Raw genomic sequence first — 57,671 nt, 5'->3', positions numbered from 1 at the left:
TCAGACGGCCATATGCTGTCTGCTACTGATCATCGGGCAGCTTGGCATCAGCATTAAGCAGTACCTGGTGATCAAAGAGAAGCAGCCAACCACGGCTAGCGATCCCAATGAAACCAATAAGATGCTGGGTCTCTCCTTTCAAAGCCAGGGCATGCTGGAAAATGCCTATGCGAAGTTCCTCACCTGCCCGATGAATGAAGATCTGCTCGCCATTCTTTATGACCTGGGCCTGGCCTTTGAACGTAAACGCCAGTTTGATGATGCCATCAGTGTCTACCAGCATATGGCGGGTCACAACAGCACCTTCCGCGATATTCAGACCCGCATTATCAGCGCAAAAAATGCCAGAGACACGCTCTCTGACAAAGGCTCCAATGCAGGCATTTCCAGCCTGCTGGCCAGCGGTGACAACAAACCGACGCTTGGCCGCTACGAGATTGTCAGCGAGCTGGGTAAAGGCGCGATGGGCACGGTCTATCTGGGCAGAGACCCTAAAATTAACCGTCAGGTTGCCATCAAAACACTCGCCCTCTCCAAAGAGTTTGAACCTGATCAGCTGGAAGAGGTGAAAGAGCGCTTCTTCCACGAAGCTGAGATTGCCGGCATGCTCAATCACCCCAACATCGTCACCATCTTTGATGCCGGTGATGAACATGATCTCGCCTACATCGCCATGGAGTATCTCGATGGCATCGATCTCATCCCCTACACCAAAGAGGGTAAAACCCTGCCGATTCCCACGACCCTGAAAATTATCGCCAAGGTCGCCGAAGCGCTGCAGTACGCCCACAACAATGGCGTGATTCATCGCGACATTAAACCGGCCAACATCATGATTCTGAAAAACAAAGCGGTGAAGGTGACCGACTTCGGCATCGCCCACATTACCGAATCAAGTAAAAGCAAGGCCGGCACGGTACTGGGAACTCCATCCTACATGTCACCGGAGCAGCTCTCGGGCAAACCGATTGATGGCCGCTCAGATCTCTTTTCACTCGGCGTCATGCTCTATGAGATGGTGGCTGGCGTACGCCCCTTCAAGGCCGAATCGATCTCCAAGTTGATGTTTAAAATTGCTAAAGAACCACATGTCGATGTGCGCAAGCTCAATGCCGATACACCCGATTGTGTGGCCGATCTAATAAACAGTCTGCTTGCCAAAAAAGCTGATCATCGCATCGGCTCAGCTGGTGAGGCACTTGAGCGAATCCAGCAGTGCCTGCAACAGAGCAGAAGCCAGGGAGGCCGCTGATGATGAAATTAAAGATGTTAGCCAAAACCGATGTCGGCATCCGGCGCAAACATAATGAAGATTTTGTCGGCACCACACCAAGCCACGGCATTGCCGTACTGGCTGATGGCATGGGCGGTTACAACGCCGGTGAAGTGGCCAGCGCCATGGCGGTTGAGATCATCACCAACGAGATCAAAGCCAAAGTACTCGATATTCCTGCCGCCCAGATTGATAGTGATACCGGCTTCACCAGTGAATCGATTCTGGTGCGCAACGCTATCCGCCACGCCAACGATTCAATCTATGATACCGCACAGAGAAAAGCCGGATGTGCAGGCATGGGCACCACCGTGCTGGCTGCCGTTTTCTACAGTGATCGCATCACCGCAGCCCATGTCGGTGATTCGCGCATGTACCGCCAGCGTGATGGTGAACTGACCCATGTCACCGAGGATCACTCACTGATCCATGAACAGGTGCGTCGCGGCCTTGTTACCGCTCAAGATGCCCGCAACTCCACCATCAAAAATCTGGTCACCCGTGCGCTTGGTGTAGGCAAAGGTGTCGATCCCGACATTGTTGAAGACATCGTCTTCCCCGGCGACCTCTATCTGATGTGCTCTGATGGCCTCACCGATGTGGTCTCCGATGAGATCATTGAACAGACCCTCACCCGCTTTGGTAAAGATATGAACAAAGCAGCCGATGAGTTGATCCGCCTCGCCAACGCAGCCGGTGGCCCCGATAACATCTCGGTTATCCTTATCGAAGCAAGCAAGAAAGCCGAAGCCGTCAAAAAGTCCGGTGGTTTCTTCTCTCGCATGTTAGGCAAATAGTCCGCCTCATTATCCCGAACGGCAACTTCCGGTCGCTTGCAGCTGCTCTGGAAAGGGGCATTTAAGTGAAGCAACAAGATGGTGTGAACACAATGACAGGCCTGTTGCCCCAAACCTCTTGATTAGAAACCATTCTTCTCTAGGCCGAAGCCTTATGAATTCTGGCGATAAACCTTCAGCACATTGGGCAACTGCATTATTTTATCAGTCACTTTTTGCAGTTGCTCCAAGTCCTTTATCTCCATCATGATCTGCATGTCTGCCATTTGCGTATCTCTGTTGGATAAGGTCTGAACACTCAGCACGTTGACCTTCAGGTCGGAAAGGATACTTGTCACATCTTTTAGCAGACCTGTACGATCGATGGCTTCGATTGCAAGATTGATCTCAAATGTCTGATACTCATGATCTGCCCACTCAACAGCAATGAGTCGCTTCTGCTTATCATGTTCCAGGTTGAGTATGTTGATACAATCAGGGCGATGCACCGAAATCCCTTTGCCCTGAGTAATAAAGCCAATGATCTCATCACCGGGAACGGGTCTGCAGCAGTTGGCCATATAGGATAAGAGGTTACCTACGCCACAAACATTAATCGCCGGATCTGCACTGCCTCTCTTTTTCGCTTTGGGTTTATTGGGCAGGGCGTTCAATGATTCATTGGCATAAATCTGGATTAAACCCTGCGTTAACTGCGCTGATGTGATGTCGCCACGCCCGACTTTAGCGTACCACTCTTTTTCACTATTCACTTTAAAGTGAGTGAGGGCTTTTTGCGTATCAGGATTTGAGATGTGCATGCGTTTGAGTTCGCGGTCGATTGCCGTTTTTCCATCGATCACATTTTGCTCATAATTCTGCTGTCTGAACCAGGCTTTGATTTTTGCGCGCGCCCTGTTGCTGGTGATGTAACCCAGATTCGGATTGAGCCAGTCTCTGCTTGGTGCGGCTTGATTGGTGGTTAAAATTTCGACCTGCATGCCATTTTGCAGTTGCGTGGTGAGCGGTACGATCTGACCGTTCACTTTTGCGCCTCGACATCTGTGCCCGACTTCTGTATGAATACCGTAGGCAAAATCAAGCGGCGTTGCGCCTTGCGGCAAATCAATGATTTTGCCATCAGGGCTTAAGACAAATACACGGTCAGAGAAGAGCTCTGTTTTAAAGCTGTCTAAAAACTCCTCATCATCACTTTCCGGTGTTTCCAACAGCTTGCGGATCGAATGAATCGTTTTTTGCAGCACAGCATCCTGTTTGGTGCGCTCTTTATAACGCCAGTGTGCTGCCACACCGAATTCTGCAAACTCGTGCATGTCTTTGGTTCTGATCTGAATTTCGACCGGTTTCCCCTCAGGCCCGTAAACGGCTGTATGCAGGCTTTGATAGCCATTGGGTTTGGTGTTGGCGATATAATCATCAAACTCTTTAGGAATATGGTGCCAGCGACCATGGATCAACCCGAGTGCGGCATAACACTCTGCAATGGTGGTGACCGTGACTCTGATGGCCTGAACATCAAACAGTTCTGAGAACTGTTTGTCTTTATGCGTCATTTTTGCCCAGATGCTATAGATATGCTTTGGCCTGCCATAAACCCTGGCATCGATCTCGGAACTTTTGAGCAGCGCATCAATTTCTGTGACAACCTGTCTGATATAGCTCTCACGTCCGCCTCTTTTCTCCTCAAGCATCTTGGCAATGCGCTTATAGGTCTCAGGCTGCAGATAGCGAAAGGATAGATCTTCGAGCTCCCATTTCAGTTGTCCGATACCCAGGCGGTTGGCGATGGGTGAAAAGATCTCAAGTGATTCGGATGCAATGCGCTTTTGCGTCTCTTCATCGGCTCTGGATAGCTCCCTGAGCCGCTGTACCCTGTAGGCAAGCTTGATGAGTACCACGCGCACATCATCAACCATGGCCAACAACATTCTTCTCAGCCGCTCAGACTGTACATGGCCATCGGATTGCGTTGCTTTAAACCCATGCAGCTTCTCCAGACTCAGAACCATATGCAGCACTTCGTCAGAAAATTCATGTTGAATCACCTTGTGAAAGGCAGCGGAGCGCAAACGAATGTCACTGAGCAGACATACAATAATCGTCGTCTCATCAGCACTTAACTGACTAAGCAAGATGGCGACATCCAGACTGCTTGGCATCTCTGAATCAACATCTTGTGCATCCCAAACATGCTGACATGCCTTTTCAAGCAGGGCAGAGCTCTGGTTCAGATGCGCTGAATTGGCAATGAGCATATCGATATACGCTGAGACAGAGTATTGCGATGTAATACTTTGCTGTTGCTTTGTATTCTTCATATCAATGAACTGATTGGCTCTACCTGCAGGTGGTTAGATATCATAGGTAGGAACATATTTTTAAAAGCAGTGAAGCGCAAATAATTCATCATGCATTGATGGGCGCAGGCTTGGCATGCGGAGTCTAAATCTGTCTCCGGAGCTTTCTTACAACTGCCATTTCACCCCTGAAAAGGTACTTTTAAGCCCGAAAAACAGCGCCAATTTCTGCACTAACACAACCGAATCAATGCTTTAACTTGGTCCGACCCGATATATAAAACACACTGGAGTCAACTGGAGGGTCAGGTCTTGCAATGCAGCATTTGGTGCCTTGGAGTCATTCCACCTGCCTTAAAGATAAGCCCGTTGAAAAATGCCTTCACCGCGATTCTTGCTGACATCATCCCAGCGGAAGATGTGGCCGTTCATCACCACAAAGAGACCGGCACCGAGAGCTGCACAGCGGTGACCGCACAGCCGAGTTAAAGGGGATGAATTAAGGGCGGGCGCTGACGTTGAAAAGGCGATCGTACTCTTCGTGTGCGTAACGGTCGGTCATACCGGCGATGTAGTCGGCGATGATTCTTGCCTGCCGGTTGGGGGTCAGCCCGCCATCTGGCAGTGCGGCTGCAGCCTCAAGTTCAAGCTGCTGATTCTCCGGCAGCATGGCCGGATGCTGCATGTAGACCTCAAAGATTTCGCGAATCACCCGTTCAGCTTTGTTGGACATGCGTGCCACCCGGTAGTGGCGATACATGTTTTTGAAGAGGAACTTTTTCATCTCACCGTTCATCTGGCGCACCGGCTTGCTTAAACTTACCAGCGTTTTTGAAGCGGCACGCACATCATCAAAACTCTTTACACCAGCCTCATCGATGCGGCGCAACGTCTCTTTAATCACATCAACAATGAGAAAATTGATCATGTGGCGAACCGTCTCGTTCACCTTCAGTCGCTCACTGGCATCAGGGAACTCCTGTTGCACCTGCTCATAGTGAATGCGAAACAGCTCAAGCTGTAGCAGACCATCAACAGTGAGCATGCCGGCGCGATAGCCATCATCGATATCGTGATTATTGTAGGCGATCTCATCGGCCAGATTACCGATCTGCGCCTCCAGTGGCGGCTGCTCATGCAGATTGAAATGGGCCAGATCGCGATTTTTGGGGGTGTCGTAGGCCGAGTGATGTTTAACAATGCCTTCGCGGGTTTCATAGCTGAGATTCAGGCCGGTAAAAGCCGCATATTTGTGCTCCAGCTGCTCAACCACCCGCAAGGACTGACGGTTATGCTCAAAACCACCATAGGGTTTCATCATCTCATCGAGCGCATCCTGGCCTGAGTGACCAAACGGGGTATGACCAAGATCGTGGGCCAGTGCTACCGCCTCTGCCAGATCTTCATGCAGATGCATCGAGCGACAGATGGAGCGAGCGATCTGAGCCACCTCAATGGAGTGGGTCAGACGTGTGCGGTAGTGATCGCCTTCGTGATTAACGAAAACCTGAGTTTTGTACTCCAGCCTGCGAAATGATGCCGAGTGAATAATGCGATCACGATCGCGTTGATAGGCATTTCGATGCGGAGATTCAGGCTCGGGATGGACCCTGCCTCGCGAATGAATACTGCGGCAGGCATAGGGGGCCAGAATCGATTCGTAATCAGCAGGAGCAGTCACAATTTCAGGCTGCTGACTGCATCATCGCCACAGCTTCCTGTGCCGCCTGAGCCGGGTTTTCCGCATGCAGGATAGGACGGCCAACCACCAGATAGTCGGAACCATTGGCAATGGCAGAGGCCGGGTCGGCAACCCGTTTCTGATCCTGAACATCCTGCCCGCCCCAGCGGATACCAGGTGTTACGGTGATAAAATCGTCGCCACAGAGATCTTTGATGGCACGCGCCTCATGCACACTACAGACCACACCATCAAGTCCTGCATCCAGCGCCATCTTCGCACGCTGCAAGGCGACTTCCCGCGCCTGCGCTTTGGGCATCGGATCACTGGTCAGCACGGTCACGGCGATCAGCTTCATATCCGGAAAGGCTTTGGCAGCAGCTGCAGCGGCAGCCAGCATCTCTTCACCACCACCGGCATGCACATTAACCATATCCACACCCAGACCACCGGCACTCTCAATCGCCTGTGCCACGGTGTTCGGGATATCATGAAATTTCAGATCGAGAAACAGTTTATGGGTGCGGTTCAGTTCGCGTACCAACTCAGGCCCTTCAGCCACAAACAGACGCAGACCCACCTTCAGCCAGCCCACCGAATCACCAACCCTGTCACGCATTAGCAGTGCTTTTTCACGATCATCCACGTCAAGCGCGACCATCAACCGATCCTGCATCAAACCTTCTCCTTCTGTTTCGGGTGCAGTGTTCCCCAGGCGTGGCACTGCGGGCACTGCCAGCGCACCGCAACCACCTCAACTCCACACTCTTCACAACTGTAATTCTTGGCGGTCAGCCGCCACTGCCGCGAAAACTCGGCGTGCGGATCAGCCTCCTCACCCATCAACGCCTGCAGCCGGAGCGACTCGCGCAGTGTGCCCGGCACAAAGGCCAGCTCACTACAGAGCGCCATGGCCTGCTGACGCGAGAAACGATTGGCCACCACTTCCAGCCAGGTCAGAACCAGCTCGGCATCCCTGCCCTGCTGACAAAATCTCCGCAACAGATCGATGCCACGCTTTTTATAGAATGTTTCATAGGTAACCAGCAACGAGATAACCAGCGGAAAGTGTTCACGGGAGTGCTGCCACAGTGCGCCAACACCCGCCTCTGCGGCCTTATCATCGGCCGCCTGCAGTGCCAGCTCAATCTCAACCATACGGGCTGGCGCACAGGCAGAATCCAGCTCCAGTGCTCTGGCTGCATACTCTGCTGCACCATCGCGATCTTTCTCTCTGCAGCATTGGCTGGCCATCTCTGAAAAGAGGTAAGCACGATGCGAGCTATAGGATTCGTTGCGTACCCGCTCCAAGCGCGATAGCAGCTCTTCAGCCAGCAACCACTCGCTGCTCTGCTCGCGAATTCTCAAACTCGCCTCCAGAGCACCGGCATGATCAGAACGGATATCGAGCGCCTTCTGATACTGCATCAAAGCACGATCAAGCAGACCGCCGGTTTGAAAATCGAGTGCAAGTGCCAGATGCGCCTGCAGATGTAGCGAGCGCGGCAGATCAGGGCGTGCCAACAGATTCTGATGGATACGCACTGCACGACCAATCTCACCTTTGGAGCGGAACATCTCACCAAGTGCCATATAGACATCGGCCGCTTCCGAACGCAATCGGGCCACCTGCACCATCTCCTGCAGGGCAAGATCGGGTTCATCAGAGAGAAGATAGTTGATACCGCGCAGCAGTGGTGAGATGCGCTCATCCTCTTCAGGTTCCGCTTTTTCCGGCTCCTGCAGCGGTCGCAGCACCAGCGCCACCAGCACTACCAGCGCAATGGCGGTAATGGCTAACAGCAGTGTATTCATACGTCGTCTTGCAGCGGGATATTGCGCAGATTATCCACTTCACGCTGCAGGCGCTCATTCTCCTGCTTAAGCCTGGCTATCTCATGTTTATGTTTGCGCCGGGAAAATGTAAGCGCCAGTACACCGCCAAAGAAGCCGAGCATAAAAGCAGAAAATACCGGGATATAGAGCGGAACAGAACCACTGCTGACACCGAGAAAGTGAAGCTGAATCGGCGTCAGATTGGCCATGGCAAACATCGTTGCAAACGATGAGAGTACGATCACCAGCAGAACGTTGATCCAGTTTACAGAGTTAAGCCCCTGCATGGTTAAGCGATCGATCCTCAGGCAGCGCTTCCTACCCGCTCGCGCAGCTCTTTACCCGGTTTAAAGTGGGGTACTGTTTTAGCGGGTACAACGACTGAATCACCTGTTTTCGGATTGCGTCCCAGACGGGCATTGCGCTGCTTGGTGGAGAAGCTGCCAAAACCGCGCAGCTCCACATGACCACCTGAGGCGAGTGCATCACCAATGACCGACAGAATGGTATTGACCACCACCTCAGCTTCACGACGTGTAATACCGCCCTGTTTCTCAGCAATAATCTCTACCAGTTCCGATTTCGTCATAACACCCTCCGATTGAACCCATGAGCATAAGAGATCAATCGCGATTCGCAAGTTTCGCTTTTGATTCGCCGCTTATTTTGCGTCAATTTTACCCAGCAGTTTACGCTGCAGCTCCAGCGCCAGCGCTGAAGGCGTCGAGTTGCCTGCGGCCTGCTGTGAATAGTTACGCATTGCATCACGCTCTTCATCGCGAATCTGCTGACTGATGGAGAGATCCACCTGCCTGCGCTTGCGATTAACATCGATCACTTTCGCTTCGATCTCACTTCCCTCTTTCAGCTCCGCATGATCACGCGGAATTTCACGTTTGGAGAGGAATGCGGTGACATGCTCACTGAGTGAGATCACTGCACCACTTGGTTTCATCTCAAGGACTTTACCATTGACGCTGTCGCCACGTTTTACATTTTCCAGGAAGAGTTCGAACGGATCACTGGAGAGCTGTTTGATACCCAGTGCAATGCGCTGTTTCTCAACATCCACACCCAGCACCACACACTCAACCTCCTGGCCTTTACTGAAATCTGCCAGTGCCTCGGCACCATGTTTCTCCCATGAGAGGTTCTCCATGTGAACCAGACCATCAAGATCAGCACCTACCGGCACAAAGAAGCCGAAATCGGTGATATTCTTGACCTTGCCTTTCACGTGAGAGCCGATCGGGTTGTCAGCCAACCAGAGCTGCCACGGGTTATCACTGACCGCTTTCAGACTCAGGCGGATACGACGCGCATCCGCATCCACTTCCAGTACAGCCACATCAACCACATCGCCTTCAGAGAGGGCCTGCGCAGGTTTGACATCTTTCTTGGTCCAGCTCAGCTCAGAGCGGTGAATCATACCCTCAATGCCCGGCTCAAGTTCAATAACAGCACCGAAATCGAGCAGACGGCGTACAGTACCGGTCAGGCGCATGCCAGTTTCATAGGTGCTTGCCACGCTCTCCCACGGGTCTGACTGCAGCGCTTTCATCGACACAGATACCTTGCCGGTCTCTGCATTCAGCTTCACAATTTCAACGGTTACTTTCTGACCAACAGTGAGCATCTCAGAAGGTTTCTGGATGCGACGCCAGGAGATATCAGAGACATGCAGCAGCGCATCAACGCCGCCAAGATCGATAAATGCACCAAAATCGGTCATGCGACGCACTACACCGGAGAGCTTGTCACCAACGGCTTTGCCCTCAAAGAACTTCTCACGCTGCGCCTCAACCTCAACAGCCATCGGCTTTTTACGTGAGACAACAACATTTTCAGGTTTACGACGCGCCTCAAGCACAGCCACCTTGCATTTCTGGCCTACCAGTGCTTCGGAATTCACATGCATATCGGTATCAGCTTCAGAGCGAGGCATGAATGCAGAGAGACCGTTGAGATTAACACGGAAACCGCCTTTAACCTCTGCAGTAATCACAGCATCAATCGCTTCACCACTTGCTGCTGCCGCCTCAATCGCGCCCCAGGCTTCAATCTTGCGTGCCGAGAGCACCGAGAGCTTCACACCGGCTGAACCACCAACGGACTGCACCATGGCACTGATCATGTCGCCAACCGCAGGCAGTTCCATACCGGCTTCGCTAAATTCAGCCCTGGGAATCGAACCTTCGGCTTTGGCGCCTACATCCATAATCACAGCATCAGCGTTGATACCAACAATCATACCGGTGACCATCTCACCGCGACGAACTTCAGGATGCTCTTTCAGTGAAGCCTCAAACATCTGTTTGAACGACTCTTCTTCATTTTCAGCTACTTCAGCTACTTCAGCTACTTCAGCTACTTCAGCTACTTCAGCTACTTCAGCTACTTCAGCTACTTCAGCCACTTCAGCCACTTCAGCCACTTCAGCTACTTCAGCTACTTCAGCTACTTCAGCCACTTCAGCCACTTCAGCCACTTCAGCCACTTCAGCTGCTACTTCCAATGTTTTGGCTTCACTCATATCGTTATCCATCCTAGTTCAATTCATGCGAATTGTTATTCAGTATTGTGTTCGTTTTCTATTTTCAGGAGCTGATCAAACCCCGCCGCTCCAGAACCCCCAGCATCCGATCTACCACTTCATCCACCCGCATTGTTGTCGAGTCGATGACAATCGCATCATCAGCCTGCCTAAGTGGTGCATGCTGACGCTCTCTATCGCGTTGGTCACGCACTTTAAGCTCATTCACCACTGCATCAAGCGAGCTACCGCCATCATCTTTCAATTGCGCCCAGCGCCGCCGCGCCCGCTCACGTACAGAAGCGGTAAGAAAGAACTTTGCCTGCGCATCGGGCAGCACAACCGTACCCACATCACGGCCATCCATCACACAGCCGGATTGGGCAATTTTTCGCTGCAATCCGAGCAGCCTGTCACGCACCTGCTGCAGCGCAGCCACACTTGAGGCGGCATGACCAATCGCCTCACTGCGCAGGCGATCTGTCCAGTTTTCACCATCAAAAGCGATGCCGTGCACACTCCACTCCACCTTCTGCAGCATCTCCTCAACCAGTGCCACCAGCGCCTGCTCATCATCCAGTGCGATATTGCGCTGCAGGGCAAGCCCGCCTATCAGGCGGTAGAGCAGCCCTGTATCGAGCACCGGCAGACCAAGCTCCCGAGCCACCATTTTAGCCACCGTGCCTTTGCCTGAACCCGAAGGGCCATCAAGGGCAAGCTGCAGGCCAGGTGTTAACTGCCACCGGCTCACGCGTTACACCTCATCCTGCCAGCGCACATTCATGCCAATACTCTGTGCCAGCGCCACAAAATTGGGGAAACTGGTGGCAATCGCCGCAGCATTATGGATACGAATCTCACCCTCAGCCCGCTGTGCCGCCACGGCCATCGCCATGGCGATACGGTGATCACCGAGCGCATCAACATCGGCGCCACCTTTCAGCTGTGCCAGACCGCGAATGCGTGCGCCATCCGGACGCTCATCAATATCAGCGCCTGCTGCACTCAGGGCATCGGCCATAGCACTGATGCGGTCGGACTCTTTCACCCTCAACTCTTCAGCATCCTCAAGCACGAACTCACCATCGGCCAGAGCCGCTGCTGCAAAGATCACCGGAAACTCATCAATGGCATCCGGCACATCATCGGCATCCACATGCATGCCATGCAGACCACCGGAATGAACACGAACATCAGCGACAGGCTCTTCGCCCACTTTCGCCTCATTCTCCAGCGTGAGCTTAGCGCCCATATCCGCCATCACCCGACGCCAGCCATCACGGCGAGGATTGATACCAATCGATTTCAGCGTCACATCCGAGCCATCCACCAGGCTTGCCGCCACTGCAAAGAAGCAGGCCGAGGATGGATCTGCAGGGATATCGACCACACTCTCTGGGGCAGTCAGTCTGTTGTTCGGATCGATTGATATCGTGCCATCTTCAGCCACATCTACCGGCTGCCCAAACAGCGGCAGCATACGCTCGGTATGATCGCGTGTCGGTTTCGGCTCATTTACTTTTGTTACACCATCGGCGTAGAGGCCTGCCAGCAGCACGCACGACTTCACCTGCGCACTGGCCACCTCGGAAACATGGTGAATCGCCTTCAACTTGCCACCGCAGATGGTGATCGGCAGCAGATTGCCGTCATCGTTGCCAGTTACCGTTGCTCCCATCTTGCGCACGGGATCAACCACACGCTTCATCGGGCGCTTACACAAGCTGGCATCACCAGTCACCGTACTCTCAAACTCCTGACCAGCCAGAATGCCGGTCATCAGCCGCACGCAGGTGCCTGCATTACCGGCATCAAGCATCTTCTCAGGTTGTTGCAGCCCGTGCAGACCAACACCAAACACACGCAGAGCAGTTCTCTCACTGTTGAGCCACTCGATCTTCACACCCATGTCGATAAACATCTGCGCGGTAGCGACGTTGTCATCACCGGGCAGAAAGCCGTGAATCTCTGTGACGCCATCGGCAAGTGCGGCGAGCATCACCGAACGGTGCGACATCGATTTATCTCCGGGGACAGTAATCTCCCCTTTCAGTGGCCCTTTGGCAGGACCTGCAATCAGTGTTCCACCGATCTCCATTATAAACCTTCCCCATGTTTGGCCAGCCACGTTTCGCGTGCTTCTCTGGCGGCAGTAAATTCATTCAACAGTCTCTCAGCATCATCGGCCAGCAGCGCCTCTCGCAGTCCGTTTAACTCCTGCTGAAAGGCATCAAGCTGACTCAACAGTGCATCGCGGTTACTCAACGCGATATCGCGCCACATCTCAGGCGAGGATGAAGCGATGCGGGTAAAATCGCGGAAGCCACCGGCGGCAAAACAGAAAGGGTCATGCCCGTCCCGTTTCTGCCTGCTCACGGCATTAACCAGTGCAAAGGCTGCCAGATGCGGCAGATGGCTGACCGAAGCGAGAAACTCATCATGCTCTGACGCATCCATAGTGACCACGCGGCTACCTGTCTGCTCCCAGAGTTGCTGAACCAGTGCCAGAGCCTCTGCATCAGAATCCTGCTCGGGTGTGATCACCGTCAGACGCCTATCAAACAGTTCGGCAAAAGCGGCACCGGCACCGGACTGTTCTGTTCCGGCAATCGGATGGGCAGCGATAAAACGCTGTGGATTTGGCAGGCAGGCGTGGGCAGCTGTAATAGCACTCTGTTTGGTGCTACCGGCATCGGTGACCACAGCAGATGCGGGTAGTGAATCAGCCATGGCAGAAAAAACAGCGGCGTAGGCGTTCATCGGCACCGCCAGCAGCACCACATCAGCGTCACGCACCGCCTCAGCCACATCGTGGCTCCAGCCATCAACAACACCGAGCTTCTGTGCCAGCTCAAGATTGTCGCGACTGCGACCAACGCCGGTGACACGACCGACAATACCCGCCCGTTGCAGGGCAAGGCTTACCGAGCCGCCGATAAGACCGACGCCGATAATGACAAGATGACCAATCAGTGGTTTATTGGCGTTGGACACAAACTACTCCTGAAGCTCTGCAAGAATGAGATTCAAGCCCTGCAGAAATTCGCTATTCTCTTCTGCGCTGCCTACCGAGATGCGCAGATAATCTGCCATGCCATAAGGTGCCAGCGGGCGTGGGATGATGCCCCTATCTTCCAGCCTGCGCAAAATTTCAGCGCACTGGCTGTGCTGCAACAGCACAAAGTTGCCGAAGCAGCGGCCACCAAGCAGCCCCAGTGTCTTGAGAGCAGACTCAAGCCGCTCTCGCTGGCTATTGTTATCCGCCACGCGTGCCATCACCCACTCACGATCATCCAGTGCCGCAACAGCTGCAACCTGAGCCAGAAGATTAAGATTAAACGGTTCACGGTAACGGTTGGCCAGCGCCACGATCTGAGCATCTGCAATAGCATAGCCGACTCTGCATCCCGCCAGCCCATAGGCCTTGGAGAAGGTGCGGCTGATCACCAGGCCGGGATGGGAAAGCTCATGCACCGAATCACCCTGTTCATCTGCAACAAACTCGTAATAGGCCTCATCGATAATCACCACCACATTGCGCGGCAACTTGTCGAGAAAGGCCTGCAGTGCGCTGTTGCCATGCAGCGTGCCGGTCGGATTATTCGGATTGGCAACACAGACCACTTTGGTCTTCTCAGTCACGGCTGCAGCCATGGCATCCAGATCGTGCGTCAGGCCGTCCGCCTCGGGTATCGACACCGAAGTAGCTCCTGCCGCCTGCGCAGCCAGCGCATAGACAATAAAACCGCGACTGGAGAAGACCACCTCATCACCGGCGCCGGCAAAGGTACGGATCAGGATATCCAGCACCTCATTGGAGCCATTGCCCAGCAGCAGCTGATCGCGATTCACATGGTGGAATGCGGCCAGTGCCTCTTTCAACAGATTGGCATCACCATCGGGGTAGCGATTCACACCCGCTGCAGCATTTTGCATGGCGATGACTGCCTTGGGAGAGGGGCCATAAGGGTTCTCATTGGAGGCCAGTTTCACGGCACGGGAGAGCCCCTTTTCGCGCAACAGTGTCTCCACCGGTTTGCCCGGCACGTAGGGGTATAGCCCTGCAGTTTGCGGCACAGCCCGTGCCATCCAATCCATACTCATAACCCAACCCTATCCCTGAACCACAAAGGTACAGAGAGACAAAGATAATCTTCTGTTTTGTTTGTATTGAGACATGTCACTACTCTACTCACTGCTTAATAAGCCCTTTATTCCCAGGTTTTCTTTGTGCCTTAGTGTCTTAGTGGTAAAAAAAATGAATTTTACAGAGGTTTGGAGACCGGATAGGAACCCAGCACCTTAATAAATCCGCCCGGTTTAGCCTGAATCTCGGCTATCGCTTCAGCTACATTTGTATCATCACGATGGCCCTGCACATCAACAAAGAAGACATACTCCCAGAGCTTCTTCTTCGATGGTCTGGACTCAATACGGGTCAGGCCGATGCCGCGACCGGCAAAGGATGCGATCAGGTTATGCAGTACACCCGGCTCATCCTTGATCGACATCACCAGTGATGTCTTATCCTCACCTGAGGCCGGTGAATCGTGCTGACCGATCACATAAAAACGGGTCGTATTATCATGATAATCTTCAATATTGCGCTCTACCAGCGGCAGCTCCGACCGGTCAACAATCGAGTAGGGGCCAATGACAGCACACTTTTTCCAGTCCAGCGAACCGGAACCGTGAGCTTTTGCATCTTCGACAATCTGCGCGGCACGAATGGTGGAGGATGAGTCCATCATCTGCGCATTCGGCAGGTGTGAGGCCAGCCAGTTACGGCACTGACCCAGCGGCTGCGGATGCGAAAGCACCACCTCAATCTCATCAAGTGAATCGGCATAGGTGAAGAGATGATGGTGGATCGAGAGCTGCACTTCAGCACAAATGAATACGTTGCGCTCCATATCAGCAAAGAGATCCAGCGTTGGCGTTACCGCCCCCTCAAACGCATTTTCGACAGGTACAACGCCATAGGTGGCACGGCCTGCTTCAACTTCATCAAACACCAGCTCCAGCGAACTGCAGGGCAGATACTTTGGTGTTGCACCAAACTGACGCGTAGCAGCGGTATGGCTAAAGGTGCCTTCAGGGCCGAGGTAGGCGATGGTCATCGGATGCTCCAGTGCCAGGCAGGCACCGATGATCTCGCGGTAGATACCGTGGATCGCCTCATCGGAAATCTTGGTTTCGTGTGATGCCTCTGCAGCAACAGCGTTGCGTGCCAGCAGTCGGCGAATAATCGAGGCCTCACGGCTCGGCACATAAAATGGCGCATTGCCCTTGTTCTGCTTGGCCTCACCCACCTGCGCGGCCAGTTGCGCACGCTTGCGGATCAGATCCAGCACCTCATCATCAACCGCATCAATCGCAACGCGTAATTCGTTCAGTTTCTCTTCCAGATCACCCATGCCAGCAACCTAGCAGCGAGCCTTAATGCAATCCATTCGCAATTACAGGTGCATATTCAGATAATGGCCGGATCGCCACTACAGCTTCAATCTTCCGGTCACTTCCTCGAGCGACAGAGAGAAGTTATCGATATCGAACAGCCTGCCGATATTCAACCGCTTCAACTGATCCTGATGCTCGCTCCTGGCAACGATATAAACCTCAACACCACTCCGTTTCAGGGTTGCCAGAAGATCCTTAAGCGTAAAGATGGCAGTGATATCGAGGAATGGAACGGCGGATATATCGATAATCATGGTTTTGGTATCAAGCGCCATATTCACCTGATGTTCAAAAGCACTGCTGGAGCCAAAGAAGAAAGCCCCCTCAACACGAATCAGCCGGGTATGATCGGGTAACTCCACCGTCTCTCCGGCAGCCCCCTTGCTGACCAGATTGATCTGAGTGGCCTGCGTGATGCGGTAGACAATGGAGAGTGATGCAAGAACCACCCCGATCAGCACAGCCGTAATCAGATCAATGAAGACAGTAACGAAAAAGACCGCGCCCATGATCGCCAGATCGTGACGCGGACTTTCGCGCCACACCTCGATAAAGCGATAATCAAGAATATCGATTCCGACTTTGATCAGAATACCTGCCAGTACAGCAAGTGGAATTGCTGAGGCCAGCGGTGCAAAAAAGATAATGATCAGCAGCAAAACCAGCGCGTGAAACATCCCTGAGAGGTGGGTGGTGCCGCCGCTTTTGATGTTGATCACCGTACGCATCGTAGCCCCCGCACCGGGAATAGCGCCGACAAAAGCACATAACGCATTACCAAGCCCTTGCCCAAACAGCTCCCGATTGGGGCGATGGCGCGTCTGAGTCAATGAATCTGCGACAATCGAGGTGAGGAGCGAATCGATGGTTCCCAGCACGGCCAGCGTAAAAGCAAGCGGCATGATGACACTGATCTGAGCCAGTGAGAATGAAGGCATCACGAAATCAGGTAGCCCGGCAGGAATATTGCCAATCGTGGCGACCTGCAAATCGAACAGTGCGCTTACCGGAGTCAACACCAGCAGTGCGATCAAGGGTGATGGCAGCCAACGACTGAGTGATGAAGGCGTAAAAAAAACGATCGCCAGAGAGAGCAGAGCCAGCACAAAGGCATCCATATTGGTCTCTGCAACACTCTGCGGCAGTGAGGCCAGCACATGCAATACGGAAGCTTCGCTTGCCACGCCGAGAAACGGATTGAGCTGCAAGACAACAATGATGACACCGATACCGCTCATGAACCCGGAGATTACCGGATAGGGGATATATCGAACGAACTCCCCGACTCTGGCAAAACCAAACAGCAGCTGAAAAAGGCCGGCCAGAAAAACAGTGGCCGCAATCATGCCTGCATCACCATTGAGCGCGACAACTGCTGAGGCGATCATGACCGTCATCGGGCCGGTCGGGCCGGAGATCTGCGTTGCTGTTCCACCAACCAATGCCGCCACAAACCCGAGAACAATAGCGCCATACAAGCCGGCAGTAGCTCCCATTCCACTTGCAACACCAAAGGCCAGAGCCAGCGGCAGCGCGATCACCGCCGCCGTCATACCACCAAAAAGATTGCCCTTCATACTCATCTTATTCATCCCTTATGACGACATTAAACGAACTCAATTGACCGCAATGTGCTCCTTCAAATACCTGCCTGTCCACGACTGATCACAGGCAGCGACCTGCTCAGGGGTTCCGGCAACCACAACCGTACCACCCTTATCGCCACCCTCCGGTCCCATATCAACAATCCAGTCGGCGGTTTTGATTACATCGAGATTGTGTTCAATGACAATCACCGTATTACCGCGATCCACCAGCGCATGCAGCACATCAAGCAGTTTGGCGACATCATGAAAATGCAGGCCTGTGGTCGGCTCATCAAGGATATAGAGGGTGTCACCGGTCGCCTTGCGGGCCAGCTCCTTGGAGAGTTTGACACGCTGGGCTTCGCCACCGGAGAGGGTGGTGGCCGATTGCCCGAGCTGAATGTAACCCAGCCCCACCTGAGAGAGCGTGGTCAGCCGGTTTTTCAGGGATGGAATGGCGGCAAAGAACTCAAGCCCCTCCTCCACCGTCATGTGCAGCACCTCATCGATGGTTTTGCCCTTGTAGCGGATATCGAGGGTTTCGCGGTTATAACGTTTACCCTGACAGGTTTCACAGTGCACATAGACATCAGGCAGAAAATGCATCTCCACCTTGATGATGCCATCACCCTGACAAGCCTCACAGCGCCCCCCTTTGACATTAAAAGAGAAACGACCCGGCTTATAACCCCGGGCACGTGATTCAGGCACATGTGCAAACAGCTCACGAATCGGAGTGAAGATGCCGGTATAGGTGGCCGGATTGGAGCGTGGCGTGCGACCGATCGGCCCCTGATCGATATCGATAATTTTGTCGATCAGACTATCCCCGATCAGCCCGGCATGACTGCCAACCCGCTCGGTTTTCAAACCCTTGGCGCGAGCCAAAGCGCGAAACAGGGTATCGTTGGTCAGTGTCGATTTCCCGGAACCGGAGACCCCTGTCACACAGGAGAAGCGGGCAAGCGGAAACTGCGCCGTGACCTGTTTCAGATTATGCTCACTGGCACCCTCAACACCGATCATATCATGTTTTTTCAGCACCTTACGGCGTTTGGGGACCTTGATCGCTTTGACGCCACTGAGGTAGTCGGCGGTCAATGTTTTCGCCTTAAGAATATCGTTCAACCTGCCCTGCGCGACCACTTCACCGCCATGCTCACCGGCCAGTGGCCCCATATCGATCACCCAATCAGCACTGCGGATCGCATCCTCATCATGCTCAACCACAATCACACTGTTACCGAGATCTCTTAAACGCCTGAGTGTGGCCAGCAGGCGATCATTATCCCGCTGATGCAGGCCGATAGAGGGCTCATCAAGGATATACAACACGCCAACCAGTGCAGAACCGATCTGTGTGGCCAAGCGTATTCGCTGCGCCTCACCACCGGAGAGTGTACCGGATGTGCGCTCCAGCGAGAGATAATCCAGCCCCACCTCGATCATAAATCCGAGTCGAGCAGAGATCTCTTCAACCACCTTCTCGGCAATCGTCGTCTGCTGCTCGGAGAGTGTCAGTGCATTGATCCACTGCACAGCTTCACGCAGCGGCATGGCCACAATCTCAGGCAGTGATCTGTCATTAATACGCACATGGCGTGCCGCCCTTGTCAGTCGTGACCCGGCACAGCTCGGGCAGTTGATGGTATCGATATATTTGGCGAGCGCCTCACGCACATCATCGGAACCGGTTTCGCGCCAGCGCCGCTCCAGGTTGGGGATCACCCCCTCAAACGGACGCTCAACCGTACGATTCTGCCCCGGTGTCTCATAGATAAACTGGATCTTTTCGCGACCACTGCCGTAGAGAAAGACCTTGCGGGCAGCCTCGGAGAGCTGGTTAAACGGAGTCTCCATATCACAGCCGACAAACGCTGCTACCGCCTCCAGTGTCTGGCGATACATAAATGTTTCACGACCGGCCCACGGCTCAATCGCACCATCGGCGATCGACAGCATCTCATCCGGCACCACCAGTGCCGGATCAAACACCGTTGTACTGCCCAGACCATCACAGGCGGGGCAGGCACCCACCGGTGAGTTAAACGAGAAGAGACGCGGCTCAATTTCGGGATAGGAGATATTGCAATCCGGGCAGGCAAAGCGCTCAGAGAAGAGCTGCTCCTCGGGTTGATTTGAAGAGTGGGCAATCAGCGCGATCATCATGCCTTCGCCGAAACGCAGGGCAGTCTCCACCGAATCGGCCAGGCGTGTGCGGATACCATCGCGGATCACCAGCCGGTCAACCACCAGCTCGATATTATGTTTGATATGCTTCTGCAGCTCCGGCGCATCTTCAATTGGCATCACTTCGCCATCAATACGCACGCGCACAAAACCATCTTTGCCCGCCTTCTCCAGCTCTTTACGAAATTCACCCTTCTTATTGCGTGCAATCGGGGCCAGCAGCTGCACCTTGGCCCCCTCATCCAGCTTCTCCAGCTGATCAATAATCACACTGGCCGGCTGCGAGGTGATCGGTTTGCCACAGCCGTGGCAGTAGGGCTGACCAATACGGGCAAAGAGCAGGCGCAGATAGTCATACACTTCGGTGATGGTGCCGACAGTGGAGCGCGGATTACGGCTGGTGGTCTTCTGCTCAATCGAGATGGCAGGTGATAGCCCCTCGATAGCATCAACATCGGGGCGCTCCATCATACCGAGGAACTGACGTGCATAGGCCGAGAGTGACTCAACATAACGCCGCTGCCCCTCAGCATAGAGGGTATCAAAAGCCAGAGAGGATTTACCCGAACCGGATACGCCGGTGATCACCACCAGCTTTTCGCGGGGGATCTCCAGACTGATATTTTTCAGATTATGTACCCGCGCCCCTTCGACACGAATCACCGGCTCACTCATCACTTCTCCATCTGCAATTTCAGACGACCCACTCTATGAAGCAAGCGCAAAAAAGAAACGGCCTGTCACTGCTGGCTCTAATGAAACAGAGCCAGTAGCAGAATGGCGCCATTGCCAGCAGCGTGGAGGGCAACAGCAACCCATAGATTGCGACTCCACTCATAAGCCAGTGCAAAAACAATACCGCCGAAGATTTGTGGCAGCTCAGGCTGCCCATGCATCAGGGCAAAGCAGCCTGCACTCAGCAACACCGACAAAACCATGCCGAAAGATCGGCGCAGCAGGCGAAAGATCAGACCGCGAAACAGCAGCTCCTCCACCACAGGTGCCAACAGCACCATAAGCAGCAGCCCGGCCAGACCTGCAAGCCATGGCGGTGCAGTAAGATGCGCAAGCAGTGGGTAGTCCAGCAAGCGGAAAACCAGCAGAAGCGCCGTAAACAGAACCAGCGTCATACCGGCCAGCAGCGCAAAGACCCGCACACCTTCAGCATCGGGTCTGCGCAGTCCGAGGTTATCCCCCACGTTGAAATAGATAATAAGCAGTCCGATCACAACCAGTTCGGCCAGCCGCAGAATCAGCAACTGCGTCTGCAACGCATAGCCCGCCAGCAAAGCCCCTGCAGCCATTTCACAGACCACAACAGCCAGCACCATGCTCAGCGCAAATTTCAGCGGCAACTCATCCCACGCTTCCCGAGCAGCGGTTACATCCTTAACCAACTTCATGAAACCTTTTTTCATCACTGCTCCTGATTCATCGGCTGCCGATACTATCGCCAATTCAAATTTCAGCAGTAGCCCAATAATTCAGCTCTTTTAAACTCTCGGACTCAAATCCCGGATGACCGCTCCTTTAATCGGGACATTTAGTTGGAAATGATCACATCACAATTTCTCAGGATAGAGAAATTGGACTCGCTTCAGCGAGCCCGAAGGGTGTGAGCCCACGATGGGCTCACATCATATCTTGCGGATCAACATCAACCCGAATACGCACATCTCTGGGTGGTACCATGCCGGAGAGCAGCGGCTGCAGCTTCCACGGCAGCAACTTGCGTGAGGCATCACGCAGCAGCACCTCGATGCGATATTTGCCAGCCAACCGCTCCAACGGGCAAGGCATCGGGCCGGTAACATTGACCCCTTCGAGTTTTTCACAGTGACCGGCAAAGAGCATGGCAATCTCGGTTGCCCGCTCAATCTTTGTAGATGAGAAGACCAGCCGCACCCAGCGGGCATAGGGTGGATAGCTGAGCATCTCACGCAGTTTCAGCTCTTCGGTCAGTGTCTGCATGGCATCATCTTCAGAGATGCGCGTCAGCCAGTCAGCTTCAGGCATTCTCGTCTGAATAATGACCCGCCCGGCTTTATGGCCGCGCCCTGCCCTGCCGGTCACCTGCGTCATCTGCTGCCACCAGCGCTCTCCGGCCCTGAAATCAGGCAGGCTGACGCCGAGATCGGCGTTGACCACGCCCACCAGTGTCACATTGGGGAAGTCATGCCCCTTCACCAGCATCTGCGTACCGATCAGGCAATCAAGCTCTCCACCCTCAAAGGCGGCGAGTGTTTCGGTCAAACGCGTGTGGCTGGTAATGACATCACGATCAAAACGGCAGAAGCGCAGCTCAGGGATTGAAGCTTGCAGATACTCCTCCAGCTTCTCAGTGCCCTCTCCCAGCGGCATAAAGGCATCTTCACCACACGACTCACAGGTTTTGGGCACCCGACGGCGGAAGCCGCAGGTGTGGCAACGCAACTGGCCTGCCCGCCTGTGCAGGGTGAGCCGGATCGAACAGCCGGGACACTCCGGCACATCACCGCAGGCCGTGCACTGCAGCGCCGGGGCATAACCGCGCCGATTAAGAAACAGGATGGTCTGATCGCCGCGCTCAAGGTTTTCACGCATGGCTGTAAGCAGTGGTTCGGAGAGAGGATTTTCGATACCGCGCATATCAACGATCTGGCTCTGCATTGGCATATCATGGGAGGCGACACGCAGCGGAAGATCAAGACGTTGGTAGCGACCAGCCTCAACCTGAGACCAGCTCTCAAGGCTGGGCGTGGCTGAGCCGAGCACAATCGGAATGTTCAGCTCCTGCGCCAGCAGCACAGCCATATCACGAGCCGAATAGGTCATGCCCTCCTGCTGTTTAAAGCTGGCATCGTGCTCCTCATCAACCACAATCATCTTCAGCCTTGGCAGCGGCAGAAAAAGAGCCGAGCGCGTGCCGATCAATACATCTGCCTTCTCAAGGTGTTGACGTACCGACAATCGATCACCACCACTAAGTGCTGAATGCCAGATCGATACATGATTAAAACGCGCGGTCAGGCGCGAAAGCCACATCGGTGTGAGCCCTATCTCCGGCACCAACACCAATACCTGCCCACCCTGTGCCACCACCGTTTCAGCGGCTTTAAGGTAGACCTCGGTTTTGCCCGATCCGGTGCGACCAAAAAGCAGATAGGGTTTAAAGGTATCGAGGTGAGTAATTAACGCATCAATCGCCCTCTGCTGATCTGCGGTGGCAGCAAATTCGATACCCCTCTCCTGCTGCTCGGCAGATTGGAATGGTTCAGTTGCCACAACCTCTACAGCCCCCGATGCCACAGCGCTCAGAAGCGCATAGCGAACACCTGAAGTCAGCCCCTGCTCTGCCGCACGTTTCAAAACAGTTTTCAGGGTGACCGCGGCACGCGTTGTGAACAGATTGGCAAGCAGAGGATCATTGGCAAGCTGGCTCGGGTCGGGAGCACGAAAACGGCGCAGATCATCCTGCAGGGCCCAGCCCAGTGCACTGCTCCAGAGCTCGCCCGGTGCAGCAAGATAGTAGCGCCCTACCCGCTCAAGCCATGCCAGACGCGACTGATCCAGTAGAGGCATAATATCGAGTCGGTCAGCGACTGCTTTTAGTGTCTGACTCTGCTCATCAGAAACTTCTGTAATCGAGAGCAACAGCCCGAAGCGCGTGCCTTTGCCGAATGGAATCTGAACACGGATACCGCAGAGAGGCTGACCAAGCAGTTGTGGCCAGAGGTAGGTGAAGCTGCCGGGGAGTGGTGCAAACACCGCAACCTCAACTGCAACATGTTGGCCTGTCAGTGCTTCCTGCAAACTACTCAGCGCGCCCATTCCCATCTGCTGCTGTGAAATCAGCCTCGGGTACAAGCTGCTGTAAACCCTTATAGATAAGCCGTATATCGCGCTTGCCACAGGCAGCGCGAAGCTCGTCCATCACCTGCTTCATCTCATCCCATGCAACCACCCGGCTTCCCGACAGCATGATCTTCGGGTGAGTGGTAGCGCTAAGCTGTTCAGACTCGTGGAACAGCTCCTCATAGAGCTTCTCTCCGGGTCTTAAACCAGTGAAAGTGATCTCAATATCCTTGCCCGGTTCAAGACCGGTAAGGCGGATCATCTGCTCAGCAAGATCAACAATCTTCACCGGCTCACCCATATCAAGCACAAAGATTTCGCCACCTTGCCCCATGCTGCCAGCCTGCAGAATCAGGCTTGCAGCTTCGGGAATAGTCATAAAATATCGGGTGATATCAGGGTGGGTTACAGTGACCGGACCACCGGCTTCAATCTGTTTGCGAAACAGCGGCACCACCGAACCGGCAGATGCCAGCACATTACCAAAACGGGTGGTGATAAAGGCGGTATGATCGGCACGAAGATTAAGATTCTGGCAGTAGATCTCAGCCGTGCGTTTGGTTGCGCCCATCACATTGGTCGGATTCACCGCTTTATCGGTGGATACCTGCACAAATTTCTTAACCCCAAACTGCACCGCCAGATCAGCGATACTACAGGTGCCGAAAACATTGGTTTTCACCCCTTCTGCCGGATTCTCCTCCACCAGAGGCACATGTTTATAGGCCGCCGCATTAAATACCACATCAGGCCTGAACTGCTCAAATACCCAGCTCATGCGTGATTCGTCCCGGATATCACCGAGCAGACCATGTAGTTGTGTTTCAAGCGGGAGTTTGGCGCTGATCTCCTGTTCAATGGTGTAGAGATTAAATTCGCCATGATCGAGAAGAAGCAGGTGTGCTGGTCTGTGGCGTACAACCTGACGGCAGAGTTCTGAGCCGATGGAGCCGCCGGCACCGGTAATCAGCACACAGCGACCGGTCAGCAGCTGATGGATACCGCTCTGATCCAGCTCCACCGTCTCACGTCCGAGCAGATCTTCAATCTGCACCTGACGCAGACGGGATACCTCAACCTTGCCATCGGCCAGATCGGACACCGAAGGCAGTGTTCTGCACACCACATTATGCTGCTGGCACTGCTCTACGACATGCTGAATAAGCTGATGCGATGCTGACGGCAGAGTCAGTAGCACCACCTCAATACCGCGCTGCTCAATAATCTCTCCCAGATCATCAATCATGCCGATAATCCGAACCCCGTGAATCTCCTGGCCTTGCCGTCGCTCGGCATCATCGAGAAAGCCAACCGCCTCATATGGGCCCGACTTGAGCAGATCACGCACCAGAAGCTCTCCAGCCTGACCTGCCCCGATCAGCAGAGACCGCTTACGTTCAAAGGAGCGAATATTGAGATGTCTGTCTTTGATCCAGCGATATAACAGTCTGGGTGCAGCCAGACCAACAGCCAGAATTGCAGGATAAAGAATCATCACCGAGCGGGGCAGACCCTCCAGACGCTGCCAGACAAACAGGGCGATAAAAGCAAATATCGCACCTAAAAATACAGCTTTGAAAATCCGCATAAGGTCGGGAATAGAGGCAAAGCGCCAGATGCCTCTGTAGAGACCAAAGTACCAGAAACAAGTCGCCTGCAATGGCAGTGCGAGCAAAACAAGAAGCTGGATAGCCTCCAGATGAAATGACGGAATCGTGTCGAGGTTAAAGCGCAGCCAGAATGCCAGCCATACCGCAAGGGGAATCCACAGCACATCGTGAATGATCACCAGTGAACGGTTGCGTAGTACCTTGAGCTTATTCATGGGTAGCCATGCTTCACAAAAAAGATGGCTCGGCAATCTCTATCCGTGAAGCTGCCGAGCCCCATACGTTTTAAACCTGTTAATGACTAGCCTTATCCCCTGTATCATGGTCGTCTGTTTCAACAGCACCCTTGATTTTGGCCAGTTTTGCCTCACCAATACCTTTCACAGCCTGTAGTTCCGTCACTGTTGACGAATTGAGGTTGACCTTTTCTCCAGCCCACACGGGGCCAGCCAACATAAAAACTGCAACAAACAGAGACACAAGAAGATGTTTTATTTTCATTTTTCTCCTCCTTGTTTATTATGATCTCTGTTGCCGGACAATCCGGTTCCAAGCAATAGTACAGCCAGTATAGCAGAAAAATGTTCTTCCAGAGACGATGAGCTTAAACCATGGATAACAAGAGCCAACGCAGGCAGGAAAACAAGAGGAGCCGTTGGCGATGCTCTCCAGTCAAGCCGCCACCCTTCCCGTGCCCAGACAAAGAACAAAACCAACATCAGCAGAAGGCCTGTCGGCCCCCATCGAACCAGCGCAAGTAAATACTGATTGTGCGGATGTGTGAAAGTGAACGGGGATGCCGAACGCCCCTCCTCCTTTATCATGGCAACTGCACTTGGAAGACCACCCGTCCCAACGCCAAACACAGGATTATCCATGTAAATATCAAGGGTGGTCTGCCACATCTCTATTCTAGAAGACGCGGCTGCAACTGCATTCTTTTGCCAAAACCCTTCAGCATCTTGCTGCTGACCGGAAACAAGCATCCAGGTTCCCTGTAAGCGCTCCTTGGCCGGACCTACAGCAAGTAGTGTAGTAAATAGCAGTAGCACGGCAGCAGTCACAAGCAGGTTTTTCTTCAAATGGGCATGACCAACAAAACACTTCACAAGAACGGCGCAAGCAAGAACCGTAGCGACAACATAACCGCTCCGCCCTTGAGCAGAAAACACCATCAAATATGCCCATGAAGCCACTATCCAGTATACCCAGCTCACCTTCCCTTGTGTTTGCCAACCCATATAAAGTAACCATGCCGCCCATGTGCCGTATACAGTCCCAAACCCTATATGGCCTATGTGTCCGGTAGCATTATCTGCGCTCGAACCATCTGTTGTCACATGCACATAACCAAACGATTGCAGAACACAGTACAGCAAATTAAGTGTAAGCCCTGTCGACAGAGCGATTAAAAAATATCTACACCACTTCTCATCCTTTAAAGAGAAACAAAGAATCGGCAACAGCAGCCAAAACCAGTGCCGACCAAGTATATGTATTCCCCATGCAAAGTCCTGACTCCAAAGCACCCCCAATAGGAGTAAAACAAAGTAGGCAGAGAATGTAATACTCAGTATTCGAAAATCGGACCAGCAAGCTTTCGCACCCTGCCACCAGATCCCCGAAAGTAGCCCCACTGCCAAGGCAAGTCCCAGCACCACGTTAGATGCTGCTACCGAGAAAGGGAATGCAAGTGCAGCAATGCAGAGTAAACCATTGGTTAGCGCTAACAAGCTCACTCTATCACATCCAACTCAAGGCGATGAACCAAGATGGCAATGATCAGATATATACAACTCCAGCCAACCAAAATAGCAACAGTCGCAACTACTGAATTGATCTGCAGAACCACCAAGGCTGAACCGCCCGTCAGCAACATGATCACATACTCAGCCAGCACGGTCTTTTTATGGCTCCAACCCAGCTGAACCAGTCGCTGATAATAGTGGGATCGGTGTGCTTCCCAGATACGCTCCCGATTCAATAAGCGTCGAATCAGTGTCACCGTTGCATCCACCACGAATGGCGAAAATACAATCAGTGGATACCACAAGGAGAATAGACCACTTTGAATCCCCCAGAGACTGAAGGCGGCGGCCAACAGACCAAGTGTGGCGGAACCGACATCACCCATAAATATTCTGGCTGGAGGAAAATTAACACAGAGAAAACCGAGCGCTGCAGCAGCAACCAACAGCGTAGAGATTGTATATTCACTCGCACCCTGCATCCAACCTGCAGCGGCAAGAAAACCAAAGCCTGAAAGGGTCATACCACCAGCAAAGCCATCCATTCCGTCCATGAAATTGTAGAGATTAAGCATCCATACGATGGTGAACCAGGTCAGCAGCGTGCCGATCCAGCCATCGAACATGACCAGACCACCGGCTAGCAGTACCACGGCAGACAGAGCATGTACCGATAGCCGGATTAGCGGAGATAGTTCGCGATAATCATCAATGAAAGAAATACCGGCAACCAGCAGAGCTGAAACGGCAATCCAGCCCATCACATCAGGCATCGCATAAATCAGAGCATACACAGCCCATGCTATGAAAATGGCAGAAATGATACCGATACCTCCGGTATGCGGGGTCGGCGTTTTGTGCAGTGAACGCTCATTCGGCAAATCGAGAATCTTTATCGGAGTATGCCTTGATGCCAACAGCAGACAGAGCATCAAAGATAGTGAAAATGCAAGCAACAGAATCACTTTAAGACCCCAAGGTATTGGGCGATTTCAGGCAGAGCTTCCCTTAAATTTCGATTCGCCTTAAAGCCAAGCTGCCGTTCAATTTTGGCGGATGAATAGCTGGCGGAGCCAGTCAGCTTATCCAGCCCATCGGAATCAAAAACAAATCTCCGCCCACGAAGAGCACCAATTAAATCTCCGACTTTTGCCAGTAATTTCAGAACAAAAAGAGGAAGGTTCCATACAGGCAGAGGTTTATGCAGCGCCTCACATATCCACTCATACATCTGCCGGGTCGAATAGCTTTCACCATCAGTCACAATATAGATTTGGCCAGCAGCTTCCGCATGCTCAGCAGCAAGCATTGCGGCCTGAACCACATCATCGACATGCACCATTGAGCGTCGGTTATTCACCTCGGGCAGAGGCGGAAACTTCCCGGAATCTATGGCCTTGATCATTTTAGGCAGATTCCCTTTTTCCGTATTACCGTAAACCATAGTAGGCCTGATCACAACCGGATGCGGCACATAACCACCTTCGAGAACAAGCTCTTCCGAGGCTTTTTTGGATTGTCCATAGGGTGTATCAGGTAAAACTGAAACCAACTCATCCATCGAACCCTCAATGTCTCCAGCAGCCTTCACACTACTGAAATAAACAAAGGTTTTCACACCTGCTTTCTGACAAGCTTGCAGGAGCCTTTCTGTTGCGTCGGTATTGATGTAAGAATATTGATCAACATCTTGATTGGTTTCTGCCAAAGCATGCGCCTTTCCTGCAAGATGAAAGACTGTATCGATACCGTGAAGACAATCGGGATCTAAGTCTCCCTCAAAATTCCACAAGTGAAATTTGGCATTAAATCCAGTTTTTTTTCGCCCCAAAACATTAAGATCAACATGTTTCCTAGACAGTACGCCGCACAAATTTTTACCTATAAAGCCCGTAGCCCCAGTTACCAGAACATTCTTCATAACTTCATACTTCCATGTGAAAAAAGAATGGAATCCATCTGGAATTCAGATGTAATGATGCTCATCCTGTCAACAATCCCATGCATAACATTATAAAAGACATTTCATTCAAAACCACTTTAAACCATGCTTTCTAAAAAAGGAAAATGCTGATTTAGCAAACATCCGGATATGCCCTAACCCTTTGCGCGATGCCCCTCCTCCCAAGTGAACAATGCGCATGCTTCCCAAATAAAGAACCCGGTTAAACTCTCCAATTCGCAAGGAAAGGTCATAATCTTCAAAATACATAAAGAAATCGTCCGAGAATCCGCCTGCCTTTTTAAGGCTATCGGTTCGAAACAACATGCAACAACCACTTGCAATAGGGACATCTATAGAATTAACCGAATCATTAATAACATCACGCATTTCATAGTAAAACAGCTTTTTACGAATAAACGCGCTATTGAAATTTGGTAAGAAACCACGGAACAAGAGCACTAAAACAGTTGGGTATCTACGGCAAAGAAACTGCTCATTTCCATTTTCATCAAATGACCTAGGGGCCACCAGTCCAACATCGTGGTGTTTATTCAAGTATTGCAGCCCCACAACTAGTGAATCTTGCTCCAAAAACACATCCGGATTAAGAACTAGGTGTACTTGACTCTTAGTTTCATTGATTCCTAAATTATGTCCTCGTCCATAACCTACGTTTCCATGGCCATGCTTTAAATAAACCTCGAAATCCTGCAATACGTCAAACATACTTACATCAATCGGCGCAGCCTCAACCGAAGTGTTGTCTATAATATCAAGACGTACATCAGACAACACGCCTTCAAGCCGTGCATGCAGAACAGCATCAATTAAGGATGCAAAGGTTCTCTCTAATATGGGAACATCAGGAAAATAGACAACAATTGAAACCGAAAGGGTATTAACCTGGCATACACTCATAAACCATCCACCTCACCAGAAATAAAACCTGAGAAAATTTATCATCCTATTGGCCCTGATCAATAGAATGAATGCATCACTTTTATACTTATAATTATGAAAATAAACTTCCGGCCAATTCCATTTAACCAGAACTTTTATTAGACAGACACCCTAACTAGATACCGATTTGAAGCCAGCGTCACCATAACCCATTTATTACCCTACTCAGAAAATTCAGTGGCTTGCAGTCAACAACGACAACAGTTCACACCAGTTCCTAGCATAAGGTTCTTCTGGGGTAGTAGCTCCTGCATGAGAGAACTCCCATTCACCTCCGACTATGGATTTCATTATTTCTGACAATCCAACTGGATCAAATACATTCACAAAGCTGACCATATCATATTCTCCTACTGTTTCATGAGCATATGGTAGATCAGCAATCAACAGAGGCTTATTCATTGCCTTAGCCTCACTAATAGGCAACCCCCAAGTTTCAAGCTTGGAGGGAAATAAAACACAATCACTTTCAGAATATTGTTGAGCCATTTCCTGTGCATTTTTCCGACCAATAAAAGTAACCCCTTCAACGCAAGCGTAACGTTGAACCAGATAAGCAGCATATCTATTTTCACTGCCATCTAAAGTAACCCTCACTTCAACATTAGAGATGCCAGCTTGATTTAGTAGCTGCACTGATTCACATACAAGCTCAACGTTCTTAAATACCCTGGGAAGGGTTGGATAAAAAAATATGTATTTATCTTTGTTGTCATTCGCCTCTTGCTCTTGAATCTTGCCAAGCCTGATCGCTGGACGTGCGACAATTACATCTTTCACATCAAACAAACGCTTAAACTCTGACCTTAGCCATTGCTGCTGAACAATAACGTATCTGTTATGTTGAATGCTTATCCCATACAAATAACGATAAAAAAGATTAAATAAAAGAAACGTTGGATCCAACCATGCTTCACGTAAAGATATCTGATAAAAAGGAGCCGGATTGTGGCAATAAACAGCCTGCCGAGGAACGATTACTCTGGGAGTAATATCATGAAGTGAGAGCCAGACATCTGGCTTAATTTCCTTAGACAGCTTTTTAAAATAGAACCACTCATAATAAAGCCGAATAAACCACGATCTCCGCGACAACGGAAATTCGATAAGGGTTACACCAGGTATTTCTATCAAAGATGTTTTATGTACTAGAACTATTATTTCCCACTCATTTTTCAGCAATTCAGCTGCCGCCAAAGTGCAATCACGAAGTACTGTTAAAGGGCCACCTTCACTAAAGTTAATTGCAGAAATTACAATTTTCTTTTTCACACTCGACCCCATTCGCCCATATCATCATTAAAAATTCTCACAACTCTAGCGGGGTTTCCAATAGCAATACTTCTTGCTGGAACTGCCTTGGTCACCACAGCTCCCGCACCAATTATTGCGCCATCTCCAATGGTAACACCTGGTAAAATACATACGTTTTCACCAATCCATACTTTTTTCCCTATTGAGACCGGGCAAGATATCAAAGGCCGAGTAGCGGGGGCCACATCGGGAGAAGACAAGGCATCTTTGGTATCGTAAGCTCCATGATTATGGTCACTAATAAATACTCGACTGGCAATAAGTGTATCATCTCCAATATCAATAGACTCAATGCCTGCTATATGAACATAATCATTTAGCTGAACATTTTTTCCAATACGTAAACATTTTCCACGCCCTTCTCCAAAAGCATCCAAACGCACCCCAACTCCAGTTGTAAAACCTTTCCCCCATACAATTCTGGATCTACCACGCAGACAAAAAGGACCTCGTATTAATCTGGCTGGAGAATAAAAAAGACGCGTTTTCATCAATTGAAAACACAACCTTGCGAACCCAAGAAAACCATAAGATTCCAATTTGTCTATTATAAGCATACAGTATTTACAGCCTATCGCTAAACGAGCTTAGGCTTCCTAAGCACCCACATGTCCTGTCCAGTATGAGGGAAGCCCGCAGGTTTATGATCTAAAACTTCCAAATCTTTAAAAAGTTTCATTCTAAGGTAATCAGGAGAATGACACGCCCAAAACATCTTTTTCCCCTCTTCAAATTTATCTCGAATAACAATTCCAGTTGCGTTATAGGCATCAACTTCTTCTGGAAGCATAACACCAAGCCTGGAGTCTCCATTTGTTGATATAATTAGAATTCCACCCAGCCTAACAACACGAATCAATTCATCAATCCATTCATAGCTAACGGCTTCTGAAAGGTGTGTAAATACTGATATAGAATAAACAAGATCAAAACATTCTGAATCAAATGAAAAAGGAGGATTAAGTTCATTCTTCACAAACTTCACATCGGGAACATTTGACGCGCACCAGCCGATTGAATCTGAATTATAATCAGAGCCATAAACTTCTGTTCCAGGTCCAAAAACAGCAGGCATATGACGAACGACGCGCGCAGGGCCACAGCCCCATTCAAGCACCTTTGCAGGCATAACATCCAAGTTCTTCTCGGCAATATCAAACAATGCTTTTGCAGTACTAAGCCCACTAGCCATGTAATATTCCCAGTCCGGTGCCGAATAAGCATCATATGCCAATGCTTGAGGTGGGACCTTGAAATCAGGATGTTTGGAAATAAACGTTTTGTTACTTTGATTATATCGAACCACACTCAACCAGTAGCGCAACTTCTCTGTAATAGTTAGCAATCCTGATTGACGAAGCACCTGCTGGACTCTTTGAAGCTTTGGATTCAAGTTAACCACCTCATTTATCATTTTCAATGACTTTAATATAACTGCGTATTAGATAACGTTCCACAAAACAGCAGGAGCTTTATTTCCCATCCACATGAACAGGATAATATCGAGATTGATTATTCCAAACAAATACCCTCAACAACAACCAACTATAAACAATAACGGCTGAGAAGTATGGCAAACCTCGAACAAACAATATTGTAAACACTAACGCGATTATACCAACCAATTCTAAATCAAACTTCCCTTTAAATCCCAGCAACAATATTTGCAATAAACGAAGAAGTGCCAAAAGCAACAACATTATACCCAAGAATCCCAATTCAGAAATTATCTTAGAAACAAGAAAAGAGCCGTCTCGTAAATTTGTTATAAGCCCACCACTCCCTGGATACATGATATCTGCCAAAGTCACCCTATCGTAATTAATAAGTTCAGAACACCCCATACTCCCCAACCCCAACCCTAACCCGGAGGTATGATAAACCGATGAGTAGGCCAAAAGCCAACCGTTCAAATACACGAGAGAACTCCAGTTGGTTGTATGCTCATAATCCAACAGCCCGTATAGTCTATCTACTAAATATACTTCATATTTCAGATAAAATGCCAACAGCACAATACTGACGACAACCATAATCAACTTGTTCTTTCTACTGAATCCTACACTCGAGTTCATCGCTTTATGTATCATGGCCAGAATCACAGTCAAGCTAAACAATACGGCAACAGTGGCAGAAAAAGCCAAGACACATATTAAAAGTATCAGCAATACAGCTAGAGGCCGAGTTTTCTGATCACCAATGGATAAAAACATCAATGGAGCACTATACAATATAAGATGGCTTGGTTCTAAATAAAGACCCGATGGCCGGTTGACCTTCCCCTTCAATAACAACTCATACAGATCGAGGCCAAGCGTAGAAATAAGCAAAAAGACAGCGACTAGAGTCAAACCCACCAGTGCATGACTCGGCTCAATAAGCTTCGTCTTGGATAAGGAAGGGGTATAGATTTCAAACAATAACCACGAAATCGTAAAAATAAACATTGTAGCAAAAGAAAAAACATAATCACCCTGACATGGTGAATTTGCTGAAGCTAATAATGAATAGCAAAAGATGAGTAATATGGCAGCAAGCCCAGTATGAAGGTAACTCTCCATGTTGCCCGCCATATCATTAAATCTTAACCTCAAAGGGAGTGGGTGCATAAATACAAAAAATATTAAAAAAACAAATAGCCCTAAACCACTGGAAAATGGGGAAAACAGATTCACAAGCTCATCCAACAGCAAAAATGCTACGAGACTCAATGATAGTTTATTCACCTTTCGAACAAACACCTAATGTAATGCCCTATCAACCCTCTAGCCAACCAAGTAACCGATCTAGCCATCCCTACGCCATGACTTCGTTTCGCACGGAATGCCTCATATATTGGCATCGTGCTCCCCCGGCTTATGCCATTGTCTTCAACATAAGAGAATATTTTTTTTGACTCTACAACACACATGGAATCCTTGACTCTTAACAAAAACTCATAGTCGCCTGATGACTTATAGGTCTCATCGAACATCCCACTTTTAATCAGCCATGCTTTACGATGTGCAGACATCACATGGGCCATTGGCATGTACTTTTCTATGGTATATGAATCATAAGGACGTCCGACTATACCCTTGGGCACACCATTCTCAGTTGAAACATTGTAACCATGAATATAATCAACTTTTTGCATTGACTTGATAATTGACAGGATCTCATCAATTGCTCCGTCAGCTATTATGTCATCCGCACCAATAAAACAAACAAAATCCCCACTAGCCAACCTAATGCCCTTGTTCCAAGCTTCATAGATGCCACGGTCACCCTCAACAAGCATCTGATCTATTTGATCCTGATGTCGATTAAGGATAAGTAAGGTATCGTCCTTCGAACACGAATCAACAATGACCAACTCAGTCTTATCCGTTTTTTGCTCACCATACGACAGTAGAAAACTTTCAACTGTCGAACCAGCATTTTTTGTAGCACAAACGATGGTCAGCAATTTCCCCTGTCCCAGCCCAAGGCTCACGCCTTCTTAATCCACATTGAGCCAGGCATACGTCCTTCTTCAAAAAACGGACAGAGTTCACTGAATTGCTCAGTGTCTTTAGACAACCAATTCAATGGAGCCAGCACCTTCCAATCGTTTCCATTTGCCAGCATCGCTTCCAATAGATACTGCTCAGCCCACAAATGGAACGTCTGATTCAGCCACTCTTCGGGATAATCAAAAGGGGAAAAAATATCGTGAATGTGAACAACTACGCCAGAGCCTAAGCTTGGAAGTAATTCAGTGTACTCAAACACACAATCATTTTGCGCCCTCACGACATGGCTGGAGTCGATAAACAAAATATCCCCTTCCCCAAGGTCCTGAAATACTGAATCATCAACCAACTCGACCCGCTCACGAATCACCGTTGCCCCAAGTTTATCTAACCAAGGGTTTTCATATGGCTCAATGATAACATGCTCTCCTTGAGCACCTTCAGCAGCATTCAACTTCATGGCGGCATGGACAATCAGACTGGAATGACCAGCCCCAATCTCAATGATTCTATTGGGCTTTAGACTGCGCACGAAGTAATACAGTGCTTCAGCGTCTCCTGACTCAAAAGACCCATTATTAAATTTAAACCCGGCTTCGTTTATGCCACCCTCAGTATAATTTAGTTTGAATTCCTCAGGTCGAGCAATGGAACGAAAAAAATCATAATCCTTCTCTCCATTAAACAGGCGCTGAGCAATCCTTCCCCTATACTTAGAGCCGGCTGCATCAAAGGTTAAAGGTTCATAGTAGTGATCCCGAATAGGCAAATAGCCCAACTTACAAAAAACCCAACGCGTAAATGGTAAAGACTTCTTGGATGATGCCATTGCTCGCCTTGCAAAGACGCCCAGATAACCAATCAGGCCCAATAAGGCAATGACTGGATCCAAGATCACAAAAAGATTTTTTATCATATTCTTTAAAGAAATCACGTTATTCTCTCTTGTTTTAAAAATTATGGTAACCTGAAAAATATTCCGTCGCACTGCAATGTACGGCCATCATGAGGGTCAGTAAATCCGGGCTGAATCGCCCACAAAGTAAAACCTTCCTGCTTCATCCTTGAGACAACATCTTCCCATAAATACTGCCCCTCATAAAGAGGGATGAGCGAAAGCTCTAATAGTACGCCGCGTATTTGCGGAAGGATATTCGATGCGCCATCCAACACTGCCCATTCAAATCCTTGGGTATCTATTTTCAGAAATGGATTCTGATATTTTTCAATATAGGTCGGAGCAACCCCGTCGAGAGTCAGTAAAGGCACTGACTCTTTCCCCACATAGGCAGTATGTGGGGCTGCAGATAAATGACTATCAAGCATTGGAAGCACTGAACTGCTTGCTGAATTTCCTGCTATGTTGATCTCAATCTCTCCGTCCTTATCACCTAAAGCACAGCGAGGATAAAGATCCCACTTTGAGTCTCTTTCACTAACCTTCTGTAAGTCATCATAAGCAGACGTGAGCGGCTCAAATGAGAGCACATTCCCTTCAAATCCCCCATCTCGCATCTCAGTCACGAACTGCCCAGCATTAGCCCCCACATCGAAAACAAGATCAATGTCAAATTTCTGCAATGAAGCAACAAGCTGGGCTGTAGGAGAAGACGCAGGGGAAAACCTGTGAACCTCGACTCCAAATTTACGTAATATTTTTTTTATAACTTCATTTATATGCATAGATTTTCATTAAGTTCCTGAATGATATTATATTTACGATACATTAAAGCATGTTTACTAGTTAGTCATTTTTTGGAGCCTGATAATAATGTGATCCTTTGCCGAAACCCAGCCTGGGGGCTGATCAACCAACTCCCGATGATTTGTTACGTTAACTGCACCGAAACCTTTGATTCTCAACCAGCCAGTTAAAGATGGAAAACACATGTACATTAAATTCTTTAATACTTCAGACACCTTAAACAACATTGAAGATCGTGAGTGAGAAAAAAGAGCCATATCGACAACCCTTAAGCCCAGCTTCTGAGCCGCACCATTGACCCATTCAGGGTTAATAAAAGTTATATGTTCGGGATAGTGACAGTACCAATATTTACTTCCCATAAAGGTCCAAGTCTTTGATGCAGTATTGCCAGTTGAAATAACAATCTCACCATTTTCATTCAGCTTATCAGCAATCAATTGCATGAAATACAAAGGATCCTCAACATGTTCAATAACATCAAATGCTGTAATTACATCAAATCCATGTCTCGTTTGCTTCATTACATCTTCAAAATGCTGGCCAATTATTTGTACCCCTCTCTCTTCTGCCCGCTTTGCAGAATCAGCATTTAGCTCTATACCATATCGAGAATACTCATCCCCTAATCCTGTTAAGAAAACCCCATCATTACATCCGATATCAAGCACATCACCAAACTCATGAGAGCCCCCAATCCATTGAGAGGCAATCACCCAGTCAACTCTCTCCGTAAAGGTTGTCGACCAGCTTTCATTAACTGCCAATTGATATAATTCTTCCAGTTTTTGAGTGGGAAGCTTTGGATATCGGAAATACAATTGGCATGATTCACATCGAAATAAATAAGCCCCGGCAATAGCATGTTCCAATACTCGGCCACCAAAAGAACCACTAGCCGGTATTTTACCTATGCAGGTAACATCATCTGAATGGCACGATGGGCAGTATGAATCCGCAACAGGATGCACCTTATCTTTATTCAACATAATAATTATCCTAGCCAACAAGCAATCAATAAAATGGGCTTCTCATTCATCATCTATTCATAAACCCAAACTAGTTACAAAATTATCACTCTGCTTTAAACGAAAAGTATATTCCTTTCTCAAGTCCTCAGAACAGCTTCATAGGTGAGACAGCCTCTAACTTTCCTTTTTAAGCTGTGAGGGTGAATCCTGAACACCCACAGGTAAATACCCGAGCTTGCCCATAATGCCCCCCCACTTTTCTTCAATCTCATTTATTGTAGACCTAGGGAGTTCTTTTACCCCTTCCCCTTTTTTTCCCGCACGCATGAATGAAGTTTTACTGTCGGATTGACTCATGATTTTCCAATCTTTCTCCAGCGATCTCATCCGATCAAATGAGCTCAGCTCAATTGCTCTCTCAATTCGCTCCTGGCTTGCATTCAAGCCCAAGAATAAAGAAATTGATTCTAAAGCTTCTCCTGGCGCAGCCAACATATCTTCATAACGAAGCAACAAAAAGCCATCATCGTCAGCCCTTGCTCCCAACCAGCTGCCCACATTATCCCCCCACGAACCGTAGGAGTCTAAACTTCCATCCAAAAACTTATCTATAAACGCTTCCATGGAAGAATCAGCAGGAATCCAACCCATTTTCCTGAGAAAATGCATATAAGACACAGCAATATCTCGTGGATCCCTAACAATACAAATGACCTTTTTATATCGCGGATCAAAGTATTCATGACTCTTTATAATACGCGGACCTTTCAACTTCTTCAAATCAGAATCGGGCAACACATAGATATCCGGAACACGACTCTCCACATTCAAAAAGTTCACTTCGTCTTCAGATATAAGGTTACCAATAATAAATCTGGTCCAGGTATTCCCTGATTTGGGGTAAGATACAATAAACACATCTGATTCACGAACGGTTAGAGGCCTGCCTACACCTTGCACTCCATGTTTCCCAAAGATCTTTCGGTACGCATGCTTCACCCAATCAGGCATCATGGCCTTCAATCGCTTATACATAATTCTTCCTCATAGAAAAAGCAGTCCTTATTCCCGTTAACTGTAATGCCCGAACCATAAGGTATGCATTCCATGTAACCAACCCAGCTGATGCAGCCACAGCTCCACCAATAACACCCCAATAAGGAATTAGAACAAAACACAATGTCACATTGACCATTAATGCAATCAAAATACCCCGTAAAAACTCTCGCTGATATCCTGTCATCACCAAGACCATCCCACATGAACCAGCAAATGCATTGAGAATATGCCCTATCACCAAAACCCTCAATGCCGGAGCAGCATCCAGATATGAGGCTCCAAATAGAGCTAGAGCCTGTTCCGAGAACACTAACAACCCTCCCCCTGCTAGCAATGCAACCAGCACCCCTAGGCGAGAAGCCTCACTAGCCAACCCCTGCACCTTTTGCTTATCGCCGACTGACCATGCTGCAGCAAGTTTCGGTTGTAGCGACATATTAACCGCAAACAGACCAAAAACCACCAGACTCACAAGTTGAACGGCAGCCTGATATAGGCCTGCAAACTCAGGCCCTGCAAGACCTCCTAAAATCAACAAAGAAAGTTGTCCTTCTACTACAGTTACGAGCGCTATAACTAAAAATGTTGCTCCCGCACTAAACCATCTTCTATCCTCAAAATCTGCGGAAACATGGGCTATCTGCACAGGCATTTTCTCTCTCAGCAACCATATACCAAACAAATAGGTAATCAGCACTGCTATTAACTGGATCCCAATTGCCCCTGAAGCAGAAATATCCCATTCTGTAAAATAAACCACCGTACAAATCAACACCAGAACCAAACAATGACGAAGAAAAAGCTCTGGAATATCAGCTAATACTACAAAGTGCAGCCCTCGCAACACCCCTGCCCTGATCTGATTAAGAGCGAGCAAAGGCAAGAAAAGCATCCCCAACATTGAAACCAGCAACCATGATTGGGGCACGAAAAAAAACATCCCGATGGCACACAGTACAACAATAATCGCAACCGCGACGATTACCCACTGATGCCCCCTTAGCACAATACCTTTCAATAAGCCCCATTGTTCACTTTCCGAATAAATAGCAACTTGGCGTGCCAATAGCATAGGCAATCCGAGCATTGCAATCGTGGCAATAATATTTACCGTAGTCATGGTCATCGCATACACGCCAAAACCCTCCGGCCCTAGATGTCTAGCAAATAACACACTTACTAAAAATGCGATTCCCGCACCAACCACTTTAGCAACAAAGCCACCTGCTGCCTGCTTCAACAATAATGAAGGTGAAAATCTCATTTTACTATCAGACCTTACTTCCATGGTTAAAAAAAAGAGATAAAGAGAAAACTAAAATCACCAATTCCCTCTTACTACAACTGATCGCGACGTTTTTGCATAACACCCCGAACCAATACTAAAAAGATCCCTAACATCAGCCCAACAACTACAGCTGCCCCAACAATTAACATTTTTTTAGGCTTTATAGGTGAATCTGGAATTGCTGCAGCCATATCTACTCGAGCAGGGAGAATCCGACTTGGATCTATTGAAATTAACGCCAAGTATGCAACCTCACCCTGAATTTCTCTTAGACCTTCGATAAAAGGGTCATCAGCCTTACGGTTTTTCAGGATTTGAATTTCGGCATATATCGCTTTAGCACCACGCATATACTCCATAGAGAGATCATTTGCAGCCCCATTGATTTCCGAATCAACAATCCCTGACTGCCTAGCAATCAACAAGGCTTCTTCCAATTTTGCAATCCTATCTTCTCGAGTTCTTTTTGCACCAAATTGCATACTTTGCACTTGAAGCTCCAGTTGTGATTTCATAGCGGCTAATTTCGACAACCGCTCATCTACTAACTGATCCCTGGTTGCATTCAGGACATAACCAACAAAGTCATTCAATATGCTTGCAGCTTTATCTTTATCCTTGAATAAAAAATCAACCTTTATTGAATCATAAGTAGCATTTTTTGGTGAAACCTCGATCAAAAATGAACCATAAAATTCATTAAGAATTTTCTCTTCTGAAAAGTGGCCGACTTCTCCTATATCTCCTCCCAAATAACCTTTCAGAAGCTGACGATCTTCGAAAAATCCCTTCATCAACATTTTAGAATGAATATTTCTCTTAAAAGCATTGAATGCCATTTCAGTCGGATCTTCAACTTCATCAACTTCATCAACTTCATCAACTTTCGCCCCCACCCCTGCCTTTTTGATACTCACACCATCGAGTTGCTGAACATTCGACAACAACGGTGGAAAAATTGTAATGGAAGCTTGATACACAGGGCTAATCAGGAATGAAAATGCCAACGCCCCTAAGGCAACAAGAGCTGCAACCAATAAAACCATCTTCTTTTGCGCTACAATGCAACCCCATAAATCTAGGACCCCACTGTCCACACTTTTAAATGGGTCATCTTGATGTTGCTGAAAGCTTGGTGGTTTGGATATCATAAATGTCATTTTCTCCTTATTACTATTTGGATATCAAGTAAGCACTTCTTTTCAAATCCAGCCAACTCACAAATCGTGGCATCCGATCCGCTGCCTACATTGAAAAGGTGATAATAAATCACTTGTGACATATGATTAGGCATCAGGAAGATCCACGCGCCTGCCATATCATCGACATGCAGAGACATGGATAGCCCCCTCCAAAAAAAATGAACGGTGGACTGTGACCATTCACTGATACAAAATCACCAACCACCCTTCTCAGACCAAGACCGCAAAGTATATCAGCCGGAACGGCACCGTATCTTGTTTCATCTTGAGTAATTGCATTGATATGTCAGTCAGATCACCGCAATGGAGTACAACGTTCATCTTTTCAACATGCGTATCCTGATAGATATGCCCCACTCTCTGAGTCTTGAAAGATGAAGCGCGGCGTTTAATGCCATGCACCTCATAACCCTTGGAGAGTAGCAACTCTGCCAGATAAGACCCATCTTGACCTGAGTAATCAATGCTATCGTCACAAACCCATCCTTTCACAATCATCTGATTGTAGACTACAAAATAACAAATCGTAACTGCAATTAGTAAACATCTACAATGAGGACCCTGCCTTGCAATACCATTCAACTGTTTTCCTGACCCCCATCTCAAAAGTCTCGGCTGGCGTCCAGCTCAGATTATGATCCATCTTTGTGGCATCAATAGCATAACGCCAATCATGACCTGGCCGATCTGTGACAAATACAATTAGCTCCTCATGCGGTGCATGCTCAGGCCTATATTCATCCATCAGCCCGCAAATACATTTCACAATATCAATATTACTCCACTCATTGATACCGCCGATATTATACACCTCACCCGATGTTCCTCTACGGATAACAGCATCAATTCCTGAGCAGTGATCCTCAACATAGAGCCAGTCACGGATATTGGAGCCATCGCCATAAACAGGAATTGGAGTGCCATTTACACAGTTACGGATAATGGTCGGAATCAGCTTTTCACTGTGCTGGAAAGGACCGTAGTTGTTCGAGCAGTTGGTCGTTGTCACGCTCATCCCATAGGTATGGAAATAGGCGCGCACCAGATGGTCAGAGCCCGCTTTGCTGGCTGAGTAGGGCGAATTCGGTGCATAGGGTGTGGTTTCACTAAATGCTGGATCATCAGCTGTAAGCGTCCCGTACACCTCATCAGTAGAGATATGGTGAAAGCGACACTCAGTAGCTGCCAGGGTTTTTTCGACCAACCAGTATTGTCGTGCTGCTTCAAGCAGCGTAAAGGTGCCCAGAACATTGGTTTTGACAAAGATTTCAGGGCCGGAAATCGAATTGTCGACATGTGATTCAGCGGCAAAGTGGACAATGGTATCAATCTCATGTTCGCGCAGCAGCCGGTCGATCAACTTCCGATCACAAATATCACCCTGAACAAAGGTATGACGGTCTTCGTCTGGCAAATCTTTCAGATTATCCAGAGAGCCTGCATAAGTAAGCAGATCAAGATTGACGATACGAACGCTCGGATCACTGGCCAGCATATAACGCACATAGTTGCAGCCGATAAAGCCGGCGCCACCTGTAACCAGTATGCTCTTGGGTTTAAAGTCAGACATGTTTCAATTCCTTAATTACTTCCTGTAATGATTCAGACCATGGCTTGATGGTAAAATCGAATGCCTGAGAAAACCTTGAGCAATCCATCACTGAATTAACCGGTCGTTTTGCAGGCGTAGGATATTCACTTGTGGCAATGGCCTTCAGGGTTGAAACTTTCATATCCATACCCTGCCCACTGGCTTCAGAAAATATAGCCTCGGCAAATCCGAACCATGTCGTCGGCGCAGGCTGAGAGAAGTGGTAAACACCCCAGACAGACTCATTCGGATCTGATTCCACTAGCGCATAGATGGCACGGGCCAGCTCAGATGCTGAAGTCGGACAGCCATGCTGATCACCAACAATGCCCAGCTCAGACCTTTCAGATCCAAGTCGCAGCATCGTTTTAACAAAATTATTACCATGCGCCGAAAACACCCAGCTGGTACGCAGAATAATGTGGCGCGAGCAACAGTGCTGTACCGCCAATTCACCTGCCAGTTTACTTGCCCCATAGACGCCCAGTGGCGCCACAGCATCAGACTCAACATAAGCAGCCTGCCTAGAACCATCAAAGACATAATCGGTGGAGACATGAACAAGAGGAATTCCAGCCTGTTCGCAGGCTTTGGCTAGATTTTCCGGGCCATCACGATTGACAGCAAAACAGATATCCACATCCATCTCAGCCTTGTCCACGGCAGTATAGGCTGCCGCGTTGATGACTACGTCAGGATGAAAGTTATCCATGCAACGCATAACAGCATCTGCATCTGTGATATCCAGTGTATCATAGTCCACAGCCAGTAGCTCATGGTCTGAACCAAGGCGGATCAATTCAGTACCAAGCTGGCCTTTTGATCCGGTAATCAGAAGTCTCACGGCAGCAGTTCTCTTTTGGCCTCAGTCAATTTGGGCAGCGCCCTGTCCTTCTCAGACAGAAGCGGGCTTTCAATTGGCCACTTAATATCCAGATCAGGGTCATTCCAGGCCACGCCTGCATCGGATTCGGGATGATACAGTGCCGTACACTTATACTGAAAATCAGCAATATCTGAGAGTACGCAGAATCCATGCGCATAACCAGGCGGAATCCACAACTGCCTGTGATTCTCTTCCGACAACTCAACACCCACCCATTGACCAAAGGTAGGTGAATCAGGATTCACATCAGCTGCGACATCAAACACCGCCCCGGTTCCGGCCGAAACGAGCTTGCCCTGAGGGTTTTCTAGCTGAAAATGCAGGCCACGCAACACCCCTTTTCTTGAACGCGAGTGATTATCCTGCACAAACTCCAGCCCCTCACCCGGGATGCCCACCTCTTCATATCTCTGTTTATGAAAGGTTTCGAGAAAAAAACCGCGCGCATCCCCGAACACCTCCGGCTCAATAATCAGCACGCCTGGAAGGGCTGTCTCTATCACATTCATCACTTACCCTCAGTCAAACGGCGGATTAGATACTGCCCATATGCATTTTTTTTCAGAGGTTCAGCAAGTTCCGCCAACTCTTTATCAGAGATATAACCCTCCTCCCATGCAATCTCTTCCGGACAGGCAATTTTCAACCCCTGTCGTTTCTCAATAATTTCAACATAACGAGCTGCATCCAGCAGTGATTCATGGGTGCCTGTATCCAGCCATGCAACACCGCGACCAAGGGGTTCAACCCGCAGCGTCCCGTTCGCCAGATAGGCGCGATTAACATCGGTTATTTCCAGTTCACCGCGAGCAGATGGCTTCAATGCTGCAGCGATATCAACAACACTATTATCATAAAAATAGAGGCCTGTAACCGCCCAGTGGCTCTTAGGCTTTTCCGGTTTCTCCTCAATAGAGACGGCTTTATGCCCATCCTTGAACTCGACCACACCATAGCGCTCAGGGTCCCTCACCCGATATGCAAAAACCGTCGCGCCTGAAGACTGCCCGGCAGCAAGCTGCAGCTGTTTGACCATGCCCTGTCCGTAGAAAATATTGTCCCCCAAGATCAGGGCGACAGAATCATCCCCAATAAAATCCCGGCCTATGGTAAATGCCTGTGCCAGCCCATCAGGGCTAGGCTGTTCAGCATATGAGAGCTTCACGCCCCATTGCGAGCCATCGCCAAGTAGTCGCTCAAAGTTCGATAAATCTGTTGGCGTCGATATAATCAAGATTTCACGTATACCTGCCAGCATCAGGGTGGAGAGCGGGTAGTAGATCATTGGTTTGTCATACACCGGCATCAGCTGTTTACTGACTGAGAGCGTTAATGGATGCAGGCGTGTACCTGATCCTCCCGCTAATATAATCCCTTTCAAAGCCCCTCCTGACCATCCACATTCCATGTCTATTTATAGTCGAGAAAACATTACGCAACAAGCAGGCATCCGCTCAAGAGTAAAATCATCAGGCATGCAGTTTGATGTAAACACGGCTAATAAATGTATTCCTCATCACATGATCGCCTGAATAACTTCAGCGAATGATAACAGATTTAGAACCCTCCGTTATCCCCCAATTAAGGCATTGAAGATCTCTTCATCATACAAACGTCTTTAACGCAGCGAGGATTTCAGACATGATTCCAGCATGTCACGCCCTGCCATTGCACAAATTAATCTCGATCACCTGCGCTATAACTATCGCCTGCTCAAGAGAAGAGCTGGCAGCAGTAAAATCATGGCCGTGGTGAAAGCCAATGCCTATGGACACGAGCAGTATCTGGTTGCCCCCACCCTGTTTGAAGAGGGGTGCAGAAACTTCGGCGTTACCGATGCCAGCGAGGGTTCGGAGCTGCGTGCCATCATTGGTGAATCGGAAACCGCCGCAATCACCCTGCTCTCCGGGCTGTTCGACATGGATGATGCCGAACTATGCATCGACCACAACCTCACGCCTGTCATCACCGAGTCACACCAGATTAAATTACTGACCAGTGTCGGCTTCAGCGGTGAAATCTGGCTGAAATTTGATTCCGGCATGAACCGGCTTGGCGCTGAGAACCCTGCTGCACTGTTCGCTTTAGCCCGACAGACCGGAGTGAACATCTGCGGATTCATGTCACACCTTGCCTGTGCCGATGAAGTGGAGCATCCGATGAATCTCGCGCAGGCCAACAGCTTCCTCGAGATCTGTAATCATCTCGCACCAGAGACACCGAAATCACTGCTCAACAGTGCGGGTTTAATCTCCCTGCCTGATTACACCTTTGAAGTGGTCAGGCCGGGCATTGCACTCTATGGTGCAGAGCCTGTTGCAGATCAAGCCATGGGACTAAAACCGGTAATGACTCTGACCGGCGAGGTGATGCAGCGCCGCGACATACAACCCGGTGATGCAGTCTCCTATGGTGCCAGTTTCACTGCAGAGCAACCGATGAGCATTGCCGTTATCGGCATGGGGTATGCTGATGGTATTCCTCGCTCACTATCCAATAAGGGCGCTGTTTTTATTCGTGGCCGGAAATATCCGGTTATCGGACGCGTCTGCATGGACTATACTATGGTTGATATCAGTAACAGTGAGGTGCAAGCGGGGGATAAGGTGGAGTTCTGGGGTGAACACATCTCTGCCAATGACGTGGCTACACTGATCGACACGATAAGTTATACCCTGTTCACCGGCATTGGCGAACGGGTAAGGAGAGTAAGGGCCTGTTAATACTGATTTTGATTGAAGCGCTGCAGTGATAAATGAGGCCAGTCAAGGCGCGAGGAGTGCAGTTTGGTAAATCCAAATGAACAACGAGGAACGCTGAATAGCCTCATTTGGCACGCAGCCCTACGGGGCGGGCCATTTTCCCATCCTGCTGTGTTATTGCTCGCTGATGTGCAACAAGCACATTACGCTCACAATGCCTTGCAGGAGCGAAAAAATGACCTCGCCGCTGCAAGCAAAATCAGCGTTAACAGGCCCTAGTGTGATCAATATGCTGACGGCAACCGGTAAAGTCGTTGAGGGTCTCTGCATCAGATTGGGGCTCTATGCCCACACCTTTGCCCGCGCGGTCAGCAGAATGAGCACCAGACCCTGGCACCTGCGTATGCTCCTGCAGCAGGCTGAGCAGGTTGGCGTGCAATCCCTGCCGGTTGTACTGCTCACCGCCCTGTTCACCGGTATGGTGCTGGCACTGCAGTCCTACATTGTCTTCCACCGTTTTTCTGCCGAAAGCCTGACCGGCCTTGTTGTTTCGATGTCGGTCGTGCGTGAACTCGGCCCGGTTCTGGTAGGACTTATGGTGGCAGGCAGAATCGGCGCCTCCTTTGCTGCGGAGTTGGGCACCATGCGCGTATCCGAGCAGATCGATGCACTCTGGACTCTCTCCACCGACCCGGTTCGTTATCTGATCATTCCACGCCTGATCGCTGTTACCCTGATGATGCCGCTGCTGGTCATTGTTGCAGATTTTGTCGGCATCTATGGCGGTTATGCCATCAGCGTCCATCTGCTTGACCAGAATCCGGCTGTTTATATTGAGAACACCACACAGTATATGGAGCTTTCCGATTTCTACTCCGGCCTCGTAAAGGCTGCATTCTTTGGCCTGCTGATTGGCATTGTCGGCTGCACTGAGGGCTTTAACTGCAAGGGTGGCGCTGAAGGCGTCGGCATCGCCACCACCCGTGCTGTGGTCATCTCCTGCATGAGCATCCTGATTGCCGACTACTTCCTCACCGCCTGGATGTTCGGATGAACCAAAGCCAGCTTCCCCGCATCAGCATTCGCGGCCTATCCAAACGCTTTGGTGAGAAGGTTATTCTTGATGGTGTCGATCTCGACATCATGCCGGGCCGCTCCACCACCGTCATCGGCATGTCAGGAACCGGAAAAAGCGTATTGATTAAATGCATTCTTGGCATTCTCAAGCCTGATGCAGGTGAGATTCTCGTAGATGGAGAAAACTGGCTAACCCTTACTGAGCACGAACATCTGGCACGCATGAGACGTATCGGCATGCTCTTTCAGGGCGCTGCGCTGTTCGACTCACTGCCTGTCTGGGAGAATGTCTCCTTTGCCCTGTTGCGTCAGGGTGTAGATAAAAAAACAGCCAAACAGCGTGCCATTGAGGTACTGGAGTGGGTCGGACTGCACAAGATTGAGGATCTCATGCCTTCTGAACTCTCCGGTGGCATGGCCAAACGCGTCGGCCTTGCGCGCACCATCTGCCACAAACCGGATATCGTTTTTCTTGATGAACCGACAACAGGGCTTGATCCGATTATGTCCGACGTGATCAACCGCTTGATCTTGCGCCTGCACAAAGATTCCGGCACCACCATCCTCAGCATCACCCACGACATGAAGAGCGCCGCCATGATCAGCGATCAGATCGCCCTGCTCTGTCATGGTCGTGTGCATAGGCAAATCCCCTCTGACCAGCTAGACTCGGATCAGGATCCCATGCTCCGCCAGCTCGTTGAGGGACGCGCTGAAGGGCCGATCAACTGCAGCGGCTGGGGCAAACAGATGGAGGAGGCCATTCAACGATGAATCCCCACGCACGCCTTGGTGCCTTTGTACTTGCCGCCCTGCTGCTTCTCGCTTTCGCCACTGGAAAAATCGGTGATATCGCATGGCCGAAACAGGACGACAATATCGTAGAGGCTGAGTTTGATGATATTCTGGGTCTTGATATCCAGTCCCCCGTGCGCATGGCCGGTGTGAAGGTCGGTGTTGTACAGGAGATCGATCTCAGGGGTGGTCGTGCTGTTGTTAAAATCGCACTGAATCCCGGTGTTCTGCTGCCCGCGTCGACCCGCGCCAGCATTATCGGTCGCGGCCTTGTTGGTGAAAAGAATCTCGGCCTTACTGCTACTCCCGGAGATAAGGAGACGCTTCCAGATGGCGCCATTATTCCTTCTGATCCGGCCGGTGATATCAACACCTTCATCGCTAAAGCATCGGGCATTACCGATGATATCAAACAACTTACCCAGTCGCTGACCGGCAGCAGAAACAGCCAGGGTCGCGAATCCTTCCAGCAGGTCATTGCCAATATCAATACCGCGACTCAGGAGATGACCTTGATGATCAAAGAGAACAGATCACAAGTAAAAGAGGTCACCACATCTCTTCAGCGCCTGCTGCAGAAACTGGAGCATGATCTGCCACAAACAACCCGTGCCAGCCGAAAATTCTTTGAAGAGGGGGCAAAGGCTTCTGAAGCCCTGAATACCACGCTGCTTGATAACCGTGAAAACCTCTATCGCACCCTGTTCGAGCTGCGCAAAACATCTGAAAACCTTGAAAACTTCTCCGATGATATCAGACGCAATCCATGGAAACTGATGGCCGAGAAACCCGAGATCAAAGCCAGCAAACGGGCCAGACAGGAGAAGATGGAAGAGATGCTGATGACTACAGGCAGGATGGGCATTGCGCCTTCGCACAAATAAATCAAGCTGGTGGTTAAGTGCCTTTGCACTGGCTGCGCCCTTTTTCATTGTTGCACTTGCGCCCCTCTCAGCGCAGGCAGACCCCCCCTTCCAGGCATCTCAACGGTTCATTGAAACAGGACAGACAACAGAAGCACGCCGCGCCCTTGAATCAGAGCTTCGTATACGGCCGGATAATGTCGAAGCCCGCTACAATCTGGCCATTCTCCTGGAACAGTCCGGCCACACATCCGATGCCATATCTCTATACCGTGAGAATTTAGCCACCAGCTGGCATCTGCCCAGCCTGGCCAATCTTGCATCAGCACTGAAAGAGTCAGGCAAAACCAGCGAGGCACAGCAGTGGCTTGAGAAGGGAACCACTGTGCTAAAACATGAGGCGACACCGTGGTATATGCTGGCAGCAATCTCTGAGCAGCAGGGCAACATTACCCAAGCCACGACACAACATCGCAAAGCCTTGAAAGCTGATCCGCTTAACGGTTACGCCTACCTTCACTATGCGGCATTCCAGTCACGCCACAAACTTGCAGACCATGGCATAAAACAGGGAGACAAAGCCACAAGGCTGCTACCCGATTGCGCCCCCTGCTGGCGCATTTATGGCGATATCCTGCGCGACTCCAGAATGCAGCAGAAGGCGCTCACCGCCTACCAGCGTAGTCTGGCTATAGACCCCTCTAAACAAACCCGTCAGCAGCTCATCAGCACACTTCGTTCACTTGGTTACAAGCAGCGTGCTGATCAGATTCAGCGCGGGTTGGATACACACAGTAATTTGAAGCCGGAAAGCAAATAAACCCGAGATAAAAGCCTGAAGCTTAATGTGCCATAGAACGGACGGGACAATGTCGGGTTCCTGCCCTCCACCCTTCGGGCCGTCACTTAGTGACGTTCGAATTGGCTTTCCTGCCAATTCGTCGACCCAATCAGGTTCTCATCGTCATCCGAGCAGCAATATAAAAAAAGGCCCCCGATGCTAGTGCATCGGGGGCCTTTTTTTATGTGGCGGAGCGGACGGGACTCGAACCCGCGACCTCCGGCGTGACAGGCCGGCATTCTAACCAACTGAACTACCGCTCCGTAGTGGTAATCAGTGCTTTTCAAGATGGTGGGCGCTGCAGGGTTCGAACCTGCGACCTACGGCTTGTAAGGCCGTTGCTCTCCCAGCTGAGCTAAGCGCCCATCTTCAGCAGAAAAAACTTCTGCCGGATTAAAAAAGAGCCCCCGCGAACAGGGGCTCACTATGTGGCGGAGCGGACGGGACTCGAACCCGCGACCTCCGGCGTGACAGGCCGGCATTCTAACCAACTGAACTACCGCTCCAGCGGTCGGGGCGCAAAGTAATAACTTACTCCCCTAAAATCAACTAATAATAAGTTGACCAGAAAAAAGGCTCTGCATCAGATGCACAGAGCCTAATATATGGTGGGCGCTGCAGGGTTCGAACCTGCGACCTACGGCTTGTAAGGCCGTTGCTCTCCCAGCTGAGCTAAGCGCCCGAAAAAAGCAAGGGCTTAAAGCCCTTGCCTCTCAAAATGTGCTGCTCTCAGATATTACTTAACTGCGTCTTTAAGAGCTTTACCGGCTTTAAACTTAGGAGCCTTAGAAGGACCTACTTCGATAGTTTCGCCAGTACGTGGGTTGCGTGCTGTACGTGCTGCGCGCTCCGCTACTGAGAAAGTACCAAAACCAACGATGCTTACTGAATCGCCGCCAGCCAGAGCGCCTGAAATGCCGCTCAGAACTGCTTCGACAGCATCACCGGCTGCACTCTTGCTAAGGTCCGCTGATGCGGCCACGTGGTTTACCAAATCTGCTTTATTCATTCATTCCTCCCGCTGCGTTCAATGGGTCGCGAACTATAAGCAATAGACCCCATATCCTGTCAACCAGTATTTTTGATTTATTTCTCTATTTTCAATGCGCCACCGTTGAGCTGTCATCCAGATAGATATCGCCAACGCTCCCCGGCACAAAATTCCCGGACATACTCATACCTGCAGGCAAGCGAGTCAAGGCGTGTTCTAGCACTTTATCCATGTTTGGCACTATATGAATGCTCAATCCCTGCAAAATATCCTTATGAATATCTTTCAGGTCTTTTTCATTCTCTTCAGGGATAATCGCTTCGGTCAAACCACCGCGATGGGCAGCCAGCAGCTTCTCTTTCAGGCCACCAATCGGCAGCGCCTTGCCACGCAGTGTAATCTCCCCTGTCATGCAGACATTGCGTTTAACAGGAATGCCCGTCAGCGCTGAAACAATGGAGGTTGCCATGGCCAGACCTGCTGAAGGACCATCCTTAGGAATAGCGCCTTCAGGCACATGCACATGGATGTCCACTTTCTGATGAAAATCAGGCTTCAACCCGAGTTCAGAGGCGCGTGAGCGCACGTAGGTCAGCGCTGCCTGAATCGACTCCTGCATCACATCGCCAAGCTGCCCTGTCACTGTAAGCTTACCCTTACCCGGCATCAGTGCGGTTTCAATCTGCAACAGTTCGCCGCCAACTTCAGTCCAGGCAAGTCCGGTCACCACACCCACCTGATCCAGCTCTTCAGCCAGACCGAAACGGTATTTACGAACACCAAGGAACTCCTCAACATCACTTGCCGCAACACGAATAGGCTCTTTTCCTGCTGACTGAACCAGCTTGCGCGCTACTTTGCGACAGAGCTTGGCCAGTTCACGGGAGAGGCCGCGCACGCCGGCTTCACGCGTGTAGTAACGGATAATCTCTGTCAGCACATCATCTTCGATCACCAGCTGACTCTCATCCAGACCATGATTCTTAAGCTGCTTCTCCAGCAGATAACGACGGCCGATCTCCAGCTTCTCATGTTCGGTATACCCGGAGATAGAGATGATCTCCATACGATCAAGCAGAGGCCCGGGAATATTGTAACTGTTGGCCGTGGTAATAAACATCACGTCGGAGAGGTCGTAATCAACCTCCAGGTAGTGGTCATTAAAGGTGCTGTTCTGCTCCGGATCCAGCACCTCAAGCAGTGCGGAGGATGGATCACCCCGGAAATCAGCGCCCAGCTTATCGATCTCATCGAGCAGGAAGAGCGGGTTTTTCGTGCCTGCCTTCTTCATCGACTGAATCACTTTACCGGGCATCGAGCCAATATAGGTGCGACGATGGCCGCGAATCTCGGCCTCATCACGCACACCGCCCAGACTCATGCGCACATATTCACGTTTGGTTGCCCGCGCAATAGAGCGCGCCAGTGAGGTTTTACCCACACCCGGAGGGCCTACAAAGCAGAGAATCGGCCCTTTCATTTTACGTACCAGGTGCAGCACCGCCAGATGCTCAAGGATACGCTCCTTCACCTTCTCCAGTCCGTAGTGGTCGTTCTCCAGAACCTTCTCAGCCGCACTGATATCCTTGCTTACCCTGGAGCGCTTCTTCCATGGGATATCGATCAGCCAGTCGAGATAGTTGCGCACCACTGTCGCTTCAGCACTCATCGCAGGCATCATCTTCAGACGTTTAAACTCAGCCTCAGCCTTGGCCTTGGCCTCCTTGCTCAGGCCCAGCTTCTCGATCTTCTCTTCCAGCTTGAGCAGATCGCTCTCACCATCTTCATCACCGAGCTCTTTCTGAATCGCCTTCATCTGCTCAGAGAGATAATACTCGCGCTGGCTCTTCTCCATCTGACGCTTAACGCGGCCACGGATGCGTTTATCCACCTGCAGCAGCTCCATCTCATCTTCCATATGACCATACAGGCGTTCAAGGCGACCGGTGACACTGCGCAGCTCCAGCAGCTCCTGCTTATCTTCAAGCTTCAGGTTCAGGTGTGCTGCGATGGTATCGGCAAGCTTGTCCACCTCATCCACGGCAGATACAGAGACCATCACCTCAGGAGGCAACTTCTTATTCAGCTTCACATAGGATTCGAATTTATTGACCAATGAGCGGGCTACAGCATCAAGCTCCTGCTCATCTTCAGCCATCTCCTGCATCGGGGAGAAGCGGGCACGCAGAAAATCACCCTCAACAAACATCTCATCAATGCAGATACGCTCGCCACCTTCAACCAGCACCTTGATGGTACCATCAGGCAGTTTAAGCAGTTGCAGAATATTACCGATCGTTGCGATCTGATAGAGATCATCGGCACCGGGATCATCATGCTGGGCATCTTTCTGCGCCAGCAGCACAATCTTCTTGCCGCTACCCATCACATCTTCCAGCGCCTTGACCGATTTTTCACGTCCGACAAAAAGCGGCACGATCATGTGCGGAAAGACCACAATGTCTCTGAGCGGCAGTACCGGCAGAATATCTTCTACCTCCTGCGTCACCTCAACTTGCTTCTCTTTGGAAAATTCAGCCACCTGTTACTCCTTAAGCCAGAAACACAAACCCTGCGGCAAGCCGCAGGGAATGAAAACCATAATCAATTACAGTGACAGATCAGGAAGCAGCCTCTGCCACCTGATCATCCTGATCTCCTTTGAGCATCAGAACCGGTTTACTTTTGTTTTCAACAGCTTCGCGATTAACCACACACTTCTCAACATTGGTCATGCTTGGAATATCATACATCACATCCAGCATCACCGACTCCATGATAGCGCGCAGGCCACGTGCGCCTGTTTTACGCAGAATCGCCTTTTCGGCAATCGCCTCAAGCGCGTCATCGGTAAAGGAGAGGTCAACATCATCATACTTCATCAGTGCAGCATACTGCTTTACCAGTGCATTTTTCGGCTCGGTCAGAATGCGCAGCAGTGCATCCTTATCGAGCTGACTCAGCGTTGCCACAGCAGGCAGACGCCCCACCAGTTCAGGAATCAGGCCGAACTTGATCAGATCTTCCGGTTCCACCTGGCTCAAGATCACACCGATATCTTTCTCGCTATCAGCCACCACATCGGCACCAAAACCGATGGAGCGGGGTTTACCCTTCACCTCTATCAGCTTCTCCAGGCCGGCAAATGCACCACCGAGAATAAACAGAATATTGGTTGTATCAACCTGCATAAACTCCTGCTGAGGATGTTTGCGGCCACCCTGCGGAGGTACGGCAGCAACCGTGCCTTCAATCAGCTTGAGCAGTGCCTGCTGTACACCCTCGCCGGAGACATCGCGCGTAATCGATGGTCCTTCAGCCTTACGGGAAAGCTTATCCACCTCATCAATATAGATAATACCACGCTGCGCCTTTTCAACATCGTAATCGGCTGCCTGCAGCAACTTGAGAATGATATTCTCGACATCTTCGCCCACATAACCGGCTTCAGTCAGCGTTGTGGCATCCGCCATCACAAACGGCACATCAAACACACGCGCCAGCGTCTGAGCCAGCAGTGTTTTACCGCAACCGGTCGGCCCCAGCAGCAGCACATTGGATTTGGAGATCTCAACATCAGAGTTCTCATTGTGCGCAATGCGTTTATAGTGGTTATAGACCGCTACCGAGAGCAGGCGCTTGGATGACTCCTGTCCAATGACATACTCATCCAGAAAGGCTTTAATCTCATGCGGCCTGGGCAGGCCGCCCTCTTCTTTACCCTCTTTCGGCTCACCGGAGAGCTCTTCAACGATAATTTCGTTACACAGCTCGATGCACTCATCACAGATGAAAACAGTTGGGCCGGCAATCAGCTTCTTTACATCGTGCTGTGATTTACCACAGAACGAGCAGTAGAGCGTGTTATCTCCCCCGTTACTCTGTGACGCCATCAGAACCTCCAGTAGCCACTTCACCGCGTGAAGTCAGCACCTTATCAATCAAACCGTATGTTTCCGCTTCCTGTGCAGTGAGGAAGTAATCCCTCTCCACATCATCTGTAATCTTCTCCAGCGGCTGGCCGGTATGTTCAGCCATCATCTCATTCAGGCGATCTTTCAGCTTAAGAATTTCACGCGCATGAATTTCGATATCGGTCGCCTGACCCTGAAAACCACCCAGTGGCTGATGGATCATAATACGGGCATTGGGCAGTGCGTAACGTTTGCCCTTGGTGCCGGCTGAGAGCAGATGCGCTCCCATGCTCGCTGCCTGACCAACACAGAGCGTTGATACATCACAGCGGATATAGTTCATGGTATCGTAGATAGCCAGACCGGCAGTCACCAGTCCGCCGGGGCTGTTGATATAGATAAAGATATCCTTATCCGGCCCTTCAGACTCCAGAAACAGAAGCTGCGCGATAATCAGATTGGACATGTGATCGTCAACCGGACCATTAAGGAAAATGATCCGCTCTTTCAACAGACGGGAGTAGATATCGTAGGAACGCTCTCCCCGTGCAGTTTGCTCCACAACTACCGGAACCAGATTCATAAACTCTCCTTTATCACAATCGATCAACAATTTTGCGGCCCAGCATAAGGCATAGGCTGGCAAAAGTCATAGCACGCAGCTTGCCAAAGGCTCGCAAAGCCGTCCACTATGATAAAAAAGAACACCCTGGCCCTTTTCAGAGACAGGGTGCCTGGACTGTTACTGTTCCAGTTCTGCCTGCCAGACAGAAAGTGGCTTGGTCACAGCTTTTGTCTTGGCCTGGGCAACAATATAATCGACACAACGACGCTCCAGCAGCGCATCACGCAGAGAAGCCATCTGATCCTTCTGTGACTTGATCCACGCTTTAAACTGGCCACGCTGGGCCTCAGGATACTGGCTGGACTGGCGATCAATTTCTTCTTCAACTGCCTCATCATCAAGCGTCAAAGCACCTGCGTCACGCACCTCCTGCAGTAGCACGGAGAGCTTCAGGCCACGCTCGGAGCGCGTGCGAATCTCAGCATTGAAGGCTTCGTCTTTAAACATTTCAGGGGTAACTTCCAGCCCCTGCTGCTTCATGTTCTGACCCACGCGCACTGCAGTCTCTTTCACATCCTGCTCAATCAGCGCCTCAGGCAGCTCAATGGCATTGGCTTCAAGCAGCGCATCAAGTGCCGCTTCACGGGTCGTCTGATAAGAGGCCTCTTTCGCCTCTTCAGTCAGACGGTTGAGGGCATCTTCACGCAGCGCGGCCGCATCATCAAAACCGAGCATCTTGGCCAGCTCATCTTCATTGTCAGCGGTGAGCGGTTTACCTACAGATTTAACAGTAGTAGCAAAGCTTGCGGCTTTGCCTGCCAGATGGGCAGCCTGATAGTCGGCCGGGAAAGTGACTTCAATCATCACATCATCACCGGCTTTTTTGCCAGTCAGCTGCTCTTCAAAACCGGGGATAAAACGACCCTCGCCGAGTACCAGCGGCACATCCTCACCCTTACCACCTGCAAACTCTTCACCATCAATGGAGCCTACGAAATCGATATGCAGCTGATCACCTGTCTGTGCAGGACGCTCTGCCTCTGCCTCAAACTTCACCTGCGACTTCTGCAGACGCTCAATCACCTGATCAATATCAGCGTCATGCACTTCAACGGTGGTTGTCTCAAATTTCAGCTTATCCAGGGCATTCAGGGAGACATCAGGCCATGTGGTGACCTTCATGGTGAATGCGAACCCACCCTCAGCCGGTGCAGGTACAATCTGCAGCTGTGGCTGCACAGCGGGGGTCAGACCGGATGACTCAATGGCAGCGATAAAGTGCGCCTGAATCAATTCAGAGATGGTATCCTCACGAATCTGGGGGCCGAACTGCTTGTTAATCACGCCATTGGGGGTTTTGCCCGGACGAAATCCCGGAAGTTTCGCTTTCTGCATCACCTTTTTGGTCTGCTCAGCATAGATGCGATCATATTCGCTCTGCGCCACTACCACGTGCACTTCATGCTCATTATTACCGAGGGATTTCACTTCTGTCTGAATCATTGCCATCTCCAAATATGCAGGGTCTCACCTGCTACTGATCACTGAACAAGCAGAGGGCAGGATCACCTTCTACTATATAATAGGACACCCTTAATGATTCAGAGCATCCATGCAGGCCACGGATGGCCTGCCAAAATCAAGCACATAGGTGATTGATTTTGTAAGCCAAGGTAAAACGACACTTTTACCTTGGCTTACTGAAAAACCACATGGAAGTAGTTTTTCAGATCTTTCCTAAAACATGGTACGAGGAGGGGGACTCGAACCCCCACACCAAAGGTACTGGTACCTAAAACCAGCGCGTCTACCAATTCCGCCATCCTCGCACAGCGTTTTAACAAAAAAGGAGTAAGACCGAGCCTTACCCCTCTGCAAAACGGAGGCGAATAATGCCACCGCCTTAATCGAAATCAAGGAAGTTAGATAATACTGAGGTTCATCCAGAAATAATCACTCACGCCACATTTAAAATGGTCGCTATTTGATAACTGATATCCTCAATAGAAAACGGTTTCCTGATGAAGCTACTATTCTCCACAACAAGGGATTGATCATCAGCAAAACTATTCGCCGAGACAAATATAACTGGAAGTTCAGGCTTCATCCTTCGAAGCTCTCCTGCCAAAGCCGGACCGCTCATTTTTGGCATAACCACGTCTGTAACAAGAAGCGCAATCCTCTCCCTGTGTAGGGTAAAGAGCTCAATGGCCTTTTCTCCTCCAGCAGCAGCGATCACCTGATAATTAAGAGATTCAAGTATTAGTGTATATGTTTCAAGAACATCCTCTCTGTCATCCACGAGAAGAATCCACGCTCCATCTCCTTCAACCGGCTGCATAACGTTGGATTTGATCAGAGCCGTCCGTCCCTCAATCAAAGGCAACAACAAGCTAAAGCATGCGCCCTTATCGGGGCCACCACTCACCAGTTCAATGCAACCGCCGAATGACTGAACAATCCCTTTCACCGTGGAAAGACCAAGACCTGTTCCCTCGCCCCTGGCCTTGGTTGTGAATAGTGGCTCAAAAATTTTGGTTCATCGCGGAAGTCCGGGAAAAGCTGCTTTGATTTTGAGAAAGAAGTATTCGTTATCACGGTATCCGTATGCCATTCGCTTTATGACTTTGATGCGATTGTTCATCCCCTCCAGCACACTGGTA

Annotated in this window: 52 protein-coding genes, 5 tRNA genes and 1 pseudogene (1 of these 58 running past the window's edge); 7 read left to right on the top strand and 51 right to left on the bottom strand. The window is 50.0% G+C overall.

Translation table 11 applies throughout. The features are described 5' to 3' along the window. On the top strand, window positions 1–1,252 hold the 3' portion of the coding sequence (locus F3F93_RS08660) for a serine/threonine-protein kinase (protein ID WP_176958777.1). The gene continues 1,148 nt to the left of window position 1, outside the view; 1,252 of the gene's 2,400 nt are visible here — the last part of the coding sequence; its start codon lies beyond the left edge, outside the window; it ends in the stop codon at window positions 1,250–1,252. Further along, entirely contained in the window at window positions 1,252–2,070 is an 819-nt protein-coding gene (locus tag F3F93_RS08655; protein ID WP_176958776.1) for a Stp1/IreP family PP2C-type Ser/Thr phosphatase, read from the top strand. Before F3F93_RS08660 ends, F3F93_RS08655 begins: the two co-directional genes overlap by 1 nt. A gap of 152 nt (window positions 2,071–2,222) precedes the next feature. Here the strand turns inward: F3F93_RS08655 and F3F93_RS08650 are convergent, their stop codons facing one another. The 39 genes and pseudogenes from F3F93_RS08650 to rfbA all read right to left on the bottom strand — a co-directional run bounded on the left by F3F93_RS08650 (window position 2,223) and on the right by rfbA (window position 44,641). Continuing rightward, the gene (locus tag F3F93_RS08650; RefSeq protein ID WP_241697064.1) at window positions 2,223–4,388 is read right to left on the bottom strand and encodes a bifunctional (p)ppGpp synthetase/guanosine-3',5'-bis(diphosphate) 3'-pyrophosphohydrolase; all 2,166 of its coding nucleotides are present in this window, start codon (window positions 4,386–4,388) and stop codon (window positions 2,223–2,225) included. Between the two features lie 478 nt (window positions 4,389–4,866). Next, window positions 4,867–6,048: a deoxyguanosinetriphosphate triphosphohydrolase gene (locus F3F93_RS08645; protein ID WP_206675408.1), complete on the bottom strand. Its 1,182-nt coding sequence runs from the start codon at window positions 6,046–6,048 to the stop codon at window positions 4,867–4,869. Between the two features lie 4 nt (window positions 6,049–6,052). After that, window positions 6,053–6,724 carry an orotidine-5'-phosphate decarboxylase gene (gene pyrF, locus F3F93_RS08640; protein ID WP_241697063.1) on the bottom strand — a complete coding sequence of 224 codons (672 nt, stop codon included), beginning with the start codon at window positions 6,722–6,724 and terminating at the stop codon, window positions 6,053–6,055. After that, window positions 6,724–7,863, bottom strand: coding sequence for a heat-shock protein (locus F3F93_RS08635; RefSeq protein ID WP_176958775.1), 1,140 nt, complete (start codon window positions 7,861–7,863; stop codon window positions 6,724–6,726). The genes pyrF and F3F93_RS08635 overlap by 1 nt, the downstream gene beginning before the upstream one ends. Then, complete coding sequence (locus F3F93_RS08630; RefSeq protein ID WP_176958774.1) at window positions 7,860–8,171, bottom strand: LapA family protein; 312 nt, start codon at window positions 8,169–8,171, stop codon at window positions 7,860–7,862. The genes F3F93_RS08635 and F3F93_RS08630 overlap by 4 nt, the downstream gene beginning before the upstream one ends. Before the next feature lie 17 nt (window positions 8,172–8,188). Further along, complete coding sequence (locus F3F93_RS08625) at window positions 8,189–8,473, bottom strand: integration host factor subunit beta (RefSeq protein WP_176958773.1); 285 nt, start codon at window positions 8,471–8,473, stop codon at window positions 8,189–8,191. Window positions 8,474–8,545: 72 nt separating this feature from the next. After that, on the bottom strand, window positions 8,546–10,417 hold the full coding sequence (locus tag F3F93_RS08620) for a 30S ribosomal protein S1 (protein WP_176958772.1): 1,872 nt from the start codon (window positions 10,415–10,417) through the stop codon (window positions 8,546–8,548). A 64-nt stretch (window positions 10,418–10,481) separates the two neighbouring features. Beyond that, a complete protein-coding gene (gene cmk / locus F3F93_RS08615; protein ID WP_176958771.1) occupies window positions 10,482–11,168 on the bottom strand; it encodes a (d)CMP kinase in 687 nt (228 codons plus the stop codon). Between the two features lie 3 nt (window positions 11,169–11,171). Continuing rightward, on the bottom strand, window positions 11,172–12,515 hold the full coding sequence (gene aroA / locus F3F93_RS08610; protein WP_176958770.1) for a 3-phosphoshikimate 1-carboxyvinyltransferase: 1,344 nt from the start codon (window positions 12,513–12,515) through the stop codon (window positions 11,172–11,174). Next, window positions 12,515–13,411: a prephenate dehydrogenase/arogenate dehydrogenase family protein gene (locus F3F93_RS08605; RefSeq protein WP_347239235.1), complete on the bottom strand. Its 897-nt coding sequence runs from the start codon at window positions 13,409–13,411 to the stop codon at window positions 12,515–12,517. The genes aroA and F3F93_RS08605 overlap by 1 nt, the downstream gene beginning before the upstream one ends. 3 nt (window positions 13,412–13,414) lie before the next feature. Beyond that, window positions 13,415–14,521, bottom strand: coding sequence for a histidinol-phosphate transaminase (gene hisC, locus F3F93_RS08600; RefSeq protein ID WP_176958769.1), 1,107 nt, complete (start codon window positions 14,519–14,521; stop codon window positions 13,415–13,417). Between the two features lie 161 nt (window positions 14,522–14,682). Further along, a complete protein-coding gene (gene pheA, locus F3F93_RS08595) occupies window positions 14,683–15,834 on the bottom strand; it encodes a prephenate dehydratase (RefSeq protein WP_176958768.1) in 1,152 nt (383 codons plus the stop codon). Window positions 15,835–15,912: 78 nt separating this feature from the next. After that, on the bottom strand, window positions 15,913–17,460 hold the full coding sequence (locus tag F3F93_RS08590) for a SulP family inorganic anion transporter (RefSeq protein WP_176958767.1): 1,548 nt from the start codon (window positions 17,458–17,460) through the stop codon (window positions 15,913–15,915). Window positions 17,461–17,493: 33 nt separating this feature from the next. Further along, entirely contained in the window at window positions 17,494–20,328 is a 2,835-nt protein-coding gene (gene uvrA / locus F3F93_RS08585; protein WP_176958766.1) for an excinuclease ABC subunit UvrA, read from the bottom strand. Between the two features lie 77 nt (window positions 20,329–20,405). After that, window positions 20,406–21,071, bottom strand: coding sequence for a type II CAAX endopeptidase family protein (locus F3F93_RS08580; RefSeq protein WP_176958765.1), 666 nt, complete (start codon window positions 21,069–21,071; stop codon window positions 20,406–20,408). A 214-nt stretch (window positions 21,072–21,285) separates the two neighbouring features. Then, complete coding sequence (priA, locus tag F3F93_RS08575) at window positions 21,286–23,463, bottom strand: primosomal protein N' (RefSeq protein WP_176958764.1); 2,178 nt, start codon at window positions 23,461–23,463, stop codon at window positions 21,286–21,288. Continuing rightward, complete coding sequence (locus tag F3F93_RS08570; RefSeq protein ID WP_176958763.1) at window positions 23,447–25,312, bottom strand: nucleoside-diphosphate sugar epimerase/dehydratase; 1,866 nt, start codon at window positions 25,310–25,312, stop codon at window positions 23,447–23,449. The genes priA and F3F93_RS08570 overlap by 17 nt, the downstream gene beginning before the upstream one ends. 79 nt (window positions 25,313–25,391) lie before the next feature. Further along, entirely contained in the window at window positions 25,392–25,598 is a 207-nt protein-coding gene (locus F3F93_RS08565; RefSeq protein ID WP_176958762.1) for a hypothetical protein, read from the bottom strand. Beyond that, window positions 25,595–26,836 carry an O-antigen ligase family protein gene (locus tag F3F93_RS08560; RefSeq protein WP_347239234.1) on the bottom strand — a complete coding sequence of 414 codons (1,242 nt, stop codon included), beginning with the start codon at window positions 26,834–26,836 and terminating at the stop codon, window positions 25,595–25,597. Before F3F93_RS08560 ends, F3F93_RS08565 begins: the two co-directional genes overlap by 4 nt. Continuing rightward, on the bottom strand, window positions 26,833–27,810 hold the full coding sequence (locus F3F93_RS08555) for a glycosyltransferase family 4 protein (protein ID WP_206675407.1): 978 nt from the start codon (window positions 27,808–27,810) through the stop codon (window positions 26,833–26,835). Before F3F93_RS08555 ends, F3F93_RS08560 begins: the two co-directional genes overlap by 4 nt. After that, the gene (locus tag F3F93_RS08550; RefSeq protein WP_176958761.1) at window positions 27,807–28,766 is read right to left on the bottom strand and encodes an NAD-dependent epimerase/dehydratase family protein; all 960 of its coding nucleotides are present in this window, start codon (window positions 28,764–28,766) and stop codon (window positions 27,807–27,809) included. Before F3F93_RS08550 ends, F3F93_RS08555 begins: the two co-directional genes overlap by 4 nt. Window positions 28,767–28,874: 108 nt before the next feature. Further along, window positions 28,875–29,708 (bottom strand): glycosyltransferase family 2 protein, encoded by an 834-nt coding sequence (locus F3F93_RS08545; protein WP_176958760.1) that lies wholly within the window; start codon window positions 29,706–29,708, stop codon window positions 28,875–28,877. 216 nt (window positions 29,709–29,924) lie between these two features. Then, window positions 29,925–31,022: a glycosyltransferase gene (locus F3F93_RS08540; protein WP_176958759.1), complete on the bottom strand. Its 1,098-nt coding sequence runs from the start codon at window positions 31,020–31,022 to the stop codon at window positions 29,925–29,927. Beyond that, entirely contained in the window at window positions 31,019–31,555 is a 537-nt protein-coding gene (locus tag F3F93_RS08535) for a DapH/DapD/GlmU-related protein (RefSeq protein ID WP_241697061.1), read from the bottom strand. The genes F3F93_RS08540 and F3F93_RS08535 overlap by 4 nt, the downstream gene beginning before the upstream one ends. 86 nt (window positions 31,556–31,641) lie before the next feature. Then, entirely contained in the window at window positions 31,642–32,457 is an 816-nt protein-coding gene (locus tag F3F93_RS08530; RefSeq protein ID WP_176958757.1) for a class I SAM-dependent methyltransferase, read from the bottom strand. A 79-nt stretch (window positions 32,458–32,536) separates the two neighbouring features. Beyond that, on the bottom strand, window positions 32,537–33,790 hold the full coding sequence (locus tag F3F93_RS08525; RefSeq protein WP_176958756.1) for a hypothetical protein: 1,254 nt from the start codon (window positions 33,788–33,790) through the stop codon (window positions 32,537–32,539). Continuing rightward, a complete protein-coding gene (locus tag F3F93_RS08520) occupies window positions 33,787–34,539 on the bottom strand; it encodes a glycosyltransferase (protein WP_176958755.1) in 753 nt (250 codons plus the stop codon). Before F3F93_RS08520 ends, F3F93_RS08525 begins: the two co-directional genes overlap by 4 nt. Continuing rightward, the gene (locus F3F93_RS12655) at window positions 34,536–35,492 is read right to left on the bottom strand and encodes a class I SAM-dependent methyltransferase (RefSeq protein WP_176958754.1); all 957 of its coding nucleotides are present in this window, start codon (window positions 35,490–35,492) and stop codon (window positions 34,536–34,538) included. The genes F3F93_RS08520 and F3F93_RS12655 overlap by 4 nt, the downstream gene beginning before the upstream one ends. A 23-nt stretch (window positions 35,493–35,515) precedes the next feature. Continuing rightward, on the bottom strand, window positions 35,516–36,241 hold the full coding sequence (locus F3F93_RS08510; RefSeq protein WP_176958753.1) for an FkbM family methyltransferase: 726 nt from the start codon (window positions 36,239–36,241) through the stop codon (window positions 35,516–35,518). A gap of 57 nt (window positions 36,242–36,298) precedes the next feature. Beyond that, window positions 36,299–37,252, bottom strand: coding sequence for a class I SAM-dependent methyltransferase (locus F3F93_RS08505; RefSeq protein WP_176958752.1), 954 nt, complete (start codon window positions 37,250–37,252; stop codon window positions 36,299–36,301). Between the two features lie 156 nt (window positions 37,253–37,408). After that, window positions 37,409–38,269 (bottom strand): sulfotransferase domain-containing protein, encoded by an 861-nt coding sequence (locus tag F3F93_RS08500; RefSeq protein ID WP_176958751.1) that lies wholly within the window; start codon window positions 38,267–38,269, stop codon window positions 37,409–37,411. Then, window positions 38,262–39,557 (bottom strand): flippase, encoded by a 1,296-nt coding sequence (locus F3F93_RS08495; RefSeq protein ID WP_176958750.1) that lies wholly within the window; start codon window positions 39,555–39,557, stop codon window positions 38,262–38,264. The genes F3F93_RS08500 and F3F93_RS08495 overlap by 8 nt, the downstream gene beginning before the upstream one ends. 74 nt (window positions 39,558–39,631) lie before the next feature. Continuing rightward, complete coding sequence (locus tag F3F93_RS08490; protein WP_176958749.1) at window positions 39,632–40,732, bottom strand: Wzz/FepE/Etk N-terminal domain-containing protein; 1,101 nt, start codon at window positions 40,730–40,732, stop codon at window positions 39,632–39,634. 5 nt (window positions 40,733–40,737) lie between these two features. Continuing rightward, window positions 40,738–40,920 (bottom strand): hypothetical protein, encoded by a 183-nt coding sequence (locus tag F3F93_RS08485; RefSeq protein ID WP_176958748.1) that lies wholly within the window; start codon window positions 40,918–40,920, stop codon window positions 40,738–40,740. Window positions 40,921–41,035: 115 nt separating this feature from the next. Further along, window positions 41,036–41,281: pseudogene (locus tag F3F93_RS08480) on the bottom strand (GDP-mannose 4,6-dehydratase); the annotation flags it as partial. 49 nt (window positions 41,282–41,330) lie between these two features. Next, the gene (gene rfbB, locus F3F93_RS08475; protein WP_176958746.1) at window positions 41,331–42,353 is read right to left on the bottom strand and encodes a dTDP-glucose 4,6-dehydratase; all 1,023 of its coding nucleotides are present in this window, start codon (window positions 42,351–42,353) and stop codon (window positions 41,331–41,333) included. Next, window positions 42,346–43,218 (bottom strand): dTDP-4-dehydrorhamnose reductase, encoded by an 873-nt coding sequence (gene rfbD / locus F3F93_RS08470; RefSeq protein WP_176958745.1) that lies wholly within the window; start codon window positions 43,216–43,218, stop codon window positions 42,346–42,348. The genes rfbB and rfbD overlap by 8 nt, the downstream gene beginning before the upstream one ends. Next, the gene (rfbC, locus tag F3F93_RS08465) at window positions 43,215–43,769 is read right to left on the bottom strand and encodes a dTDP-4-dehydrorhamnose 3,5-epimerase (RefSeq protein WP_176958744.1); all 555 of its coding nucleotides are present in this window, start codon (window positions 43,767–43,769) and stop codon (window positions 43,215–43,217) included. Before rfbC ends, rfbD begins: the two co-directional genes overlap by 4 nt. After that, window positions 43,769–44,641 (bottom strand): glucose-1-phosphate thymidylyltransferase RfbA, encoded by an 873-nt coding sequence (gene rfbA / locus F3F93_RS08460; protein WP_176958743.1) that lies wholly within the window; start codon window positions 44,639–44,641, stop codon window positions 43,769–43,771. Before rfbA ends, rfbC begins: the two co-directional genes overlap by 1 nt. 271 nt (window positions 44,642–44,912) lie before the next feature. Here rfbA and alr point away from each other — a divergent pair, with 271 nt between their 5' ends. From alr to F3F93_RS08435, 5 genes are all read left to right on the top strand, one after another. Further along, window positions 44,913–45,983: an alanine racemase gene (gene alr / locus F3F93_RS08455; RefSeq protein WP_176958742.1), complete on the top strand. Its 1,071-nt coding sequence runs from the start codon at window positions 44,913–44,915 to the stop codon at window positions 45,981–45,983. Window positions 45,984–46,197: 214 nt separating this feature from the next. Then, complete coding sequence (locus F3F93_RS08450; RefSeq protein WP_206675405.1) at window positions 46,198–47,016, top strand: ABC transporter permease; 819 nt, start codon at window positions 46,198–46,200, stop codon at window positions 47,014–47,016. Further along, window positions 47,013–47,813, top strand: coding sequence for an ATP-binding cassette domain-containing protein (locus F3F93_RS08445; protein WP_176958741.1), 801 nt, complete (start codon window positions 47,013–47,015; stop codon window positions 47,811–47,813). Before F3F93_RS08450 ends, F3F93_RS08445 begins: the two co-directional genes overlap by 4 nt. Beyond that, window positions 47,810–48,718 (top strand): MlaD family protein, encoded by a 909-nt coding sequence (locus tag F3F93_RS08440; protein WP_176958740.1) that lies wholly within the window; start codon window positions 47,810–47,812, stop codon window positions 48,716–48,718. The genes F3F93_RS08445 and F3F93_RS08440 overlap by 4 nt, the downstream gene beginning before the upstream one ends. Next, window positions 48,699–49,517: a tetratricopeptide repeat protein gene (locus F3F93_RS08435; protein ID WP_206675404.1), complete on the top strand. Its 819-nt coding sequence runs from the start codon at window positions 48,699–48,701 to the stop codon at window positions 49,515–49,517. Before F3F93_RS08440 ends, F3F93_RS08435 begins: the two co-directional genes overlap by 20 nt. Window positions 49,518–49,724: 207 nt before the next feature. On the opposite strand, the gene F3F93_RS08430 is transcribed toward F3F93_RS08435, so the two are convergent. The 12 genes from F3F93_RS08430 to F3F93_RS08375 form a co-directional block, all read right to left on the bottom strand. Beyond that, a tRNA-Asp gene (locus F3F93_RS08430) sits at window positions 49,725–49,801 on the bottom strand. A 26-nt stretch (window positions 49,802–49,827) separates the two neighbouring features. Continuing rightward, a tRNA-Val gene (locus tag F3F93_RS08425) sits at window positions 49,828–49,903 on the bottom strand. Between the two features lie 64 nt (window positions 49,904–49,967). After that, window positions 49,968–50,044, bottom strand: a tRNA-Asp gene (locus F3F93_RS08420). A 100-nt stretch (window positions 50,045–50,144) separates the two neighbouring features. Beyond that, window positions 50,145–50,220: transfer RNA gene (locus tag F3F93_RS08415), tRNA-Val, on the bottom strand. A gap of 54 nt (window positions 50,221–50,274) precedes the next feature. Beyond that, a complete protein-coding gene (locus F3F93_RS08410; protein WP_176958739.1) occupies window positions 50,275–50,547 on the bottom strand; it encodes an HU family DNA-binding protein in 273 nt (90 codons plus the stop codon). Window positions 50,548–50,638: 91 nt separating this feature from the next. Further along, window positions 50,639–53,071, bottom strand: coding sequence for an endopeptidase La (gene lon, locus F3F93_RS08405; RefSeq protein WP_176958738.1), 2,433 nt, complete (start codon window positions 53,069–53,071; stop codon window positions 50,639–50,641). A gap of 79 nt (window positions 53,072–53,150) precedes the next feature. Next, window positions 53,151–54,422 (bottom strand): ATP-dependent Clp protease ATP-binding subunit ClpX, encoded by a 1,272-nt coding sequence (clpX, locus tag F3F93_RS08400; protein ID WP_176958737.1) that lies wholly within the window; start codon window positions 54,420–54,422, stop codon window positions 53,151–53,153. Next, entirely contained in the window at window positions 54,406–55,026 is a 621-nt protein-coding gene (gene clpP, locus F3F93_RS08395; protein ID WP_176958736.1) for an ATP-dependent Clp endopeptidase proteolytic subunit ClpP, read from the bottom strand. Before clpP ends, clpX begins: the two co-directional genes overlap by 17 nt. A gap of 159 nt (window positions 55,027–55,185) precedes the next feature. Next, window positions 55,186–56,511, bottom strand: a complete 1,326-nt coding sequence (gene tig / locus F3F93_RS08390; RefSeq protein WP_176958735.1) for a trigger factor — start codon at window positions 56,509–56,511, stop codon at window positions 55,186–55,188. A gap of 242 nt (window positions 56,512–56,753) precedes the next feature. Next, window positions 56,754–56,837, bottom strand: a tRNA-Leu gene (locus tag F3F93_RS08385). Between the two features lie 128 nt (window positions 56,838–56,965). Further along, window positions 56,966–57,541 carry a response regulator gene (locus F3F93_RS08380; protein ID WP_347239238.1) on the bottom strand — a complete coding sequence of 192 codons (576 nt, stop codon included), beginning with the start codon at window positions 57,539–57,541 and terminating at the stop codon, window positions 56,966–56,968. Window positions 57,542–57,547: 6 nt separating this feature from the next. Then, a partial coding sequence (locus F3F93_RS08375; RefSeq protein ID WP_176958067.1) for a transposase occupies window positions 57,548–57,671 on the bottom strand: 124 nt, incomplete at its 5' end.

The sequence above is a fragment of the Mariprofundus sp. KV genome, from assembly GCF_013387475.1.
Lineage (GTDB): Bacteria > Pseudomonadota > Zetaproteobacteria > Mariprofundales > Mariprofundaceae > Mariprofundus.
This window is presented reverse-complemented; position numbering and strand designations above follow the sequence as displayed.

Coding starts and splice junctions, on each gene's coding strand:
- F3F93_RS08655 (WP_176958776.1), top strand. CDS start 1,252: ATGATGAAATTAAAGATGTTAGCCAAAACCGATGTCGGCATCCGGCGC.
- F3F93_RS08650 (WP_241697064.1), bottom strand. CDS start 4,388: ATGAAGAATACAAAGCAACAGCAAAGTATTACATCGCAATACTCTGTC.
- pyrF (WP_241697063.1), bottom strand. CDS start 6,724: ATGCAGGATCGGTTGATGGTCGCGCTTGACGTGGATGATCGTGAAAAA.
- F3F93_RS08635 (WP_176958775.1), bottom strand. CDS start 7,863: ATGAATACACTGCTGTTAGCCATTACCGCCATTGCGCTGGTAGTGCTG.
- F3F93_RS08630 (WP_176958774.1), bottom strand. CDS start 8,171: ATGCAGGGGCTTAACTCTGTAAACTGGATCAACGTTCTGCTGGTGATC.
- F3F93_RS08625 (WP_176958773.1), bottom strand. CDS start 8,473: ATGACGAAATCGGAACTGGTAGAGATTATTGCTGAGAAACAGGGCGGT.
- F3F93_RS08620 (WP_176958772.1), bottom strand. CDS start 10,417: ATGAGTGAAGCCAAAACATTGGAAGTAGCAGCTGAAGTGGCTGAAGTG.
- aroA (WP_176958770.1), bottom strand. CDS start 12,515: ATGGAGATCGGTGGAACACTGATTGCAGGTCCTGCCAAAGGGCCACTG.
- hisC (WP_176958769.1), bottom strand. CDS start 14,521: ATGAGTATGGATTGGATGGCACGGGCTGTGCCGCAAACTGCAGGGCTA.
- pheA (WP_176958768.1), bottom strand. CDS start 15,834: ATGGGTGATCTGGAAGAGAAACTGAACGAATTACGCGTTGCGATTGAT.
- F3F93_RS08590 (WP_176958767.1), bottom strand. CDS start 17,460: ATGAGTATGAAGGGCAATCTTTTTGGTGGTATGACGGCGGCGGTGATC.
- uvrA (WP_176958766.1), bottom strand. CDS start 20,328: ATGAGTGAGCCGGTGATTCGTGTCGAAGGGGCGCGGGTACATAATCTG.
- F3F93_RS08580 (WP_176958765.1), bottom strand. CDS start 21,071: ATGAAAAAAGGTTTCATGAAGTTGGTTAAGGATGTAACCGCTGCTCGG.
- priA (WP_176958764.1), bottom strand. CDS start 23,463: ATGGGCGCGCTGAGTAGTTTGCAGGAAGCACTGACAGGCCAACATGTT.
- F3F93_RS08570 (WP_176958763.1), bottom strand. CDS start 25,312: ATGAATAAGCTCAAGGTACTACGCAACCGTTCACTGGTGATCATTCAC.
- F3F93_RS08565 (WP_176958762.1), bottom strand. CDS start 25,598: ATGAAAATAAAACATCTTCTTGTGTCTCTGTTTGTTGCAGTTTTTATG.
- F3F93_RS08550 (WP_176958761.1), bottom strand. CDS start 28,766: ATGAAGAATGTTCTGGTAACTGGGGCTACGGGCTTTATAGGTAAAAAT.
- F3F93_RS08545 (WP_176958760.1), bottom strand. CDS start 29,708: ATGAGTGTATGCCAGGTTAATACCCTTTCGGTTTCAATTGTTGTCTAT.
- F3F93_RS08535 (WP_241697061.1), bottom strand. CDS start 31,555: ATGAAAACGCGTCTTTTTTATTCTCCAGCCAGATTAATACGAGGTCCT.
- F3F93_RS08510 (WP_176958753.1), bottom strand. CDS start 36,241: ATGCATATAAATGAAGTTATAAAAAAAATATTACGTAAATTTGGAGTC.
- F3F93_RS08505 (WP_176958752.1), bottom strand. CDS start 37,252: ATGTTGAATAAAGATAAGGTGCATCCTGTTGCGGATTCATACTGCCCA.
- F3F93_RS08500 (WP_176958751.1), bottom strand. CDS start 38,269: ATGTATAAGCGATTGAAGGCCATGATGCCTGATTGGGTGAAGCATGCG.
- F3F93_RS08495 (WP_176958750.1), bottom strand. CDS start 39,557: ATGAGATTTTCACCTTCATTATTGTTGAAGCAGGCAGCAGGTGGCTTT.
- F3F93_RS08490 (WP_176958749.1), bottom strand. CDS start 40,732: ATGATATCCAAACCACCAAGCTTTCAGCAACATCAAGATGACCCATTT.
- F3F93_RS08485 (WP_176958748.1), bottom strand. CDS start 40,920: ATGTCTCTGCATGTCGATGATATGGCAGGCGCGTGGATCTTCCTGATG.
- rfbB (WP_176958746.1), bottom strand. CDS start 42,353: ATGTCTGACTTTAAACCCAAGAGCATACTGGTTACAGGTGGCGCCGGC.
- rfbC (WP_176958744.1), bottom strand. CDS start 43,769: ATGAATGTGATAGAGACAGCCCTTCCAGGCGTGCTGATTATTGAGCCG.
- alr (WP_176958742.1), top strand. CDS start 44,913: ATGTCACGCCCTGCCATTGCACAAATTAATCTCGATCACCTGCGCTAT.
- F3F93_RS08450 (WP_206675405.1), top strand. CDS start 46,198: ATGACCTCGCCGCTGCAAGCAAAATCAGCGTTAACAGGCCCTAGTGTG.
- F3F93_RS08445 (WP_176958741.1), top strand. CDS start 47,013: ATGAACCAAAGCCAGCTTCCCCGCATCAGCATTCGCGGCCTATCCAAA.
- F3F93_RS08440 (WP_176958740.1), top strand. CDS start 47,810: ATGAATCCCCACGCACGCCTTGGTGCCTTTGTACTTGCCGCCCTGCTG.
- F3F93_RS08410 (WP_176958739.1), bottom strand. CDS start 50,547: ATGAATAAAGCAGATTTGGTAAACCACGTGGCCGCATCAGCGGACCTT.
- clpX (WP_176958737.1), bottom strand. CDS start 54,422: ATGGCGTCACAGAGTAACGGGGGAGATAACACGCTCTACTGCTCGTTC.
- clpP (WP_176958736.1), bottom strand. CDS start 55,026: ATGAATCTGGTTCCGGTAGTTGTGGAGCAAACTGCACGGGGAGAGCGT.
- tig (WP_176958735.1), bottom strand. CDS start 56,511: ATGATTCAGACAGAAGTGAAATCCCTCGGTAATAATGAGCATGAAGTG.